The organism is Fructilactobacillus sp. X8R2C1 (assembly GCF_059900955.1).
The window spans coordinates 57,672-115,342 of the sequence record NZ_JBWXVI010000002.1 but is presented as its reverse complement, the minus strand read 5'-3'; the positions used below and the strand labels follow the sequence as shown (position 1 = coordinate 115,342).

The window sequence follows — 57,671 nt, the reverse complement described above, 5'->3', positions numbered from 1 at the left end:
TTGCTCAAATAAATATAATTTACGGTTAAGCGGGGTTAAATAACGTTTTTCATTTCCATCCAACTTCTTGTACACTAACGACGGGTGATGATCATAAGTTAAAATTGCCAAAGGAAGTTTTTTTTGTTTAGCAATTTGTTTAGCTTGATTAATCACTTTTTGATGTCCCAGGTGAACTCCATCAAAAAACCCCATGGCAATGACTTGGGGACGATTTTTTTCGTTCTTATCAAGTGGGTATGATAAATAATTGACTTCCATAATTTCCTCTAATCTAAATCAAACATTTTTTTGGGCTTATAATTATTTTCCTGTTCATTTCTATAATACAAAGCTCGATCAATATTATTATACTTTAAAACTATCACTTCATCTTGACAAGCGATCTCATCAATACTTAAAAAACCGCCATTTTGAACACGATTCCACTGCTCTTTATTAATCACAATAGTCTTAAAATCTTTAAGAGCATGTGAAATTGGAAAAACAACTTTATTGATTTGATTAGAATTCATGGCTTCTTTAATATCTTTAAAAGTTACTGTATCGCAAAGATTAAATCCACCACTTTTAGTCCGAGTTAAACTTGACATCACAGCTGGGATGCCAACTTTTTTTCCAAAATCAGTTGCCAAAGTTCTGATATAAGTTCCCTTTCCACACTTCACCTCAAAATTAAAGGTTTGGGTGTGAGTATCACGATTGTAGGAACTCGCATTGATACGAACAAATTGACTAACGTTAATTTGTCTTTTAGGCCGATCAACTTTCATACCAGCACGTGCGTACTCATATAACCTTCTTCCATTCACTTTAACAGCGGAAAACATGGGAGGAATCTGGGTCGAAATCCCCAAAAATGATTTCAAGACTTCGTCAATTTCTTGATCTGTGATTGGCTGAAAATCAAAATTAGTATCAATAATTTCACCATCTAAATCCTCGGTAGTAGTGGAAAAACCTAACGTAATTGACCCACTATAAACCTTCCCTGATTGCATTAAATAATCAACTACTTTAGTGGCATGGCCCAAACAAATCGGTAAAACTCCATCTACATTAGGATCAAGTGTGCCACTATGGCCCACTCTTTTTTGTCCAATAATGTGTCGAATCTTACTCACACAATCAAAGCTCGTCATTCCCCTAGGCTTATACAAAGGGATAATTCCAGTGACCAATTCACTCACTCCTGTACCATATACGCAAAAAAGACCGGAAATAAATATTTCCAGTCAATTTTTTACTTATTTTTTTTATTTAAATTATCAATCAAACGATCAATCTTACTTCCGTATTGAATGGATCCATCCCGTTCAAAATGAATCTCTGGAGTAACGTAGATACTTAACCGATGACCTAACTCGCCTCGAATTAAACCAGTTGCTTTATCCAAGCCCTTTTGAACCTTTTCTTGTTCAGACTTCTTGTCAGATAAACTACTGTAATAAATCGTAGCTTGTTGCAAATCACCAGTAACTTCAACACCAGTAATAGTTACTCCTTGAACTCGTGGGTCACGAACACGCTTAAGTAAAATATCATCGACTTCTTTTTGAATTTCCTGCTGTAGTCTTCCAACACGATATTGTGCCATGACAATCACTCCTTACGGTATCTACTTAGGTTGGACTTCTTTCATGTGGTATGCTTCGACTTTATCTCCAACTTTAATGTCATTATAGTTTTCAATCGTTAAACCACACTCAAAGCCTTGTTTAACCTCTTTAACATCATCTTTAAAACGCTTTAGACTACCAAGCTCTCCATCATAAATCACAACATTATCTCTAATCAGACGAACTTTGCTATCACTTTTTACGTACCCATCAAGAACCATTCCACCAGCAATCGTTCCAACTTTAGAAGCTTTATAAATTTGTCTTACTTCGACATTACCAGTAACTTCTTCTTCATAAGTTGGATCAAGCATGCCTTTCATTGCAGCTTCCACGTCATCAATGGCGTTATAGATAACTTGATAAAGACGAATATCAACCTTATCAGTTTCAGATTGAGCTTTAGCTTGCGGAGTAGGACGGACATTAAAACCAATGATGATGGCATTACTTGCTTCAGCAAGTGCAACATCACTTTCGTTCACCGCACCAACAGAGGCATGAATAACGTTAACCTTAACTCCCTCAACATCGATTTTTTTGAGGCTTCCAGCTAAGGCTTCCACTGATCCTTGTACATCAGCTTTAATAATTACGTTAACCTGTTTCATATCTTCTTGTTTCATTGAATCAAACAAGTTATCAAGAGTAACACGGTTATTTTGCTTCCGTTCTTCGATTTGGGCTTCTTTAGCTCGTTCTTCTCCAGCAGCACGAGCAGTCTTTTCGTCATTAAAGACAACAAAACGATCACCGGCTTCAGGAACATCATTTAACCCCGTAATTTCAACTGGAGTTGATGGTTTAGCATTCTTGATTTCTTTCCCGTTCTCATTAGTCATGGTTCGAACTCGACCAAAAGTGTCACCAACAACGATTGGATCCCCAACGTGCAAAGTTCCTTGTTGAACCAAAAGGGTAGCAACAGGACCCTTACCCTTATCCAATCTTGCTTCAACGACTGAGCCAGCTCCATTTTGTTTTGGATTAGCCTTAAGTTCAAGCACATCGGACTGAAGTAAAATCATATTTAACAATTCATCAACATTAGTTCCATTTTTAGCAGAAATATCAACAAAAATCGTATCTCCACCAAAATCTTCAGGAACCAATCCATAGTTCATCAATTGCTCTTTAACATGTTGTGGATTGGCATTCGGTTTATCAATTTTATTAACTGCCACAATAATTGGAGTTCCCGCTGCTTTAGCATGATCAATTGCTTCAACAGTCTGTGGCATAACACCATCATCAGCTGCCACTACCAAAACAGTCACATCGGTAATGTCAGCACCACGAGCTCTCATGGCAGTAAAAGCAGCATGTCCTGGAGTATCAAGGAAGGTAATGGTCTTATCGCCATGTTTTAACTGATAAGCACCGATAGCTTGAGTAATTCCACCGGCTTCACCTGCTGTAATGTGTGAATGACGAAGATAATCTAGTAACGTGGTTTTACCATGATCAACGTGTCCCATGATGGTAACAACGGGTGGACGGCTTTCTTGGTAATCGGTGTTATGCTCTTCTTCATTAAAGAACTTGTCAATATCTGATACATTAACATTTTCTTTTTCTTTAGCTTCGATCCCATAATCGGTGGCAAGAAGTTCAATGGCATCCTTATCCAAGGATTGATTCTGATTAACCATCATTCCCAGCATAAATAATTTTTTAACAATCTCTGCTGGTTCCCGATGCAGTAACTTACCAAGATCCTGCGCATTCATACCATCCTGATAGATTAAAACTTTAGGTAATGGACGACTCTTACGGGTTGGCGCCGCATTCTTTTTGTGATTCTGACGAATTCGTTGATTCTTAGAATACATATTATAACGATTATCGCGACGCTTATTACGCTTCTTGCCCTTTTTATTTTTGTTGCGGTTCAAACTACCACCAAATTTTCCACTTCCGTTATTATGTGGCTTAGAAGTATTATTAACCGGCTTCTTGCTTGCACTATTTGCAGTTGCGGGACGATTACTATTCGCATGGGTCGCACTTTGACTATTATTCGTGTGCGAATGTTGACTATTTTGATGATTGTTGTGATTAAAATGATTACTTGAATTCTGATTCCGGTGCTGACCACTAGTATGAACACCATTGCTATGAGCATTTTCTGGACGCTGATTACTTGTTTTCCCATTATTTTGATGTTTATTTACTTGTTTATGTTCAGAATTACTTGGTCGATGCTGATTGTTAGAATGATTGCTTCTACCAAAATGATTGTTATTCTGACCATTTTCATGTTTTGCAGTATTGTGACCATTACTTCCGTTATGGGAGTCAGCAGTCTTTTTTGCTGGAGCATGCCGTTGTTCACTTCCACTGGTCGCTTTCTGACTATTCTTAAGCGCGCCTCGGACGGTCTTCTCCTGATTTGAATCAAGCGATGACATATGGTTTTTAACCGTAAAACCATTTGACTTAGCAGTGTCAATCACACGTTTACTAGGTATATTAAGCTCTTTGGCTAATTCATAAATTCTTTTTTTGGCCATATAATCACACTCCTTTACTTGTATTATTTTAATTCTTTAAATTTTTTCGAAAATCCTTTATCCTTAATCGCTACGATTGATCGTTTCATCCCAATCGCGTCGCTAAGATCATCTTTAAGCATACCAGTATTAACTGGAACTTCATAGAATTTACTTTTATCGAGAAACTTCTTTTTGGTACTTGCACCACAGTCTGATGCAATAAACAGGTAATTAATCTGTCCCTTTTTAATTGCATTCAAGACAATCCCCTCACCTGAGATTATTTTACCAGCTCGTCTTGCAATTCCCAATAAGTTTAAGACTTTATTATAATTTGTCATTATCAATCAATTCCTGTCGAGCCTGCTTATGGTCGACGTAACTAATAAGTTCATCATAAAAATCATTTGTTAAAGTTACATCAAAAACTTGATCAAGGATTTTATCCCGCTTGGCTTTTTTGGCAATTGTTACGTCAATTTTTACGTAAGCTCCTCGACCAGATTTTTTCCCAGTTGGATCGACTGACACATTACCCTCTTTATCACGAACAATTCTTACTAATTGTCGTTTAGGTGCCATTTCACCCGACACCACATCTTTTCGCATTGGCACTTTTCTTTTTCTCATAACAGTACCTCCTCAAAAATTATTCCTCGTTTTCGTCTTCATTTGATGAAACATCATCAGTAGAATGATTATCTTCACTGTCACTTTCGTCAGTGCCATCCATTTCTGATTCGGATTTAATGTCAATCTTGTATCCAGTCAGTCTAGCGGCTAACCGTGCGTTCTGACCACGTTTCCCAATTGCTAACGACAACTGATCGTCTGGAACAACAACGGTACAAGAACGATCGTCTCCATCTTTAAAAATAACGTCAATAACGTCAGCGGGTTTCAATGCATTGGCAATGTACTCAGCTGGATTCTCATCCCATTGGACAATGTCCATATTTTCTCCACCAAGTTCATTTACAATTGTTTGCACTCTGGTTCCTCTAGGTCCAACACTAGTTCCCACTGGATCAATATCAGAACTATTAGAACGAACAGCCACCTTAGCACGGTCGCCGGCCTCCCTTGCAATCGAGACAATTTCAACTGTTCCATCATAAATTTCGGGAACTTCTTGTTCAAAGAGTCGTTTTAGCATTCCAGGTGCAGTTCGACTTACAAAAATTTGTGGTCCCTTTGAGGAATTTTCAACGTTTGTAACATACACTTTTAACTTGTCCTGTGGACGATAAGTTTCATTTGGCATCTGATCATTTTTAGCCATCACGGCCTCAACTTGACCAAGGTTCATATACACAAAACGACTATCTTGACGTTCTACTTCAGCAGTTACAAGTTCATCTTGATACTTACTGTACTTGTCATAAACGGTCTCACGTTCAGCTTCACGAACCCTTTGAGTAATAACTTGTTTAGCGGTTTGGGCAGCAATTCTTCCAAAGTTCTTTGGTGTAACTTCAAATTTAATTTCGTCACCAAGTTCGTATCCTTTATTAATCTTTAAAGCTTCATCCAAACTAACTTCCAAACGTTGATCTTCCACTTTATCAACGACTTTTTTGACGGCGTATACATGGATACTTCCAGTTTTTTCGTCGAAGTTAACTTCGACGTTCTGAGCCTGATCAAAGTTACGTTTGTAAGCCGAAGACAATGCTGCTTCTAAGGCATCGATCACAACCTCTTTTTTTACGCCCTTTTCTTTTTCAAGTTGATCAAGCGCACTTACTAATTCTTTACTCATTTTAATCTCCTAACTAAAATTCAATTGCTAATCTAGCTTTTGAAATTAATTTTCGCGGAATTTCAAGTTCACTAATTCGCGTTTTATCTTTAATTGCTAACGTTAATTTATCATCATCAACACTTTTGAGGGTTCCCTCAAAAGACTTTTTCCCATTGAGTTTTTGATATAAAGAAACGTGGATATAATCACCAATTGCATTTTGATAATCAGACTCCCGTTTTAATGGCCGTTCGGCACCTGGCGAAGACACCTCTAAGAAGTATGGTTCGTCAAATGGATCTGGATCCAATTCATCAAGTTTTTCACTTAACTGATCACTAACCAAAACACAGTCATCCAAACTAATTCCTTGGTCTTTATCAATATAAACTCGCAAATACCAGCTTCCACCCTCTTGAACATACTCAATGTCATAAAGGTAAAAATTGTTATCATCTAAAATCGGTTGAACGGTTTTAGTAACTCTATCAATAACTTCGCTCAAATACTTTACCTCCTAAAAAATACCAATAAAAAGAGCGAGCATCCCTGCTCACTCATCAGAAGAGTTTATTATTACTGATATAACTATACCATATAACCCAAATAATATCAAAAAGCCCTAGATATCAAACAGACTTAACTGATTTTCATCGGGTAATTCACTTAAGACTCCATTTTGGGTCATAAATTCAATAATGGTTTTGGAAACTTTACCACGTTTAGCAAGATCTTCCTTTGAAATAAATGGCTTATCTTCTCGAGCCGCCACGATTTGTTTAGCAACGTTTAAACCTAATCCAGGAATTGCTCGAAATGGTGCGATTAATTTTTTACCATCAATTAACCACTCAGAAGCGTCCGAACGATTAATGTCGACCATCTCAAATTCATAGCCCCGCTCCAACATTTCATTGGCAATTTCCAAAACAGTCAAAAGATTTTTCTCTTTAGTGGATGCTTCGGTCCCTTTATCGTTGATTGCCTTAATGCTTGATTTAACTGCTTCTTTTCCATGACTCATAGCCACAATGTCAAAATCATCAGCCCGAACAGAAAAGTAAGCGGCATAGTAAACGAGTGGAAAATAGACTTTAAAGTAAGCCACTCTTAGTGCCATTAACACATAAGCAGCCGCATGAGCTCGCGGAAACATATACTTAATCTTTAAACAAGAATCAATGTACCACTGCGGAACACCAACGTCTGTCATTTTATCCTGCCACTCATTCTTAATTCCACGACCATGTCTAACTTGTTCCATGACCTGAAATGAGGTTTCTGAATCTAACCCCCAGTTAATCAAGTCGGTCATGATATTATCACGACATCCAATCACATTCGCAATGGTAGCCGTCCCATCCTTAATCAGTTCTTCAGCATTTCCTAACCAAACATCGGTCCCGTGTGACAACCCAGAGATTTGCAATAATTCAGAAAAATTACTTGGTTTAGTTTCTTCAAGCATTCCCCGCACAAAACGCGTCCCAAATTCAGGAATTCCAAGTGTCCCTGTCTTTGAAAAAATTTGTTCAGGACTCACACCAAGAATCTTAGGACTAGCAAACAATGACATCACACCCGGATCATCCATTGGAATCGTTGTCGGATCAACTCCTGATAAATCTTGAAGCATTCTGATCATCGTTGGATCATCATGTCCCAAAATATCAATTTTTAAAATATTATCATGGATGGAATGAAAGTCAAAATGAGTCGTTTTCCATGCCGCATTTTGATCTTCGGCCGGATATTGTATTGGAGTGAAATCATAAATATCCATGTAATCTGGAACAACAATGATTCCTGCCGGATGCTGTCCAGTAGTTCTTTTAACACCAGTTGCACCCTTAGAAAGTCGATCAATTTCAGCATTTCGAAAACGTTTGCCGGTGTCCCGTTCATAAGCCTTTACGTATCCGTAAGCTGTTTTATCAGCAACGGTTCCAATTGTTCCGGCCCGATATACATTCTTTTCACCGAACAGAACCTTGGTATAATTATGCGCAATTGGCTGGTAGTCTCCAGAAAAGTTTAAATCAATATCCGGGACCTTATTTCCCTTAAATCCTAAGAAAGTTTCAAAGGGGATGTTGTGCCCATCACCAACCATAACTGTTCCACACCTTGGACACTTTTTATGTGGTAAATCAAATCCAGAACTATATTCACCTTTAGTGAAAAATTGCGAGTACTGACATTTAGGACAACGATAATGGGGAGGAAGTGGATTAACTTCAGTAATTCCAGACATAGTGGCAACTAAACTCGATCCAACTGAGCCCCTAGAACCTACTAAATATCCATCCTTGTTACTTTTAGAAACTAATCTTTGAGCAATTAAATAAATAACAGAGAAGCCGTTTCCAATGATACTTTTCAGTTCCTTATCAAGACGCTTCTGGACAATTTCAGGAAGCGGATTGCCATACAAACGATGCGCTGTATTCATCGTTCGATCTCTAATTTCGTCCTTAGCACCCTCCATTTTTGGTGTATACAACTTGTCTTTTAAGGGTTTTACATCATCAATTTCGGAAGCAATTTTATTAGTATTATCAACTACAATTTCTTCAGCTTTATCTTCACCCAGAAAATTAAAATCTTTCAACATTTCATCAGTGGTCCGAAAATGGAGATCGGGTAATTCTTGGCGATTCAGTGGGTTAGCTCCACCTTGAGAATTAATCAAGATCTTACGATAAATATAATCATGAGGATCAAGATAGTGAGCGTCACCAGTTGCTACTAACGGAATATCTAGCTCATGGGCAATTTCATACATATTACTAATAATTTCTTGTAACTTACCCCGATCACTAATTAATCCCTGATCGATTAGTGGCTGATACGCTGCTTGAGGTTGAACTTCAAGATAATCGTAAAACTTAGCCTTATCAAGCGCCTCTTTTTTACCCTTTTGCATCATCGCCGTAAACACTTCACCGCTTGAACAGGCCGATCCAATCAATAGGCCATCCCGAAACTTCTTAAGCTGACTCCTAGGAATTCGAGGAACCCGATAATAATAATCAACATGAGCAAGTGACACCAGTTTAAACAGATTCTTTAAACCAGCTTGAGTTTTCGCCAGGATAATCGCATGGAATGGACGAGCATGCTTATAAGCATCATGTTCCTCCATATGATCATTAAGCTGATCGTGATACTGAATGTTATATTTATCTTCAGCCTCTTTTAAAAAAAGATAATTTAAATGACCAGTTGATTCTGCATCATAAATCGCACGGTGATGGTGCTCTAATGAAACGTCAAACTTTTTAGCTAACGTGTTTAATCGATAACTCTTAAAATTAGGATACAGAAAACGTGCCAACGTCAAAGTATCAATAATTGGATTACTAATCCGACTCATGTCATGGCGTTCGTAACCAGTATTCATGAACCCAATATCAAAAGTAACGTTATGTCCTACAATGATTGCATCACCACAAAACTCACGGAACAACTTAAAGACTTCTTCTTCAGACTTAGAACCAGCCACCATATCATTGGTAATTGAAGTTAAATTGGTAGTTTGTTCAGACAATGGGAAACCAGGATCAATAAACTCCTCAAACTGTTCAATCACATTGTTATTTTGCATCTTTACAGCCGAAAGTTCGATAACCTTATCGTAAATTGCTGATAAACCAGTGGTTTCAACGTCAAAGACAACGTATGTAGCATCCTTTAAAGCAACATGTTTATCGTTATAAGCAATTGGTTCACCATCATCAACGACATTTGCTTCCATTCCATAAATCATTTTAATATCGTTATCAACTGCAGCATGATAGGCATCCGGAAAGGCTTGCACGTCGTCGTGATCAGTAATGGCAATTGCGGGATGACCCCATTTTTTGGTGCGACTAACATAATCACTAATCGAATTAGTAGCGTCCATCTGGCTCATGTTAGAGTGTAAGTGCAGCTCAACCCTTTTTTTATTTTCAGGGGCAGTATCTTTTCTTTCTTCGTGTTTAATTGGATTAATATCATAAGCATTAAGTGTCAATTCATGAGAGTAGTTATCTTCTTGAATGCTTCCACGGACTTTAACCCAATCTCCTACATTTAATGATGCAAATTCTTGTTCTTCGTCATCATTTTTGGAGAATTTTTTAACAACAATTGACGAAGAATAATCAGTAACCTTTAAAATCATCAATTGGCGGCCAGATCGTAATGATCGAATTTCTTTATCAAAAACATATCCACTAACCACGGCGGAACGTTCCTCTTCGGTTATGTCCACCATCTTAGTAATATCAACATCATCTTTGATTTTCTTTCCAATCATTTTAGAATGCTTACTTGGATGTGATTTGCCTGAGGAATTCTTTAGAGCCTGCATCGCCTTTTGAGCCAACTCAACGTCACGTTGTTGTTTCTTTTTCTTTAAATCATCTATTTTTTCTTGAGATGCTGTAGTATCAATCATGGTATGAATGGAAAATTTAGGAAATCCAACTCTTTGATAAGTTGATTCAATTGGTCCCAAAGCATTACCATTTAAAAAATCTTTGACGATTTCATTTTCAGCAAGAAAGGTAACTCGGTCATCAATCAGTTTTGGTAAATTATTATTACATAATTCATGCGTTAAATTTGAAGTAATTCCAGCGTGATTTACAACCCATTGCCAATAGTCACCAAGCTTACGATTATCAAAACCACTATTCTTAGTTTTAATCTCGAAATCTACCTTAGCAATCCCATCGAAGGCCACACCCAAATGATGAACAAATTCTATAAACTTTTCGTAAGGCATAATCTCTGGTAGTACCAAATGAAAATGCCATCGATTTGATTTCTGATGGACATCGATTTTGTCAATTTCAGCATTTTGAAAGTAAGATTGATCAGCTGAATCTTCTAATTTAATTTGCTGAAGTAATTTACTAAATAATTCTTTTTTATTTAAACTCACTTTGATCCTCTCTTTCATTAGTTTAAAAAAGACCAGTTAAAACCTGGTCTTTAATTTAAATCTCTTTAGACAAAATATCAATTGTATTACTTAAATCATCTTGTTTAGTCTCAATCGTTTCGCCAGTTTTACGAATTTTAACTTCTACAATTCCTTCATCCGCCTTTTTGCCGATTGTAACCCGAATTGGAATTCCAATAAGATCAGAATCAGCAAACTTAACCCCGGCACGTTCCTTACGATCATCAACCAAAACAGATAGTCCTTTTGATTCCAATTCTTTTTCAATTGAAGATGTCATCTCTAATTGCTCATCATTTTTAACATTCGTTGGGATAACATGAACATCATATGGAGCAATTTCTTTTGGCCAAACTAATCCATTTTGATCAGCTTGCTGCTCTGAAACTGCCGACAACAAACGACTGACACCAATTCCATATGAGCCCATGACAACCGGGATATTACGACCATTCTGATCGAGAATATCAGCACCCAATGTTTTGGAATATCGTGTTCCCAATTTGAAAATATGACCAATTTCAATTCCCTTGGTAAACTTCAATACTCCGCTACCATCAGGAGAAATGTCTCCTTCTTTAACTAAATGAAAATCCCCAAAGTCTTTTACTTGGTAATCACGGTCGTAATTAACGTTTTTATAATGCTTCCCGTTTTTGTTAGCCCCAGTAACACCATTACTAATACCTTTAACATACTGATCAGCATAAACAGAAACGTCATCTGGAACATTAATTGGTCCAACCGATCCAGGTTTAACGTCTAAGTATTTAGAAACCTCAGTTGGGCTAGCAAGTTCTGCCGAATCAGCATCAAAATAATTCTTAACCTTTGTTGGATTAATTTTTTGGTCTCCCCGAATCAAAATCATTACTGGCTTACCATCAACGATATAAAGTAAACTTTTAATAATCTGATCTTTTTCAACATCAAAGAACTTACTAACTTGATTAATGTTATTAACATCTGGAGTGTCAACTAATTCCAAATCATTTAATTCTTGATGTCCCTTTTGATCAACAAACATATTCGTTGCCATCTCCAGATTAGCAGCATAATCACTATCATCCGAATAGACAATCGTATCTTCACCAACCGCAGCAGGAGCAGAAAATTCTTTTGAATCGGAGCCACCCATTGACCCAGAATCACCAATGATGGTCCGATAATTTAACCCAATCCGGTCAAAAATTCTCTGAAACGCTGCTTCCATTTGTTTATAAATCTTATCCAAATCATCATCATCTTCAGAAAAGGAATAGACATCGAGCATAATAAACTCTCGACTACGCAACAATCCATAACGTGGCCGATCTTCATCACGATACTTAGGTTGAATTTGATATAAAATTAAAGGAAGCTTTTTATATGATTTGATATTATTTTTAATTAGATCTGTAAAAGTTTCTTCATGTGTAGGACCTAAAATAAAATCCGTATCATGTCGATTTTTAAATTTAAATAGTTCGGGACCATAAGTGTCATATCTACCCGAATCTTTCCATAATTTAGCTGGAATAACTGCGGGCATCAACATTTCTGCTGCATCGGTTTTATCTAATTCTTCACGAACAATTTTTTTGATGTTTTCAAGCACGCGATATGCCAGTGGTAAATATGCATACATACCTGCCGAAACCTGCCTAACGAATCCAGATCGAACTAGCATTTTATGACTAAGAGCTTCAGCTCCCGCTGGATCTTGTTTTAAAGTTGGTATCAATAATTTTGACTGTTTCATTTTATAACCCCTAAAGTTTTATCGAATAAAGTATCGCTCAATATCATTCCAAGTTACCAGTACCATCAATACTATCAGAATGGCAAAACCAATGAGCGTAATGATCGTTTCCGTTTTTTCCGAAACTGGTTTTCTTCTAATTGCTTCCACAATATTTAATAATATTTTACCACCATCCAAGGCTGGAATTGGTAACACATTTACAATGGCTAAATTAATGGATAAAAATGCTAAAAAGCTCAACAGTCCTAAAAAACCGCCCTTGGATGCGTTAGACGTCTCCGCAAAAATGGCAACTGGACCACCTAAGTCATTTAAAGAAAAATGGGTAAACATTGAACCCAACACACCAAACAATTCAGTTGTCATATCCCAGGTTCGAGTAAATCCAGAAAACAACTTAGCTGAAAAACTAGTGTCCATCGCCTGCTGAACTCCAATCATACCAACTTTTTGCTTCTGAATGGTTTTGGCTTCAGTCGTCATTGAAATATTTTTAACTTTTCCATCATGCTTAACCGTTAAAGTTACTTTTTTATCTGGGCGCTTCTGAATCAACGTGCCGATATCATTCCACGTGTTGGTTTTGTGACCATCAACAGCCAAAATATTACTATTATTTTGCAGACCAGCTTTTTTCGCAATTGAAACTTGTGGCGACAGGTTAACCTTGTTTGAGTTATTAGGAACTCCACCTTGCATGAAGGACAAAAGCATAAATGCCAAAATTGCCAAGACAACGTTGTTAAAAATTCCCGCGCAATTTACCAAAAGTCGTTTATACAAAGGTGCTGACTGAAATTGAACGTCAACCGGCGCGATTTGAACCTCGATCCCATCTTTTTCAATAATAGTAGCATCGTGATCAACAGAAAACTTTTTTTTCTCAGAATCATCACCATTTTCGTATCCTTCAATCCAGAGACCCCCTTCTAGATCGGATCCCGACACATCTAGTGGTATTCCTTGAAACAGTTGGCTTTTATTACTCAAATCAATTCTAGTAACAACACCTTTGCTATTAGTTTGAAGCCGAACTGGAGTCCCTGGCTGAATTTCTTCATCCTCATCATCACTACTTCCAGCCATTCGAACATATCCACCAATAGGCAGTAATCGTAGTGTATAAGTCGTGTGATTATGTCGATAGTAAAACAACTTGGGACCCATTCCAATCGAAAATTCACGGACCATGATTCCTGACATTTTAGCCACGATAAAATGACCAAATTCATGAACAAAAACTAATATTCCAAAAATGATTATGAAACTAATGATTGTAATTAACAATAAAGACCCAGTCCCTTCCAGATATTACACAATTCCAAATAAATGTAGTAGTGGTAGAACAAATAATAAACTATCGAATCGATCTAATATTCCACCGTGGCCTGGCAAAATCTTGCCGGAATCCTTAACTCCATAATAACGCTTTAAAGCTGACTCAACTAAATCACCAAATTGACCAAAAATGGAAAGAACAATCGTAATAAAGAACATACTTACAGTACCAATCCCATCAATTGGGAAAAAGCAGACAAAGATTGTACACAAAATGGCTGCTAGTGCTGTACCGCCAATCGATCCCTCCCAAGTCTTATTAGGAGAAATATGAGGTGCCAATTTGTGCTTTCCAAATGCCCTTCCAAAAAAGTAGGCACCAGAATCAGTTAACCACACAATAAACAGAGCGTACAACAGGGTTGTTAATCCATCAGTCCGGGCTTCAATAAAGTAATGAAATCCAAACCCAATGTACAAAATTGCCAAGGTAAAGACCCCAGCGTCATCAAAATTGAACTTATTTTTAGAAAATACGGTAAATAACATCAATAACATTATTAAAATGTAAATTGCAAATGGAGGCTTAATCCACAATGGTAAAAATGATAACCAGTTTGTCGGGATAATCATAGCAATTGTCGCAACAAACGCAATTAGTGTCTCTGGAGACACTAAAAGTCGTTTTTTCATAATAAAAATTTCTGCTAGAGCAATCAAACCTAACACGATAGCGGCTAAATCAATCCATATTCCACCAGCAATGATAATCGGTATAAAAATAATCAAAGCAATAACCGCTGTGATAATTCTCTGCTTCATAATAAATCTCCTATTTTGCGTCCAAACCACCAAATCGACGGTGACGCTGTTGAAATTGTATAATTGTTTTTTCTAGATCGGCAGGTGTGAAATCAGGCCAGTACTGATCAACAAACTCTAATTCACTGTACGCAATTTGCCATAACAAAAAATTAGAAATCCGTTCTTCACCACTAGTTCGAATCAATAAATCAGGATCAGAATATTCACCCAAAAAAGCGGTCATCAAATGATCTGAAATTGTCTGATCAGAAATTTCATCAACATTTATATTACCCCTTTTTACATTTTGCGCAATTTCCTTAACGCCACGCACAATCTCGTCACGACTACCGTAATTTAAAGCAAAATTCAAAACCATCCCGGTACAATCCTTAGTATCATCAATTGCGTCATAAACTGCTTTTTGGGTTCTTTTAGGTAATCCAGAAATGTCACCAATTGTCGTAACCTTAACATTGTGTTTAATGAGGCTCGGAACAAAATCATCAAAAAATTTAGCTGGCAAACTCATCAAGTAGCCAACTTCCTTTGCGGGTCGCTTCCAGTTTTCCGTAGAGAATGCGTATAACGTTAATACTTTAACCCCAAGATTACTTGCTTTGGTAGTAATATCTTTTACTACTTCCATTCCGCGTTTATGGCCAGCAATTCTAGGTAAGTGTCTTTTTTTTGCCCAGCGCCCGTTTCCATCCATAATTATTGCAATATGATTAGGAATGTTTTTTATATCCAGTTCGTTAGTCATTTGAGTACCTCAATACTTTTACATAAATAAAGGATGAGAGAATCCTCATCCTTTTACTTTACTAATTTCCATTCTCCACGACCTGCGTCAACCAAAGTATTAAAATACTTTAAAATCTTATTAGCGTCTTCTGGGCTCTGTTCCCCGAGTTGATTCAATCCCTCACCCGTTGGGATTGGCTCTGACAGATCTGTAATCTCGTTTCCATTCTCAATCGTCGCTTTTGAGAAAGCAATAATCCAGTCATTTTCGATCAAGGGAGAAACTACAAAAAATAAGTTAAAGTCATCATTAATATAAGCGGGCATCACGTACACATTATCTTGAATTTTCTGTAATTGATTACCATCATAGTCCAGTGCACGCAGGTTCCCTTCGTTAACTGGCTGTTTCAAACGAAATGCCATGTGATCAAACTCAGGTGTGCCCGGTGTTACTTCTTTTTCGTTATCATTATCATCAGCCATTAGAAAAACTCCTCATTTTATTAACCATTAAGAATCTCGTCTTCCTTTTTCGAGATAATGTCTTCCACTTCAGAAATTGACTTATCAGTGATTTTTTGAATTTTGTCCTCCAAATTATGAGACTCGTCATCCGTAAAATCACCATCTTTGTTACCCCGTTTAGCAGCGTCCATGCCATCACGACGAACATTTCTAACTGCTACTTTACTTTCTTCACCAGTTGCTTTAACTTTTTTCGCAATTTCTTTTCGACGATCTTCTGTCAACTGTGGGATCACAATTCGAATATTGTCACCATCATTCATCGGATTAATTCCAAGGTCAGCCTCTAAAATACCATGCTCGATGTCCTTTAACGAACTCTTATCATAAGGTGTAATTAAAATTACACGCGGTTCTGGAATTGAGATTGAAGCGACTTGGTTTAATGGCGTTGATGCCCCATAATAGTTAACTCTAACCGGACTTAATAAACTAGCATTAGCACTACCAGCTCGGATGTTTCCAAGTTCCCGCTGTAAGGCTTCCTCTGCTTTTTTCATTTTTGACTTAGTTGTGTCAATAATTTCATTTGAACTAGGCATATTATTTTCCTTCCACGATTGTTCCAATTTTATCACCTTGAACAACCTTCTTGATATTGCCAGGCTTATTTAAATTGAATACCACTAACGGGATATTATTATCCATCGAAAGTGAGCTTGCAGTAGTATCCATAACATGTAAGCCTTTGTTAATGATATCCATTTGCGTTAATTTCTCATACTTTTTAGCATTGGGATCGGTTTTAGGATCAGCTGAGTAAATTCCGTCAACTCCGTTTTTTGCCATTAAAATGGCATCAGCGTCAATTTCAGCAGCACGGAGGACTGCCGTAGTATCAGTTGAAAAGTACGGATTACCAGTACCTCCGGAAAAAATCACAATTCGTCCCTTCTCTAAGTGGCGAACTGCTTTACGCCGAATGTAGGGTTCTGCAATTTGCTTCATTTCAATCGATGTTTGAAGCCTAGTCGGAACATCCACTGATTCAAGGTTATCCTGTAAGGCTAAACCGTTCATAATGGTCGAAAGCATCCCAATATAATCGGCTTGAGATCTTTCCATTCCCATTTCTTCACCAGCTTCACCACGCCACATGTTTCCACCACCGACAACGATGGCAATTTGAATCCCTAAGTTATAAACATCTCTAATTTCTTCAGCAATCGTCTTGATAACGGGGGGATTAATTCCAAATCCTTTATCACCAGCAAGAGCTTCACCGCTTAACTTTAAAACGATCCGTTTGTACTTTAAATCTGCCATCAGATTTCCTCCAACAATATAAATTAACTACGATAATTTTAGCATATATTAACGTATAACAACAGTGCCCTGAAGTTAGGTATAACAAAAAAGCCAGTGCATTTAACACTGACTTTTTGCTGAAATATTATTGATTCATTTGTTGTTTAACTTCATCAGCAAAACTTTGAGTATCTTGTTCAATACCTTCACCAACTTCATATCGAACAAAGCCTTTTAGTTTACCATTATTTGATTCAACATATTGTTGAACAGACATATCAGGATCCTTAACAAAAGGTTGATCAGCTAAACTAATTTGAGCTAAGAATTTCTTTAAACGCCCATCAACCATCTTTTCAACGATCTTTTCAGGTTTACCCTCACTTAGAGCTTCCTTTTTAAGAACTTCACGTTCATGCTGCAACCGATCTGAAGGAATTTCATCTTGAGTTAAGAATTCTGGGTTTTCAGCAGCAACATGCATGGCAACATCCTTAGCAGTATTGTCATCTCCACCTTGAAGTTCAACCAAAGCACCAATTTCTCCACCATTATGAAGATAAAAGCCAAAACTATCATCATCATTTTTATTAAAGGTCTTGAAACGACGCAATTTGATTTTTTCACCAGTAACTTGGGTGGTATTAATGATGGCATCTTCGACGGTCCCATCGTTTAATTCAAGTTTCATTGCTGCATCTAAATCTTTAGGCTGATTTAAAGCAATTGCATCAGCAACAGCATCAATCAAATCCTTAAAGTCATCATTGCTGGCAACAAAGTCCGTTTGCGAGTTAATTTCAACGATCGCAGCCTTGTTATCATGAACAACAACTCGAGTGAGGCCACTGGCAGCCACCTTTCCACTCTTCTTTTCAGCCTTTGCAACCCCATTTTCTCTAAGAATATCAATGGCTTTCTTTTCATCACCATCGGCGGCAACTAAAGCCTTCTTAGCATCCATCATACCAGCACTAGTCTTGTCACGTAACTCTTTAACTTGTTTAGCAGTTACTTTTGCCATAATTGTGATCTCCTTTGTTTTAATAAAAAACTGACTTAAATTAGGCCAAAAGGGTCTAAACAAAAGTCAGCCTATCACTTTAATTATTTAGTTTCTTCGGATTTTTCATCTTTTTGGTCAGCATTTTTATCAAAATCTTTTTCGCTAACTTCATCTTCACCCTGTTTACCCTCAATAATAGCATCAGCCATTGTTGAAGTAATCAATCTGATGGCACGAATTGCATCATCATTAGAAGGAATAACATAATCAATTCCATCAGGATCAGTATTAGTATCTACCATTGCTACAACCGGAATATTGAGCTTTTGAGCTTCATGCAAAGCAATTTGTTCCTTATGTGGATCAACGATGAACATTACATCCGGAATCTTAGGCATATCTTCGATACCGCCTAAGAATCTTTCAAGTTTGTCGGTTTGCTTCTTAAGCAAAGCAACTTCCTTCTTTGGTAAACGTTCAAAAGTGCCATCTTGAGCCATCTTTTTAAGTTTCTTCAAGTACTTAATTCGTTTTTGAATCGTGTTCCAGTTGGTAAGAGTACCACCTAACCAACGATGGTTAACGTAGTAAACACCAGCACGTTTTGCTTCTTCTTCAATTGAATCTTGAGCTTGTTTCTTAGTACCAACAAAAAGAATTACAGCATCATTTGCTGCTTCATCCTTCATAAAGTTGTAAGCACGGTCAATGCACTTAACCGTCTTTTGTAAATCGATGATATAAATACCATTACGTTCAGTAAAAATGTATTTCTTCATCTTAGGATTCCAACGACGAGTTTGGTGACCGAAATGAACACCAGCCTCAAGTAATTGTTTCATTGTAACTACAGCCATAATTAGCCTCCATATAAAAGTTTTTTCCTCCCTAGAATTATGCAAGGAACTCAAATGAGCACCGCCTTACAAAACCTTCTAGGTGTGTATTGGTAATTAACACCAAGGATTAGTATACAAAATATCAACGTAAATAACAATAATATTTTGAGATTTAATCAAATCTTGCGTATAATATTAAAAATGTGTTACGGTTTTATTTATCTGAGGAGGAGTTTAAATGATAAAAGCTGTCGTATTTGACGTCGACGACACATTGTATGATCAAAAGCGGGTTTCAGAAGAGGCCTTTTTTAAGACGTTCCCTAATCATCCAATTATTGACTCAGCTACTTCATTTAAAAATTTTCAAATTCAAAGTCCCTTAGTTTATTCCAATATAATGTCTGGGACTTACAAGCAAAATGAACTAGTTTATCAAAACATCAAAAATGGTGTTAACGATCTTGATCCGGATAAAGAAGAAATTAAACATTTTAAGAAAAACTATCTAACTTGTATTAAAGAAATTTCATCTTATCACGATCTTTTAAAGACAATCCAAATGTTGTCAAATGATTTAAAAATTGGAATTATTGCTAACGGATCCAGTCAATTCTTAAATAACGAACTAAAGATCCTTGGATTAGATGATTACATTGATCCTAATTACATCATTGCTTCAGAGTCAGTTGGCATGTTAAAACCGGATCCTAAAATTTTTACCGTTATGAATCATAGATTAGATGTCAGACCATCCGAAGTAGCTTACATTGGCGATTCATTTACTGGTGACATCATTTCAGCCAAGCGAGCTGGTTGGCATGCCTTTTGGTTCAATCACCGCAAACGATCCGTCCCAGAAACAAACTTTGTCCCAGATCAAACGGTAACTTCTCAAAATGAGCTTTGTGAACTTTTAAAGGCTCTATCAAAATAAAAAGCGCACTTCATATGAAGTGCACTTTTTATTTTGAGTTCCTATTTAACTTCAACTGAGTTATCGGACTTACCGTTTTTAATCAATTGAACGTTTGAATCGAGTGCAATTTGAACCATGTTTTTAACCGCAGGCTTCGTGTAAAATGCAATGTGTGGAGTGATTAAAACATTATCCCGTTTCATCAAGTTCTTCAATCTGTCATCTGGGATCTTATCAAAACTTCCAAAATCAACATTGAAAATACCCACTTCGTTTTCGTACACATCAAGAGCAGCTCCTGAGATCTTGCCACTGTCAAGGCCACGAATCAAAGCATCAGTATCAATCAAACTTCCACGGGCAGCATTGATAATTTTGATTCCATCTTTCATTTGCGCAATTGAATCATCATTAATCATATGATCATTTTCTTTTAATGCTGGGGCATGAAGCGTTATAATATCAGAATTTGCATACAATTCTTCAGGGGTATCAACGTAAATTCCCTCTTTTTTGAGCTCAGGGTTTGGATAAGGGTCATAAGCAATCACTTTGGCACCAAAACCTTGAAGGATTTTAACAACTTGGCGTCCGATTCTTCCAGTAGCATAGACACCAACGGTTTGTTTGTTCATTTCGTCAGCAATATCTGGAGCCCAGGTCATGTTACCATGGCGTTCCTTATCTTCAAACTTTTTAGTATGACGAAGTAACCGCATCATTTCTGTAACCGCTAATTCAGCAATAGCAGCTGGTGAATAAGCTGGAACGTTAGTGACATTAATGCCATCACGTTTAACAGCGTCGGCATCAACATTATCCACCCCGACGTTTCGAAGTGAAAGTGATTTAATGCCAAAACTAGCTAATTTGTCTAAAATATCAGCAGTATAAGGCTTTTGCTGGTATGCAACCACACCATCAAATCCCTTTGCTTCGTCGACAGTGTCATTATCCAATAATTTTGATTCTGCTTTTACTTCAATGTCTGGATGAGCTTTATCCCATTGTTCTAAGTATGGTCGTTCATCGTCTCTAATTCCATATGCAATGATTTTCATAACTTAGTCCCCCTTTTCTTTTCACCATAATTATAACACCCAACCACTAATTACCCCAAAGAGTCGAGTCAATTCCATGGCTAATTAGAAAAAATTCTTTTTTTCTCCGAGTTTGATGCTTAAAAGCGTATTCTGCTTTCATGGCACTCCTTTTATCATTAAATTTTTCGTAGTACAGTAGCTTTAAAGGTCGCCTAGTTTTAGTATATTTGGCCCCTTTCCCAGCTTGATGAACCGCTAATCTACGATAAACGTCATCGGTAAACCCACCGTAAAACGTCCCGTCACAACAAAGTAAGACATACATATAGTAACTTTTACTTTCCATACAACATCTTTTTAACCTCTTTTGAATAACTACCATGGTCATAAACCGTAATCGGGTAATCAACTTTTAAACCAGCATTTTTTCCATCTTTAATTGCAGATACCAAAATCATGTTAGAATTCTTTCCCTCTTTAGGGTAAATAAATTGAATTTGCTTCATTGCTAGTCGAAAGTTAGTCATTAAGTTCATTAATTCATGTAGGCGATCAGGACGATAAACCATGTAAAGTTTCCCACCAGTTTTTAAAAGCTCACTACTAGTTTTAATAACGCTTTTCAAATTAGTTTTTACTTCGTGTCTTGCAATCGCTAAATATTCATTCGGATTTTTTTTACTAGTCGGAAGATTTGAAAAATACGGAGGGTTAACCGTAATAGTATCAACCTCATCTTTGCCAAAAATTGTGGTAGCATTAGCTAAATCATCATTATAAACGGATATCTGATCCTCTAAGCCGTTCAGTTGAACACTCCTAGTTGCCATATCACTTAGACGTGATTGAATCTCGACTTCGGCAATCTTACCATGTGTTTTTTTGCTTAAAAACAAACCAACGGCACCATTACCAGCACATAAATCAACCAAAAGACTATTCTTATTGATCTTAGGCTGAGCAAAATTAGCAAGCATTACGGCATCCAAAGAAAATGAAAACACACTTGGACTTTGAATGACTTTAATGTCCTGACTGTAGAGTTGGTCAATTCGTTCATCACCAATCAAGTTCACCTAGTTCACCACCATTTTTTAAATTTAACTTGTCACTTTTACCGTTAATAATATACTATTAAATTATACATCTTAAAAAAAGGAGCTTAAAATCTTTTGTGGTACTCGTTTTTATTTACAGTTGGCCAATTCATTTTAAGAATTATAAATGGACCAATGAATGTGATGCACAAGAATCGTATCCCAGACGGAAATTACGTGTTAATTGCTCCCCACCGGAGTTGGTTTGATATGATTCTAATTGCAACGGTAATTCGCCCTAAACAGTTGTGTTTCATGGCTAAAAAAGAACTATTCAAAAATCCAATGCTGGGATGGTTTTTGCGGCACGTCAACGTATTTTCGGTTGATCGTTCAAATCCAGGAATTTCAGCAATTAAAATTCCAGTTAGAACACTGAGAAAAACCAATCTATCACTCATGATGTTCCCGTCTGGTACGAGGCATTCCAAAAAACTCAAGGGCGGTGCAGCACTGATTGCCCAACTAGCTGGAGTGCCCCTGGTACCAGTTGTTTATCAGGGGCCATTGACCCTCAAAGAAGTTTTCAAACGCCAGAAAGTTTCAATTAACTTTGGTGATCCAATTTATATCAACAAAAAAGAAAGATTGGATGATAAGAATCAAAAATTAATTGAAAATCAAATGCAAGCCGCCTTTGACAAGCTCGATGATGAAATTAATCCCAACTACGTGTACATTGATGAATCAAAACCGCATAATAAAAAAACGTCGAAGTAATTCGACGTTTTTTTAATTTTGATGATGTTTCATTGCGTTCATCATTTGGTTAAGTTTCTTTTGTGATGGCTTTTGTCCCATCTGAAGCATCATCGCTTTAAGTTGTTCCTGGTTGATTGGTGGATTATCCTTCAAATACTTTTCCATGTACTTACGAGCACCGAAGAAGCCAATTAGTGCACCAGCTAGTAAAGCCAAAATCACTATTAAAATCCAGATCCATGTAGACAAATCATTGACCTCCCTTCAAGCCTTTTATTATTATTTTACACAATTAGCAAGGTTTTGAAAAGATTGGAATCAATCGTCTCGCAAATTTTTCTTTCGCTGAGATTCCTTGACTTTGTCTGAAGTAATTTCGTTCCCTTTTTTATCATAGACCTTAGTCATTTCAATCTGACTTTTAAAATTAGCCTTGAAACGATCTAAGTACTCTTTTCGTAACTTCTTCTGTTCTTCTTTTTCTTCTTCAGATAAACCTTCGTTTTTTGATTTTTTAGATAATTCGTTAATTCTTGGAATGAGTTTTTCTAATTCTTTATCTTCAGCCATGTTAACCTCTCCCTTCATCTGATATCATAATATCACGAAATAAAGCGTGAAAACAAGGATTTGTACACGAACAAACGTTTGCAAAATTCCGTTTTTGTGGTATTCTTATTTTAGCTAAAAACCAATTAGAAAGCACAGAGGTGCCTTATGTCGCAAGCATCACAAACAAAACAACATGATATTCTCGAATACATTTGGAAACAAGTTCGTGATCAAGGATACCCACCAACCGTTCGAGAAATCGGAGAACACGTTGGATTATCGTCAACTTCAACGGTCCATGGTCATCTCGCTCGTTTGGAAAAGAAGGGCTATATCATCAAGGATCCAACTAAGCCGCGCGCCCTTGAAGTTACTTCTGATGGAATGAACTATCTTGGTGTTTCTCAAGAATCAAAGCCGGACGAGATGCCTTTACTTGGAACCGTTGCTGCCGGAGAACCAATTCTTGCGGTTCAAGACGCAACTGATTATTTCCCGATTCCAACCGCACTCCAACGAAGTTCTGATTCACTCTTCATGCTTACCATTAGTGGTACAAGTATGATCAATATCGGAATTTTAGACGGTGATCAGGTAATTGTAAAACGCCAAAATACCGCTGAAAATGGTGATATTGTTATCGCCATGAACGACGAAAACGAAGCCACCTGCAAACGATTCTTTAAAGAAAGTGACCATTTCAGACTCCAACCCGAAAATGATGACATGGCACCAATTATTTTAAAAAACGTAGTCATCTTAGGTAAAGTTGTCGGTTTATATCGAATCGGCATTAAATAAAAACCATTCACTTCAAAGTGAATGGTTTTTTTCTTGATTTAAATACTGACGTTTACCTTCTTTAACACCAGAAAAGACAAATTTAGCAGGATCATTACTTAGATCCAATTCATAATTATCATCCAAAAGACTAGGCAAACCATTGAATATTTGTTCATACTCTTCAATTGATAATTTCTTTCGACTGTCTAACAGCTCATTCATTAACTGTTTTCGCTTTTGATCTCTAAAGTTATCTTGTAATATTCCGGTATAAAACTCGCCCTGAGCCCCAGAACCATAACTAAACACGCCAACTTGGTCTCCTACCTTTAAATCTGAAGAATTATCCAGAAGTGAAAGAAGACTTAAATATAATGATCCAGTATACAAATTACCAACTCGTTTACTGTAAACCCTACTAGCCTCAAATTCTCTTAACAATTTCTCCTGTTCCCTAACTGAAATTTCAGGAAGAACTTGGCGTAATGCTTTTAACCCCATCTTAGTGTAAGGTAAATGAAAAACAATTGCCTTTAAATCATTAAAAGTAAGACCATGTCTTTTTAAATAATCATGAACGGTTTCATTAAAAAATTTTTCATAAATATCATTTGAGTAGTGTCCATCCACAAGGGCCTCAGTCTTTCCGATTGGCCGCCAAAAATCCATAATGTCTTGAGAATAAACACTACTATCATCGCTTATAGTCATAATACGTGGGTTACTCGACACCGTCATGGCAACTGCTCCACCACCTTGTGTAACCTCGCCAGCAGTTTGAACTCCGTATCTAGCAATATCAGATCCAACCACTAAAGCCTGCTTATCGGGATGCAAGTGAACATAGTCTTTAGCCATCTGTAATCCTGCAGTTGCTCCATAGCAGGCTTGTTTAATTTCAAATGCTCGTGCGTGTGAACTCAGTTTTAACAGGTTTTGAACATAAATTGCTCCCGACTTAGAGTTATCAATTCCACTTTCTGATCCAAAAATAATTAAATCAATCTTATCTCGATTTTCTTGACTTACAATTTGGTTCGAAGCATTGGCTGCCAACGTAACAGAATCTTGGGTGGAGGGAATGACAGCTTGTTGAGTTTGCCCGATCCCAATTAAATACTTGTTTGGATCTTCATCACGTGCTTTGGCTAAATCCACCATATCAATAAAATAAGATGGGGTATAAAAGCCAATTTTATCAATTCCAACTTTCACTAATACCACTCCATTTTCAATTTAATTTTCTAAACGTCACTCATGTTTAAAAATGATCAGTTATCTTACCAAAAAAGATGGTTAAAATTAATAAATCAGCTGAACCACCTAAGCTTAAATCTTGATTATCAAAGTTTTCACACATTTTTTCCAGTTGTTCTTTAATTAGAGCGGAATTAAAAGCTTCAGTGTTTAAAATTGAAGTAACCTGCCTGTGTACCTTTTCAACGATTTCAGGCGATCCAGCACGTTTAATCAAATTACTATCTTGACTATGAGCAACAATGTTAAGTAACGCCCGAAGAATCTTTTCATTTTTATTTCCATTAAAAGCGACCAAAGCTGGCAAGCCATGACCTGTCACAGTTTTGAATCCAGCCTCGGCTTCTCCACGAATTCCTGTCATCCCATATTCTAAAAATTGGTGCTCACCAGCGGTTAATTTGCTAGCAGATTTTCTTCTCACCTGCGAAAAGTCTGATTTAACGATTCCAGCAGTCATAGCTTTTTCTACATTAATTATATCTCCAAGTGTAAAGGAAGCTTTGGACTGAGAAAGATAGCCTAGTGCTGCAACAATAATTCCCATTACGAAGATTGCACCCTTATGGGTATTGACACCGTTAGTCTCCCTAAACATGTTTTTTTCAGCTTTAATTCCATCAGGTCGAATCAACTTCAATAATTGACTTAAGTCATCACTTAAAAAATTTTGTCCTCGTAAAAAAGCGGTTTCAAAATAAGGACGCATTGTAATAATGCTGTCAATGAACGTAAAGACATCCATATCAGGATGTGATTTATGAGAAACTGGATCAACCAATCCTGGTTTTGGATTAGAAACAACTTCATCTAACATTGATTCCATCACAGCGTTAACGGTTTTATTTTTTTGACAAATTTTAACTTTCCAATCCATTACCGCATTATTCATATCCGACATTCCTAAAATATATCTCGCTAATTTTTCGTTGCAAATCAGACACGGAATGAGTACGATTCCTAGCGCATTCTTTAGCATTTCGATCACAAATCAGACATCTTCTGGGTCTCATTTTGACATCAGTCCGGGAGTAATGAGAATGATTATGATCCATTACGTCAATATCAAACAAACGTCCTAAACGATCATGATCTTCAAAATGAATTGCTCGTTTCTTCAAAACAAGCCCATCACCATCAACCACCAAAAACCGTTCTTTTCCCGCATCAGTGTTCCACCCCATTTTATCGATAATTTTCATATTGTACAACTGCGTTTTAAAGAATCGCTTATAGCCAACATCAAATAAGTTCATGATTTGTGGGTTGTTCTTGATGGGACCCGGAATATTTAACTTGATTGACACAATCGTATCCCTTGGATACTGCTCCTTTAATTGAGCCTGTATGTGTGCCCGTCTGTCTTTGTTAGCAAGTACAGCTGGGATCCCCTGCACTTTCCCAGTTAAAAAAATATTATCTTCCAACTTATCAAACTCCTTAAAAAAACGGCTCCATCTGCCTTACAGATAGCACCGTCTTTAAAATTAATCTTTTACTTGTCGAATTGAATCAATGATCGTTCCATCCCGATACTCAACCAATCCAACCGTCTTATCAGTATACTTCAGTGGTTCTTCTTTGCCGACGATCTTTTCAGCTTTTTCAGCTAATTCTTGGATGCTGTATACATGCAAACTCGGAACATCCTTAAATTGCTTAATCAGGTCTGGACGATTAGGATTAACGGCGATTCCAAATTCGGTTACTAAGACATCAATCGATTGCCCTGGAGTAACAGCTGTACTAATATGATCTACCACCGTTGGAATGCGACCTCGTACCAGTGGAGCACAGATGATTGTCATCTTAGATGTAGCAGCATCCTGATGTCCACCAACCGCTCCTCTAATTACGCCATCAGAACCAGTTAACACGTTAACGTTAAAATCAGTATCAATTTCCAAGGCACTTAAAACCGCAATGTCTAACTGAGCGACCATTGATCCTTTATTATCAGGATCAGCATACCATGACGCATCAATTTCCTGTTGGTTTTTGTTGTTCTTCATTGAATCAGCAGCGGCTTTATCAAAGTCTTGAACATCCATTAACTTATCAACTAATCCCTCTTCAAGCAAATCAACCATTGGTTTAGTAATTCCACCCAAACCAAACGAGGCATGAAGATGATTATCAAGCATTGCTTGTCTTAAGTAACGAGTAACAGCAAGGGCAGCTCCACCAGAACCAGTCTGAAATGAGAAGCCATCTTTAAAGTACGGTGAATTAACAATCACTTGATTGACCGCTCTAGCGATGGTCAAATCTTTTGGATCCTTAGTGAACCGAGTAGCGCCAGAGCCAATTTTATTAGGATCACCAACTTTATCCACCTTAACGACATAATCGACTTGTGTTTGTCGAATTGAGGCAGGGGTGTTGGGATAGTCCACCACATTATCAGTTAATAAAACCACTTTATTAGCATAAGCTGCGTCCATTAACGCATACCCTAGTGAACCAAATGCAGCTGGACCTTCCATCCCGTTAGCATTACCACAACAGTCAGAATTAGGAACCCCTAAAAAGGCAACATCGATTTTGATATCACCGTTTTCAATGGCACGAGCACGGCCTCCATGGGATCTGAAAATCACTGGATTTTTAAGAATTCCATGAGAAACTTCGTCACCCAATGAACCACGCATTCCGGATGTGGTGATGTTAGCAACGGTTCCATTCTTGATGGCTTTAATTGCCATATCATTCATTACGCCGGTCAGTGAAGAAGGTGCTAAAGTTAGATCTTTAATTCCAAGGTCCATGATCGCCTTCATCACAAGATTAAAGATGTAATCACCATTACGTAAATGGTGATGAAATGAGATGGTCATCCCATCCCTCACGTTATCTTTAACAACCTGCTTTAAACCATCCTTTAATTTATCATGTCCATCTTGAACCTGGACTTTAGGAGCCGTTCTTTGAAAGACCGGGTTACCAATCCTAGTGGTTTCAAATGGTTTAAAGTGCAGTTCATTCATTAATTTATCGGGTAAATTACGACCTATTTTATTTTCCAATGTAATGACCCTCCTTATCAATCAAGCCAGAAGCTTTAGCTAGTTTCATAACTCTTTCAGCTCTGAGTGCAACTGGTCTATCAACCATCTGTCCGTTCATTGAGATGACTCCTGAGCCAGCTTTTCTTGCTTTTTCAATCGCAGCAAGTACATTCTCGGCGTTCTTAATTTCTTCTTCACTTGGAGCATATACTTGGTTAACTAAAGGAATTTGGCGTGGATTAATAACTGATTTTCCGTCGTAGCCCAATTCATGAATATACTCGGTTTCTGCCAAGAATCCCTTCACATTATCCACATCGGTGTAAACCGTATCAAAAGCGGCGATGCCAGCGGCTCTAGCTGCATTTAAAATCATATTTCTAGCAAACTGTAGTTCTAAACCATTTGGATAACGGTGTGTTTTTAAATCCGTTGTGTAATCTTCCGCCGATAAAGCAATCCCAATCATACGATCAGAGGCTTTAGCAATCTCAAGTACATTCATGACACCTTCAGCGCTCTCAATTGCGGCCATTAAATGAGTGGTTCCAACTGGAATGTTGAACTCCTTTTCAGCGTCAACAACTAGACTCTCCATCTCTTCAACCATTGCCGCACTTTCAGTTTTAGGAATTCTAATGACATCGATGCCAGCCTTAACCATCATTTTGACGTCAGCTTCAAAGAAGTCAGTGTCAAGTCCATTAGTTCTAACAACTAATTCTGCATCACCATAATCAACCGTTTTTAAAGCCTCATAAACTAAGTTTCTTGCAGAATCTTTTTCCGCTAACGAAACTGAGTCTTCAAGATCAAACATAATTGAATCGGCGCCATAGATCCCAGCATCTTTGATCATCCCTGGATTGTTACCTGGAACAAACATCATCGTTCTTCTGAGTCGTTCACCATTTTCAGCCATTATAGTGCCTCCCATGCTGGTTGTTCGCTGTCGCCCATGGCCCGTTGAATTGCGGTAATCGTTCGAGCTTTAATTACACAATCTAAAGCTCCCTGGTCAACTGCCTTAATATTGACATTATCTAATTCAAACTTGTTAACAACTTCCTTAATGGTAGCAATAATATCATCACCAAACCGTTTCTTAACATCAGATTCAAGATTAATTTGGATTCCGTTAGTACCCTTACTGACTGTGATCTGAATGTCAGAAGATTCCAGCGTTCCATCCATTGCCGTTTTATTAATTCCCATTGATCTTCATTCCCTTCTTAATTCTTTCCTGTAACGAATCCATATGTTTGGTAATAAACTCGTAAGTTGTTTTTGGGACAATCCCTTTAATTGATGTTAACTCACCATTCTTAATGGCCATCCGAACCGTTCTGGCCGAAATCACTTTTCCGGCTTCATCCTGATCTCGTTTAATAACTTTAACTTTGACTTCAGGCGGGAGAACCTTTTCTAAAATTTGATTATAGATTGAGGTCGTTTTGGAATTTGGCTCCGTTCCAAGAAACCGAACGTTAATGCCAAGATCTTTGGCAATCCAATCTTTAAAGATTAATGCATCAATGGTTGTCTGATACCGCACCTTGTCTGCTTGCGCCCCCAAAAAATACGAAGGAAAAGTGGCATAACTTACTAAGTAATCGCCACCCGGAACAACCATCACATTCTTTAAGTCAGAAACGCCCTCTTGAACAAGTTTTAATCGTTCTTGTGACGTAAACAGTGATTTATCAGTACTTACAACAAATACGTAAACGTTATCACTAACTTCTGACGCTTTTTCAACCAAATATCTATGACCATCGGTAAAAGGATTAGCATTCATGACAATCCCGGCATTATTATCAGTTTTATTAACTTTAGGCAGACTTTTAAGATAATCAGTAATACTATAATCACCGGTCTCTAAAAAGGCCGCATCATCACTTTGAACGAGTTCCTTAAACCCAACGTGTTCGAAACTTTCCGCATACATTGGCTTTGTAAAGACAAAGACATGAAAGACTCCACGTTGTCCCAAACTTGTTAAAAGATTCGAAATTACCTTGTTAAAATAAACCCCATTTTCAGTGTACTTATGACAAACACCAATGTACTTCAAAATGTTTCCAGAATATGAACCAGTACCAACTAATTTATTCCCATCAAAAAGTCCAACGGTATAATCTAAGGGATCAACCTCATCACCAGAAAAATTGGCGATGCCAAGTGATTTCAAAAAATCTCTCCACTGATTAAATTGGTCAGGAACCTCTAAATTAATTTCTCTAGTCTCAATATTCATATCCTCAATAATCTCCCGTTTCTACTAACCCATGATTAACATAATAATCGGAATTACGATGATAAAGAGGACTGAGGTAGATACAACCACGTTTGTAGCAAACTTAACATCACCATGATAAGTTTGTGCCAAAATTGGCAGAACTGCAAGTGAAGGCGTAGCAGCTTGAACAATCAAAGTCTTGGAGAAGGTTGGAACCATTGATGCTCCGAGTTTGAACCCAACAAAAATAATTGCAGCCATGACTAATGGTGAAATCACGAAACGGCCTGCTAAAGTCAAAATGACATCTTTATCAAAATGCATGTTTCTAAGACCAAATGATCTCAACATAATTCCAATATAGATTAATGCAAGTGGGGTAACCAGTGCCCCCAAATCAGTTAAGGTTGTTTGGACAAAATTAACCAATAAATGTTCCTGAAGCCATGGAATATACAAAAATGGAATGGCAACAATGAATCCCCATAATGGAGCCGGAATCAAATGGTGCCAATCAAATTTAGCTTTGGAACCATCTTTAGCGGTTGGATCGTCTGCAGCAATTACCCAAACACCTAAAGTCCAAATAATGATCGTATTTACAATATAGTAAACAAGTAAATAAGGGACTGATATCTCACCAAATAAAGCAACGTTTAAGGGCATTCCAATAAAAACGGTATTAGCACCGTTAATACCGGTCATCATCAGTCCTCTTCGACCCTTTTTAACTCTAAATAACTTAACTTCAATCCATGAAATAACGTAGCCTAAAAGGATAGCAAGCACAACATAGATTAATCCAGTTGACAAATTAGCTAGTTGTTCTGGATGAAAATATTTAAGCATTGCCACAAAAATAGAACATGGTAAAGCAACTTTCATAATAATCTTTGAGATTGAACCGGAAAATGATTCTTTAAACCATCCAAGTCCTTGTGTTACATAACCAACTGCAATCATAATTACAATCGCTAGCACACTCTGGATTGATGTAATAAATATTGCCATAATTGCACCTCTTATCCTTTTTCACCATATTTTATAATTGAATTTGTGACTGTTTTAACAACATTTTCATCAAAAACCCCAGGGACAATTTTATCTGGAGTAGGATCAGGAATCATGCTGGCTAACGCGTCAGCAACGACTTCCTCAATTTGGTATGTAACCTTTTTAATTCCACTCTTTAAAAGTCCTTTGAACAGACCTGGGAAAACCAAAATATTATTAACTTGATTTGGATACTTACTAGATCCAGTCGCAATCACTTTAGCACCACCAGCTTTAGCGTCTTGTGGAAGAATTTCCGGAACTGGATTAGCAAGCGCAAAGACAATCGGATCCTTTGCCATTCTTTTAACTTGACTAGTACTTAAAACATTAGCATCTGACAGACCGATAAAAACATCCTGATCATCAATTACATCATCCAGAGTTTGTCCTTCTTTTCCGTTCAAGGATTGGGCAAGTCCAGTTTGATATGAATTATAGTTCTCACTATCTGGCTTAACCACGCCATCGATATCAACCAAAGTAATATTTTTAATGCCAACATGCTCCAGCAACGAGGCAGTAGCGACACCAGATGCTCCAACCCCATTGACGACGATCTTTAAATCTTTCAACTCTTTACCAACTACTTTACTAGCGTTGATTAATCCGGCCAAAACTACAATAGCAGTTCCCTCTTGGTCGTCATGATAGACCGGAATATCTAATGTTTTACTCAAGATATCCTCTAACTCAAAGCATTTTGGTGCCGCAATGTCCTCCAAATGGATCCCAGCAAAGGTATCTTGAATACTTTTAATGTGAGTGGCCATTTTCTTGGCATCTTCCTGATCAATGGCAACTGGTAACGCATTAACATTGGCCAAGTCTTTATATAACAAAGCCTTCCCTTCAACAACCGGAAGCCCTGCAGCTGGTCCGATGTTACCTAATCCTAGAACTGCTGAACCATCAGTAACAACAGCAAGCAACTTTCCACTCATTGTGTACTTGTCCTTTAAACTAGGGTCTTTTTCAATGGCCTTGGAAATCTTAGCAACACCAGGTGTGTAAGCCTCACTAAGTTCTTCACGGTTTTTTACAGGAAATTCTGATTCCATTTCTAGCATTCCCGTGTGCTTTTCATGAATGGAATAAATATTATCAGCCACGTAAACCCCTCCAATTGTTTTTATTTTCACGCAGACACGATTGCTCATATCCGCTTACATTGTGATTATATTAACCAAAGTGCGTAAAGTCAACCAAGTTAACACTCTTTAACAAACCCAAATAAAAAACGACCTCATTAAAGTGAGACCGCTATTAAAAGGTTAAGTCTAATAATTCACACGATGATATTTCTTACCATTGTGATTTATTATATTCTTTTCACAAACTTCAACAAAATATCGTTAAACACATCTGGCTGTTCAGCCATAATAATATGCCCCGCATCTTCAACAATCTGATAATGACCATTATGAGCCATCCCAGCTGCAACTTTTGCAAAGTGATAATCAAAAAATGGTGATTTTCTTCCCGCTATAATCATCAATGGAACCTTCAAATCACTCAAAATGTCACGCCAATCTTGAAAAGCATGATCCACTAACAACGAATAGTTTAAGTCGGCGTCATATGGATACTTCTGTTTTAACGATTGAATCTTACTATATAAAAGATCATTAATTTTACTATAAGTCGAACGTCCAAATGGCTGCTTCAAAAGTTCAGGAAAATTACTCCAGTCTAAAGCCTTAAATCCGTATGGCCATGACCGATCCGCAATCATCTTAGGACTCTGATCAACGTCTACAATGGCCTTAATTCCCTTATCAGTAAACAAAGAAACGTACGCAAACATGGTTGCAGCTCCCATTGAATTCCCAAGCAAGATTGGTTCTTTTAATTTTAGTTCCTTCTGAATCTCATATAAATCCATCGCATGGCGCGACATTCGTTCATCCTTACTAGTACGCTCAGACATCCCCTGATTTCTAGCATCCACGTTAATAACCCTAAAACCGCTTTCGACTAATTTTTGGACAGTAAGGGTCCAAATCTCTTTATAGCCCCCAATTCCGGTAAGAATCATCACGGGTTGATTGCTTTTATTTCCCTCATCATCATAGTCTAATTCCACATTATCAGAAGTATAAAATTTCATTATCGCTTCACCATTTTCTTTAAGATTTATTTTATATGTTAGCACTTCTCTTACTACTAGATTCGTACCAATACCAAAAATTAATTGGTAGTATAATAACTACGAAAGAAGGGATGATATGAAACGGATTACTTTAACATTTCCAGCACCTGGAAATTCAGATACTAAAACCATTAAAGTTAACGATGACAATCAGTACGTCATGAAATTAACTACCTTAGATAATCTGGCTCCAGATGGCCATTCACTTGAAATTGAATTTCTTCCTAAGACAAGTGAAGATTTTCCAGAACGAGGTACTACCATTTATCTAAATGGTTTTGATAAAACGTTCAAATTGTCAAATGGTGATATTCTAGTAGCAAAAAGTATGTAATAAAAAGGGTCTGTTGATTAAGTCAACGGACCCTTTGTTTTTATTTGTGATCTAACTTATCTTGTGCTTTTTGAGCTGCAACGTTCATGATATTCCATGGACGGTCAAAGCCTGGTTGGAAGAAGAAGTCAGCATATGCCAAATCATCAACGGTCATGTGTTGTTGAATTGCTAATGAAATGGTATTGATATTAGCAGTTACATCTCGTTTCGACATGATTTGAGCACCCTCAACTTCACGAGTCTTTGGATCAAAAGTTAACTTGAAGTAGACTTCTGCGTTCAACTTATCATCATGAACAAACGGAGGAACCGCAGTGTCAACAACAAAGACGGATTCAACGTCAACGCCAGCTTTTTCAGCAGTAACGTCCTTAAATCCAGTTGATGCAAACTTGTAATCAAAAACATGAAGTGCTGATGAACCAGAAACTTCAGTAGTCTTACGCTTCTCATTGTTCAGGTTCATGGCAGCTGAGCGACCTTGACGTCTAGCGTTAGAAGCTAAAGCAATGATTTGCTTCTTGCCAGTGGGTGCGAAAGTAACCTCGGTAGAATCACCAACGGCAAAAATATCAGGTTGATTGGTTCTTTGATATTCATCGGTCTTGATCATGCCCTTTTCGTCAAGATCAACTTTACCTTTAAGCCAATCGGTAGCAGGACGAATTCCGGCAGTTTCAATCACTAGATCAGCATCCCATTGGTCACCATTAGTTGAAATAACTGAAGAAACGTTTTCATCATCATCACCAACGTATTCTTTAACACTTTGGTTCAATGACAATTTTACGCCATTCTTTTTAAGCTCAGCTTCAAGAATTTTAGTAAACTCTGGATCCAAGTAAGTAGGAAGAATGGTTTTACCAGTATCAACTAAGGTAACGTGCTTGCCAGCTTTAGCGAATGATTCAGCTGCTTCAATCCCAATGTATCCACAACCAACAACCGTGACGTTGTTGATACCTGGAGTAACTTCAGCTTCCTTCAATTTAATGGCCCAATCACGTCCACGCATTGCGTAGATATTACCTAATTCCTTCCCTGGAACTGGAAGTTGGAATGGATTAGCACCAACACTTAAAATTAATTTATCATATTTTTTAGTGCTCTCTTTACCATCGTTAACGTTTAAAGCGGTTAGCGTGTGAGCTTCAGGATCAATATCAGTGATTTCAGTATTAATGTGGACATTTACACCTAATTTTTCCATGCCTTCTGGAGTTGCATAACTTACAGAGTTAACATCTTTTACGACGTTTTGAAGATATAATTCAATTCCACAAGATAGAAAAGATACAAAGTCTCCCTTTTCGTACCATTCGATGTCAGCATCAGGAAAATCCTTTAAAACTCCTCTGACAGCTTCGAATCCACCATGAGATGATCCAATTACAGCTACTTTCATATCTGCTTCCTCCTTCAATTTTTAAATTGTCGTTCTCTATGAACATTTTTATAGTACCACGCAATTACCTAATGAGACTACAAAATGTTCAATATTTAATAAATTATTTGCACACAATTTGATTGAACTACCCATAAGTTAAGCAATTAATAACCGATAAGATAAGTTACTAATAGTATCCATAGTCATCATCTTTTGGTATCATGACGTATAAATTATTAAGGGATGAATTAAAATGAAAAAAATTTATTTTTTGTGTACGGGAAACTCGTGCCGAAGCCAAATGGCGGAAGGATTTGCCAAAAAATATTTCCCGCAAAACTGGCAAATAAAAAGTGCGGGAGTAAAAACTCATGGTTTAAATCCAGTTGCGGTTAAGGTGATGAAAGAACGTGGAATTGATATTTCTCACAACACATCCAAGCTAATTGATAAAAGTTATTTAGTTAAGTGTGATTTAATCGTTACGCTTTGCGGAGATGCTAAGGACAAGTGTCCGGTTACTCCAGAATCGGTTACGAAAATTCACTGGCCACTTAAGGATCCAGCACAAGCGAAGGGATCCAAACCGGAAGTAATCGAAACTTTTAGAAACGTCCGTAATCAGATTGACCAATTAGTAAAACAATTGTCAGTTGATGAAACTAAACAAACTAATTATTAGACGACAAAGGCCTAGATCAACTACTGCAACTGATCTAGGCCTTATTATCACTACACATACTAATACTAATTACAAACGTGAAAACAAGTAGTATTAATACATTTAGTTTATCTCATTGCTCTTTTATCACACGGATAACAAATGAAGATTACGAAACTTTGATATCTAGGTACTTAAAAATTTGCTTCCTAATTCTTTGAGATTTAGGACTCATCTCACCATGAATTGCCCGATTTAATTCAACTGGTGAGACATCAACAATTTTTGACATATCAACTTGAGTCAAGTCCTTGTTAATTAAAGCAACTTTGATCTTTTTAAATACTCTTTGAGCATTACGTTCCAATTCAACGTTAGCCATTATCGATCCCTCCTTTCACAATTTATTAATTAAGTTATTGACTATGTCTATCCTTTGGAATAAAATGTAAATATGATGAAAATAATGGACTGTATTTAAACTATTTTCTTCGTGGGAACTAGTTTAGATACTTTTAACCATTGATATTATTCTGGACTGACTGATCAATTACTTAACTAAATTAATTATCAATCATATAAAATAAAATGTCAATGATTTTCTCTATTATTTGAAATAACTTTTTTAACCACCAATTTCAGAAAAGGAGAAACAATTTTGACAACAATTGAACGAATAAAGAGACTTTCAAGAATGCGTGGATGGTCACTTCAGTTAGTGGCCCAGAAGGCTGGGATTGGGATTAACAATATTTATACTTGGAACAAGAAAACTCCTAGTACAAAAAGCCTTGGAAAAGTCGCCAAAGTACTTGGAGTGTCGATCGATTACCTATTAGGAAATACTAATCAACTTAACTATCACAATGATAGTACAAGTGCTAAATCAAAAACTAATGAGACAATTGATCTTCCTCTTATTGGCAGCATTGCTTGCGGAAAACCAATCTTTGCTGAACAGAACGTTACCGCGTACTTTCCAACTCTAAAGGAGGGACTGCCAAGTGGTGAGAATTTCTGGTTAAAATGTGACGGAGATTCAATGGCTCCTACCATTCAAAACGGATCGTACGTTTTAATCCATTATCAACCAGAGGTGGAGAATGGTGAAATTGCCGCTGTCCTATTAAACGATAACGACGAAGCTACTCTTAAAAGGATTAGTACTCAAAAAGACCAAACCGTCTTAGTTCCTGATAATAAGGAGTACCCACCGATTATCTTGAATAAAGATAATCCAGGCAAAATCATTGGAAAAGCAATCCGGATGCAATCTGAATTATAAAAGCTCAATAACACAAAAAGACTATCAAAACTTGTAATTTTGGTAGTCTTTTTGTTTTGTAATACTACTTATAAAGGCGAGTACAGGATTTGAACCTGCGCGCCGGCTATAAACCGGTTCGCCGGATTTCGAGTCCGGTGCATTACCACTCTGCCAACTCGCCATAATTAACACCACTTAAGTATAATCGTAAAAGAAACGACAATCAACTTGAGAAGTGTGTTCAATTTAAAGCTTAATCATATTTAATCAGACTGAGAATATCATAGTCTTTAATCTTATCGCGACCCTTTAAGTCCATTAATTCGACAATAAAAGCCGTTCCAACTACTACTCCACCGAGATCCTTGACCAACTCAATGGTAGCTTCAATGGTACCACCTGTAGCTAGCAAATCATCAGTCACAAGAACTCTCTGACCTGGTTTAATCGCATCATCATGCAAATAAAGCGATGACTGACCGTATTCCAAGCCATATGTAGCTTTGACAGTCTTGCCAGGTAACTTCCCTTTTTTTCTTGCAGGAGCAAAACCAATTCCAAGTTCATAGGCAACGGGACATCCCACAATAAAACCACGCGCTTCGGGACCAACAATCATATCAATGTTCTTGCCCTTAGCATAGTTGACAATTTCGTCAGTAGCTTGACGATATGCTTCGCCACTTTCTAGTAATGGAGAAATATCTCGAAAAGTTACACCTGGCTCTGGAAAATTAGGATAACTTGCTACATAATCCTTTAAATTAAGGACCATAAAAAATACTTCCTTTCTTATTATCAGTTCCCAATCTTATTAATTATTTTCACCAAATCACTTGGGGAAACGTTAAAAAGAGCATCTTCTACCTTTAATTGCTCTTCTCGCAATTGGTATGTGGGAGAAGTTGACAAGCTTTGCTTGTTTGGATTACTGATACCATTCAAAATTCCATCCCGAATGGTGATAAATCCCAGTTCATTAAATACCTGCAACATGAAAACCAGAATATTGGTTGAAACCTGCAAATGGTTTGCAACCTCACCAACATTCTTTGAAATTTGCACATTTTTATTAGTTTCAACGAACTTAAATAGTTTAGCATACTGTGAACGTTCTGGCATCCCTAAATTTAAAATATGATTCTTTTTATATAAATACAATATAATTTCAGGATTTTGGAAATGATTAACAACGCTTTTTAATTCACCAAGTGTTTCAGGACAATCAACAAGATAAACTACCCCATTCGTAATATCTTTTTTAACATCCGAAGCAAGCATAGCTTTAGAATTTTTACCAACATATGATTTTAATTGTTGATACAAGTTACGATGAAAGAAAATATACGTTCCCTCATTTACAAACATTGACTTAGTTAAGGTAGTGGTCCGTTTGTCAATAACAACGGTTCCGTCAACTTTAAGATCATCAACCATCAACTGAAGATTAGTACGACCCTTCCACTCATTTTCATTCAAGGTTGCTGCTACGTTAATATTAGCTGACAATTTAGAAACTTCAGTAGCAACATCACCCATCCCAAAGTCAATTGCAGAAATCCGTGAATGATTGCCAACAGCTTGAAATTTAAGGTGATCATGGGCTTTCCCAATTGCCTGAACATTAGTTAAAGCAATCGGATCAACATCAAATCGGGGGCATTCATTATCAGTCCCAAATGGACTCAAAGTTTGAATTTGTTGAAATAACTTTTGATCAATTTCATCTGGAGTAACTTTAAAATCAATTTTTAAAGTTGGCTTTTGTGATAAATCAACCTGCTGTTTTGCTGCTGACCGTTCAAACCGCTCAGCTAGTGTTTTTAAATTATCAGCTGGAACCGTTAATCCAACTGCCATCGCATGTCCACCAAATGCATCCATCAGATCGCGTTCACTATCTAAGGCTTTAAAAAGATCAAATCCTTTGACACTTCTTCCGGATCCCTTGGCGATCTTATTTTGGTCATCAACACTGACAACAACCGTCGGCTTATGAAATTTATCTTTAACTCGACTAGCTGCAATACCTAAAACTCCAGTATGCCAATCCTTTCCCACAATTAAAAGGGTTTCTCTCTTCTTATTCTCAGGTGAATCAGCTTGAGCGATTGCCTCGTCCGTAATTGAACTAACCAGTAACTTCCTCTGATCATTTTTTTGCTCAGTCTTCTTAGCTAGTTCATTAGCTTGCTCGTCGTCAACCGTAGTAAGCAGATCAACGCCCATATTGGCGTCACCCATCCGTCCAAGTGCATTTAATCTAGGAGCAATGTTAAACCCAATATCTTGTTCATCAACTTTTTCCAAATCAATTCCAGATCGTTTAATAAGGGCTTTTAATCCAGGTCGCACCGTCAAGTGAATGACATTTAATCCAAACTGAACGAGTGCCCGATTCTCTCCAGTTAACGATACTAAGTCAGCAACCGTTCCGATTGCGGCTAAATCTAGTTTATCTTGAGGAATTTCATCCATTAATGCCGTCGCCAACTTAAAAGATACTCCAGCTCCAGAAAGATACTGAAACGGATATTTAGGATCGCCCAACTGAGCGTGAACGATTGCATAGGCGTTTGGCAACTTTTCTGGTAATTCGTGATGATCGGTAATAATCACATCACAACTCAATTTATTAGCTTCCTCAATTGCATCAAAGCCGGCAACTCCATTATCAACAGTAACAATTAACGAAGTTCCACTATCAATAATTTTTTGAAAGGCCTTCACATTTGGACCGTATCCATCTTTAAACCGATTAGGAATATAATAACGAACTTCCGCTCCCATCTCGACTAGCGTTTCATATAAAATGGCGGTACTAGTAAGTCCGTCAGCATCATAATCCCCATAAACGGTAATTTGTTCACCGTTTTTAACTGCCAATTCAATCCGTTCAACCGCTTTTTGCATATCATGCATTAAAAAGGGATCGTTTAAGTCACTAGTATCCGGGTTTAAGTAATGTTGAATCTTATCGACATTATCATAACCACGTTCAAACAGTAAGCTAACAACTAACGGTTCAAGTCCCAAATCATTAGCTAGTTGATTAACAGCATCTTGGTTAAGATTATTTTGTTTTAGCTCCCAATTATACTTTGAAGAAAGCAAATATGGATCCTCTTTTCACTATTTTTCGTTGTCCTTTTGCTGTTTATTAATTACATCTTCAACATTTCGATTATCTTGATTAACCTTTTGTTTACTAATTGAATTCTTTAACTGCATCTTTAGAGAATCAATTTGTTTATTTAAATCATTAATTTGTCCCTTTAATCCATCAATGGTTTTCTGTGAATCACGATTTTCTTTTTTCCGTTTGGAACCATTTTTAAATGAACTGATCATTGATAATAAGAACATGATTAAAGCCCCAATTAGTAATGTCAATAATAAGACTAAGATTAACGGCATTTTAACCGTCGTAAAACCAAAATTAATCTCCGCACTTCCCATATTTAACAAAACAAAAATAGCGACAATCACAATCAAGACCATGCTTAAAATCATTGAAACTTGCTTTTTCATTGGGCATTCTCCTCTCCCTTATTAAAGGGAATATCAATAAAATCAAAATCTTTAACTACCTTGGTATTTGGAAAAACTTGTTGAGCCTGCCTCTGTAACTCATGAGCCATTTTAGCAGTATACCTTGCAGAAATGTGCGTTAATAGCAATCGTTTTACGTTGGCATCCCTGGCGGTATTAGCAGCCTGAATGTTCGTAGAATGATAGTAATTGTGAGCTAATTTTGCTTCGCCCTTTCCAAACGTACTTTCATGAACTAAAATGTCAGCATTTTGCGCTAACTTATTGATGGTATCAACTTTTCTCGTATCCCCTAAAATGGTAACAATTCTCCCCTTTTGGGAATTACCAATGTAGTCCTTGCCATTAATGACTCTCCCGTCACTAAGTTTAACCGTCTTACCTTCCTTAAGCTTTCCGTACAGCGGACCAGACGGAATATTATCCTCCTGCAATTTATCAACAAGCAGTTCACCCGGATGATCATGTTCAACAATTCGAAAACCCCAACTTTGAACTTGATGATCAAGCTTTTCCGCATAAACTGTAAACTTTTTACCGTCAAAAATCTTACCAGGCTGGTCCAGCTCTACGTATTTTATTTTATACCCTAACTTAGTCTGCGTCACTTGCAAACTAGTCTGAACGTAATTTTTGATTCCAAAGGGGCCATAAATGGTAACCGGATCATCTCCGCCTTGAAACGAACGACTTGATAATAATCCCGGAAGACCATAGATATGATCACCATGAAGGTGGGTAATAAAAATCTTATTAATTTTTCGCGGTTTTAACGTTGATCGCAAGATTTGTTGTTGAGTACCTTCCCCCGCATCAAACAACCACACGGAATTAATCTCATCCAACAATCTTAAAGCGACACTAGAAACGTTTCGAAACTTACCAGGAACTCCCGCACCAGTTCCAAAAAACTCTAATTGCATATCCTATCGTTCCTTTTTGACACTCAAATTTTTACACTCGTGAAGAATTACTATACAATTGTAGCATACCACATTAGCAATAATAAGCTGAATCTAGGTGATAACTTTGAGATTAAACGAATTTTATGTCTCATCCGAAGATTTAAATAATTCATATAAAATATACGTTGAAATTAATAAGGTTATTTTACCAGTTTTTGACATTGAATTTTCGCAAAATAAAATTTTATTAGTACCAAGCAAAAACAAACGGTCACTAACCTTGAATCAATTTAATACCCGGACAAGAGAACTTGATGATCATCTATCACTTTTTTGTAAAACAATTGAAACTCCAAAACTATTCGGTTATCGTTTAAAAAATGATGAGCTTATTTTTGGATAATAAAAGACGATACCACAAGTATCGTCTTTTATATTATTCAACATATGAAAAGGTAAAGTCCAAAATTGATACCAGATCGCCATTCTTAGCGCCGGCATCCCGTAGTGCTTGATCAACACCCATTCCACGTAATTTTCGAGCTAATCTTAACACACCTTGTTCATGTTCAGTATTAGCCATTTGAATTACTCGTTCAATCTGATGTCCAGACAGAACCCAAGTTCCATCTTCATCTTTTGTCAAAGTAAACGGCTTTTCATCCTCATCAGGACGGTAAATGACTTCCTTAGAATCATTAAGCTCGTTAGCACCCACAATTGGAAACTTTGGTGCCTTATCAAGTTCACTACTCGTTTCTCGAATGAGATCATTAAGCCCTGAATGAGTAATGGAAGAAATGGGAATAATTTTGCCATTAACGTGGTCATTATGTTCAGCTAATTCACGTTTAAACAACTTAAGATTTTCAGCCGAATCCGGCATATCCATTTTAGAAGCAACGATGATTTGGGGACGTTTCAAAAGACTTTCATCAAAATTAGCCAGTTCATGATTGATTTTTTCATAGTCATCATACGGATCACGTCCCTCAACTCCACTCATATCAACAACATGGAGGATAACTCGAGTTCTTTGAATGTGTCTTAAAAATTCAAAACCTAATCCCACACCTTTGGAAGCTCCCTCAATCAGTCCAGGCAAATCAGCAATCACAAAGTCACTTCCATCATGATTTCGTACAATCCCCAGATTAGGAACAATGGTCGTAAAGTGATATTGAGCTACTTTTGGTTTTGACGAAGTAATTGCACTTAATAACGTGGATTTACCAGCCGATGGAAAACCGACTAAACCAACATCAGCTAATAATCTTAACTGAAGTTCGATCTCCATTTCTTGACCTGGTGCCCCATTTTCAGCAATTTCTGGCGCAGAATTTTTAGGGGTAGCAAAGTGAACGTTTCCTCTTCCTCCACGACCACCCTTTACAACTACAACTTCATCGTTTGCTTTAGTTAAATCCGCAATTGGCTCGCCGGTCTCTGAGTTATAAATCGTGGTGCCATCGGGGACATTTACTACCAAATCCGGTGCACTTGCACCCGTCATCTTTTTGTTAGCACCATTCCCACCGTTTTTGGCTTTAAATTGTTTTTTATACTTAAAATCCATTAAAGTTGACATTCCAGTATCAACTTTGAAAACAACATTACCACCATGGCCACCATCACCACCAGAAGGTCCACCATTTGGTACATATTTTTCCCGACGAAATCCGACCATTCCGTCTCCACCTTTACCGGCCTTAACTTTAAATTTTACTTGATCTACAAACATAATTTCTCCATTTTCATATTAGTTTTTCATCATCTTGGCCACTGGTGCAACGTTCTCAAAGGTCAATTTTACCGTCTGAGCAACCTTCTTTGAAATGCCAACTGCTTGAATGTCTTCGACACTAGCATCCGCAATGTTTTTGGTGGAACCAAATTTTCGCAAAAGTTTATTTCTAGTTTTGGATCCCACTCCCTTAATACTATCTAATCTAGAAGTCATCGAATTCTTATTATGGAGTTGATGATGATAGTTAATTGCAAAGCGATGCACTTCGTCTTGAACCCTTTGAACTAGATAAAAAGCTTGGCTTTTCGGATTTAAATTAACGTGATGATCATTACTTCCGTAAAGCAAATCAGCCGTCTTATGTTTCTCATTTTTCACCATTCCAGCTACTGGAATGTGCAGATTAAGTTCATTTTCCAAAACATCGGTAACGGCATTCATCTGAATCTCGCCTCCGTCCATTAGGATCAAATCTGGCATTTCAGCGTGTTCCTTTAATAAACGTGTGTAGCGCCTTCTAATCACTTCGCGCGTGCTGGCTGCCTCATCGGCATGATCAACGGTTCTTAACTTATATTTTCGGTACTTCTTCTTATTCGGTTTCCCATCTTCAAATACTACCATAGCAGAAACCAAATCAGCACCCGAAATATGGGAATGATCAAAAGCTTCGATTCGTTCGAGATGACCAATTCCTAAAGCGTCGCCCAATTCATCCATTGCTCCGGTAGTCTTTTTGCGATCCATTTCCATTAACTTAAACTGTTCGTTTAAAACCAATCGCGCATTATGCTCTGCCATGTCCAAAAGGGCTTTCTTCTGACCACGTTGAGGGGTTCTAACTGGCACTCCGATCATCTTCGAAAGAACATCATGGTCGATTGAGTTAGGTACCAAAATTTCTTTGGGTGGAATCCGATCAGAATCGTTATAAAATTGAACGATATAGCTAGTCATCTCTTCATTGGCGGTACTGATAATCGGAAACAATTTTTTCTCACGTTTCATTAAACGTGCCTGCCGAATAAAGAAAACTTGTACAGAAAGCCATCCCTTATCAGCATAAAAATTAAACACATCTCGTGGAGTATTGTCATGTGAAATGATTTTTTGTTTCTCAACGGTCGCATCAATGTAATGCAGTTGATCGCGCAATTCAGCTGCCCGCTCATACTCCATGTTATTTGAAGCCGTATTCATTCGTTTAGTCAGTAGTTGTCTAGCAGGTCCCACACTACCGTTTAAAAATGACTTGATCTTCTTGATTTGAGCATCGTACTCTGACTTAGGTACTTTCTTAAAGCAAGCTCCCAAGCACTGTCCCATGTGGTAGTACAAACAAGCTCGTTTTTGATACCCATTACAACGTCTGAGTGGATACATCTTTTGTAAGAAATTCAAGGTTTCATCTGCAGCATAGACGTTTGGATATGGTCCAAAATAATATCCACCATCATTTTTAACGGTATTAGTAATCAACATTCGGGGATCACGTTCATTAGTAATTTTAATGTAAGGATACCCACTGTGTCCTTGCTTTAAACGAACGTTATAATAAGGCCGATGCTTCTGAATCAAAGTGATTTCAAGTAAAAATGCTTCTTTGTCATTTGAAGTAATGATTGTCTCAAAATCAGCAATGTTTCGCACTAATTTGGCTCGTCTCCCATACTGAGTACTCTTGAAATAAGAGCGAACTCGATTCTTTAGGTTTTTTGCCTTACCAATATAAATAATTTTGCCATCTTTATCTTTCATAATGTAACAACCGGGTTGATCCGGAAGTAACGTTAACTTTCGTTCAATTAAATCAGATGCCATAAACTCCCTCCTTTCCGATAAATACTACTGTTACAATTATAATGAATTAGTTACAGTTTGTATAACAAACTGACATGAAATGATTTTTTTGCTATGATGAGTTTAAAGGAGCGATCGATATGGGACTAAAAATTAGAAGAAATGAAGATCTTGATGCCATGTTCAGTAAATTCGCTAAAGAGAATCCGAAAGATCCTAACCGTACCAAGTTTTTGAATCATAAAAACAAAGAAGACCAGCGCGAATCAAAAAAGAATAAAATATTAGATCAAGACAAAACCAAATAAACACAAAATCAGCTGTTCTCACAGCTGATTTTTTATTACTTAATTTGTTGCTCAATCCAGTTCCAAATTTGATCTGCTCCGACCTTGGTTTTAGCAGAGAACATTATCAGCGGTTCATCTGCTTCAAGCTCCAGCCCTTTTCGCAACGTCTGTTCTTGTTTCTTGATCTTACTTTTAGGAATTTTATCAACCTTAGTCGCTACATAAAGCACGGGAATTCCATAATACTCTAACCAATCACGCATCTGAATATCGTACTCACTCGGGGCGTGTCTACCATCAATTAAATTGATCACTCCCCGGAGCTGTTCACGTTGCGTTAGATAAGTCTCAATCATTTGAGCCCATTTTTCCCGTTCTGTTTTAGAAACCTTCGCATAGCCATATCCTGGAACGTCAACAAAATAGAGTTCATCGTTAACGCGATAAAAATTCAAAGTTTGAGTTTTTCCCGGTTGGCCAGACGTATGAGCGTAATCCTTCCGGTTAATCAACACATTCGTTAGTGAAGACTTGCCAACGTTAGATCGACCCAAAAAGCCAATTTCTGGATATCCAGTAGTGGGATACTGTTTTGGATCAACTGCACTCATTACAAGTTCAACATCATTTACGTCCATTATTATCTCCGTTTAATTACTTTGTTTCGCTTTTTAAGACCATCTTTGGTTCTTTACCACTATTTACTGAATCTGGGGTAACAATCACTTCTTTAACGTCATCACGACTTGGAAGTGAATACATAATATCTCTCATCACACTTTCAATCATAGAACGAAGACCACGAGCACCCGTATTTCTAGCAATGGCTTTTTTTGCCATGGCCTTAAGTGCAGCGTCTTCAAATTTAAGTTGGACGCCCTCGAGTGATAAAAGCTTTTGGTATTGTTTTACTAACGCATTTTTAGGTTGAGTAAGAATCTTAACCAGATCGTTTTCGCTTAACTTATTCAAAGCAGTCAAAATTGGAAGACGACCAATGAACTCTGGAATTAATCCAAAATTCATTAGGTCCTCGGGAATTACTTTTTGCATAATATCTTCATCAGCAACGTCTTGGGTCTCATGATTATCAACCCCAAAACCAATTGTTTTATCACCTAAGCGTCGTCTAACAATATCTTGAATTCCATCAAAAGCCCCACCAACAATAAACAGAATATTCTTCGTATTAATCTTAATAAACTCTTGGCTCGGGTTCTTTCTACCACCTTTTGGTGGGACATTAGCGGTCGTTCCCTCTAAAATCTTTAAAAGAGCCTGTTGAACTCCTTCACCAGATACATCTCTTGTGATTGAAACATTTTCGGCTTTTTTAGCAATTTTATCAATCTCGTCAATATAAATGATTCCCTTTTCAGCCCGATCAACGTCATAATCAGCGTTCTGTAAGAGTTTCAAAAGAATATTTTCAACATCTTCTCCAACATATCCAGCTTCAGTCAACGTCGTAGCGTCAGCAATTGCAAAGGGAACGTTTAAAATTTTAGCAAGTGTTTGGGCCAGATAAGTCTTCCCCGATCCAGTTGGTCCAATCATCGCAATATTACTTTTCTGAATCTGAGCATCATCATAAGCATGTCGTTCTTGGTTACCATCTTCACTTTCATCATTATCTTCAGAATCATTCAAAGCCTTAATTCTCATATAATGATTAAAGACAGCCACCGCTAGCGTTTTTTTGGCTTCATCTTGACCAATCACATACTCATCAAGTTTTTTAACAATTTCACTTGGGGTAAGCACATTGATGTCTTCAGCATTGGTCTTGTTTAATTCATCACTCATGATCTGTTCACACAAATCGATACATTCATTACAAATATATACACCGGGTCCAGCAACAATTTTTTTTACTTGGTCCTGTGACTTTCCACAAAAGGAGCAAGTAATGGTCTCATTTTGATTTGAATCATCATACATGGTATCTCTCCTTTTTGTTAATTCGTTGTTAATTCGTCTCGTTGCCTGCAATTTGAAACTATACCATACTAATAGAACCTTTTAAAATAATTTGCTCTACAAAAAAAGACCCGCTCTAACAAGCGGATCCCATCTTGTATAAATTATTTCTTATTTTCTTTACTGGAATCCTTTTTTTCAGAAGCCTTCTTGGTAGTTGATTTTGGTTCTTCTTTAGCACTGTCAACCACAATGTCAACGGCTTTTTGAATACCAATATCATGTTTTAACATGTCATCAGATAATGCATTACGAACGGCTGTTTCTTCCATTCCGTATTGTTTAGCGAGGTTGCTAACTTCTTTTTGAATGTCTGATTCACTAGGATCAATCTTTTCAGCTTTAACAATTGCTTCTAAGATCAAATTAGTTTTAACTCGACGATCTGCACCATCAGCAAATTGCTTCTTTAAGTCCTCTGGCTTAGTACCAGTGAGTTTGTAGTACATTTCAGCGTTAATACCCTGCTGCTGCATTCCAGCTAAGTACTGGTCCATTTGACGTTGAACGTCATCATTAATCATAACTTCTGGAATATCTTTAACAGTAGCATTATCTACTGCTTCACTAATAGCCGTATTTTCCTTGGCATCGTGAGCGGCTGATTCTTTTTGTTCCTTAAGTTCTTTTTTAACTTTGTCTTCCAATTCAGAAAGTGTATCAACATCTTCATCAACATCTTTAGCAAAGTCATCATCAAGCTTAGGAAGTTGTTTCTCTTTAACTTCATGGAGTTTAACCTTAAAGGTAGCTTCTTTGCCAGCTAGTGACTTTTCTTGATAATCCTTAGGGAAGGTAACTTTTACTTCGACATCATCGCCAGCCTTTTTTCCAATCAATTGATCTTCAAATCCTGGAATGAATGATCCTGAACCAAGTTCAAGAGAATAGTTATTTGCTTTTCCACCTTCAAAAGGCTTGCCATCAACAAATCCCTCAAAATCAATGGTAACAGTGTCACCTTTTTTGGCAGGACGATCAACTAGAACAAGTTCAGCTTGAGATTGACGCATTTTATCAATCTTAGCATCAACGTCTTTCTTGTAAACTCGAGTACTTTCCTTTGGAACGCTTAGTCCTTTGTATTGACCAAGTTTAACATCAGGTTTGACACTAACAGTAGCCTTTAAGACCCAAGGCTTCCCTTTTTCAATTGAATCAACACTAACGTCAGGTTGACCAACGGGTTCAATGCCAGCGTCTTTAATTGCTTCACTGTAAGCATCTGGTAATAACAAATTCAAAGCATCTTGGTATAAAGCTTCTTCACCATACATTTGGTTAAATACTTGTCTTGAAACTTTACCCTTACGGAATCCAGGAACTTTAATATTTTTCTTATTCTTTTTGAAAGCTCGATCTAATCCTTCTTTAATCTTATCAAGACCAATTTCAAAAGTTAATTCCCCATCATTGGTACCTTTTTTCTTCCAATCTGCCATAACATTTCCTCCAACATGAAAAATATTTACACACTTTTCCAAGTAATAGTATTCAAATAATATTCTAACTTAAGCGTCCTCAAAAGTAAACAGCGACGCTAAAACGGCCATAGCAATAAAAAAGAGATTGAAGACATTGTCTTCAATCTCTAAATAAAAATACTAATTAATCATCGATTTCGGTAACAACACCGGCACCAACGGTATGTCCACCTTCACGAATAGTGAACTTAGTACCCTTTTCAATGGCAACTGGCTTAGTTAAGTCAACGTGGAAAGTAACGTTGTCTCCAGGCATTACCATTTCAGTTCCCTTGTCTAATTCGATAACACCAGTAACATCAGTGGTGTGGAAGTAGAATTGAGGACGATAGTTTGAGAAGAATGGAGTATGACGTCCACCTTCTTCTTTGGTTAAGATATAAACTTGACCAGTGAACTTCTTGTGGGTTTGAATTGAACCAGGTGCTGCAAGAACTTGTCCACGAACAACTTGGTCACGATCAATACCACGAAGTAATGCACCGATGTTGTCACCGGCTTCACCCTTGTCAAGAGTCTTTCTGAACATTTCAAGACCAGTAACAGTAGTCTTCAATGTGTCAGGAACTAAACCAACAATTTCAACTTCGTCGCCGACTTTGATGCTACCACGGTCAATACGACCAGAAGCAACAGTTCCACGACCAGTGATGGTAAATACATCTTCAACAGGCATTAAGAATGGCTTGTCGTCATCACGTTCTGGAGTTGGGATGTATTCATCAACAACATCCATTAATTTCATGATGTTTTCTTCTTGTTCTTTGTCACCTTGAAGTGCTTTCAAAGCTGAACCACGAACAACCGGAACATCGTCACCATTGTAACCATATTCTGAAAGCAACTCACGAATTTCCATTTCAACTAAGTCGATCAACTCGTCGTCATCAACCATGTCAGTCTTGTTCAAGAAGACAACAATGTGGTCAACACCAACTTGTCTAGCAAGCAAAATGTGTTCACGAGTTTGTGGCATAGGACCATCAGTTGCGGCAACAACAAGAATGGCACCATCCATTTGAGCAGCACCAGTGATCATGTTCTTAACGTAGTCAGCATGTCCTGGGGCGTCAATATGTGCATAATGACGCTTTTCAGTTTCGTATTCAACGTGGGCAGTATTAATAGTAATACCACGTTCCTTTTCTTCTGGTGCAGCATCGATATCAGCAAAGTCTTCAGCCTTAGCCAAGCCTTTTTCTGATAATACTTTAGTGATTGCTGCAGTTAAAGTAGTCTTCCCGTGGTCAATATGGCCGATAGTACCAATATTAACGTGGGGCTTTGTTCTTTCATAATGTTCTTTTGCCATTTATGAAACCCTCCTGTCATTTTCGTAAGATAAACATCAGCAAAACGCCAATGTCTCTTTATTATTAATTATACTACATTTCCCCTAAAAGGCAAAATTGTCACCCTTTTGGGAATTCACTTTCATATTATATCCACTGACAAATTATTTGTAAACCAGATATAGACAATTTCTTAAATTACTTTAGTAATAAATTCATGATTTTATCAATTTTCACTAACCAATGATCAATTGATCCCATTTTTTCATCATCCACTACCATATTCGGATTAATGATATGCCGATGAATAGCGGTTACCCATTCATCAGGTTCCTTAATCACATCATCAATAAACGGATACAAAATCTGAGCATCATATTCGGCCGCGTTAGAAATTTGCTGATAACGAATTGGATCATTTTGTCCGTAGCGTTCCCTAATTTTCTTTTGCATTGCTTGATACGCACTAGAATCCAATTCATCAACAAGCTGTGATGGTGTTAAAGTATACGTTTTTCCATCCATCCAAATATATTTAACTGGTTTATCATACTTTAACTTAGCTAAATTATTAAGTAACTGATTTCTCCATACTGGATTGACGTCTGGATCTACTAGGTTAAACTGTGCACCCTTCAAATATTGCTTATACGGGAGTTCTTCAGCCTTTTCCATTATGTCGCGCTGCTTGATTCCCGTTTGTCCACCCATGTGCATAAAATGCTTCAAGTTAGCCCGGTTAGATTCAGCCTGCTCAGAGTCATTGATTCTCTCTAAAGATTCGATTTTGCCTTTGACATCATCCTTATCTAATACATCAATTGAATCAACAATTATTCGTAATGGGATAAACTTCCGGTTTTTTAAGTAAATATTTATTAATAATTTAACGTCATTTTCAACAAAATAATTAAAGTTATCTTCTAATAATCGATATGATTCAACGTACTTTTTTTCATTAAAGAGCGAGTGTCCCAACAAATCAATCACATTGTAATCGTCAACTTCATCATACAAAGCCAACAATTCCTGTGAACTTTTCTGATAATGTTTTTTCCTAAAGTCTGTTTGTGCTTTTTTTAATCTTACCTTTTGATGATCATTCAATCTATTATCCTCACATAAGAAAACAAAAAAATTGAGCCGGGGCTCAACTTCTTTAGTCTTCTTGATCGTTTTTATTGTTAGCTTTTTTTCTTCTATGGTGTTGATTGACTTCCATAATAACTGGAAGAATCACTGGTCTTCTCCCAGTCTTTTTGTATAGAAATTGTCCAAGGTCTTCTCTAACATCCTGTTTTAAATGACCCCAGTCAAACTCCTTGTTATTAAGGTTATTCTGGACTGCTTCAGATACAATACCAGCTGCTTCTTTAAGCAAGGATTTATCAGAATTAACGTAAACAAATCCCCGAGCCATGATTTTGGGCTCTGAAATAATTTTTTTCTTCTTGCGGTCGATAGTAACAACTGCCACGAAGACACCATCTTCCGATAACACTTTTCGATCTCGTAATACAATGTTTCCAATGTCTCCGACACCAATCCCATCAATCATGGTGTCAGAAGCTGGGACAGCTTCTGACAAAAACATGTTTTCACCATCAAACTCAATTACATCACCTTTAGCGGGTAAAATAACGTGTGATGGTTTCATCCCAACTTCCTCAGCTAGCTCTTTTTGTGCTTCCATTAATCGATACTCACCTTGGATTGGAATTAAGTAATCAGGATGAATTAAATTAAGGAGCAGTTGAAGATCATGCTTGCTGGCATCCCCTGAAATATTCTTTTCATCAGCAATGCTCATGACCTCTCCACCAGCTTTATAGATCATATCGCGAGTCTTAGCCCATGGAGTGTCCATTGCACGGGATGGACTGGTAGCAATCAAGACCAGGTCACCTGGCTGAATATCAACGTCTCTGTCTCGGTTATCAGCCATTCTTTGAAGTGATTCCATTGGTTCACCGTTCTTACCGGTTTGTAGAATCAAAACTTCATGCGGATTCATTTGCTCTAACTCTTTTGCAGATTCAATAAACAAATCATCAGAAGGTAACGTTAACTTGCCAAGTTTCAACGCAGTATCAATAACCTCTTCTAGACCCTTGCTGGTTAGATAAACTCTCCTACCTGACTTAGACGCAGCGTTTAATACTTCTTGAATTCTTAAAATATTATTAGCAAGACAGGCAACGATCACACGACCCTTCTGATAGTGAAAGGTTTCATAGAGATAGTCTCTGATCTCTTTCTCGTCAGTACTCTCTTCCGGATTGTCAGCATTTCTTGAGTCACTTAAAAGTGCCAACACGTGTTCTTTACCAATATCAGTAAGAGCTGAATAATCCGTTTTGTACCCGTCAGCAGCAGTCTGATCAAATTTAAAATCACCAGTATAAACAATGTTTCCGAGTTCAGTACTAATCACGATCCCAACTGAGTCAGGAATTGAATGAGTGGTATCAAAGAAACTAACCGTGCCATCCTCAAATACAATTTCGCTTTTACTATTAATGACGTGAAAATCATTAAATTTCTTAGTCTTCTTATTATCGGCAACCGCCAACTTTGCCAAACCAATCGTTAACTCCGTTCCAAACACGGGAACGTTAAATTCACTTAAAAAATATGGAAGTGCACCAATTGCATCTGCGTGACCGTGGGTAAGAAAAACCCCGACAATTTTATCGGCGTTATCCCTTAAATACGAAAAATCTGGGATTACAAAATCAATTCCTAACATTTCGTTTTGAGGGTATTTTAGTCCACAATCCAAAATAAAAATACTATTATCATTAATTTCAATGGCATAAAGATCCTTGCCATTTTCTCTCACTCCACCCAGTGGAATGATTTTGATGTTCTTTTTCATAATTACTTGTTCCTCTCAAAAAATTACTTACGATTAAAATTAACTATTTTATGCGAAGCTTGGCCTCTAAACGCTCATGATATCTGTTAACAGTGTAACATATTTATATTAAGCACTAAATTATTTATGTATAAAAAAAGAGCGGAAAAAATCCGCCCTATTAAAATCAAGATTAACGACGTAATCCTAATTCCTTGATTAATTTACGATAACTTTGTACATCATTGTTACGTAAGTAAGCAAGAAGATTTCTTCTGTGACCGATCTTCTTCATAAGTCCACGTTGTGAATGAAAATCCTTTTTGTGGGTCTTCATGTGTCCATTAATTTCATTAATATCAGCAGTCAGTACAGCAATTTGTACTTCTGTCGAGCCCGTGTCACCATCGTGTTGAGCAAACTTTTTAATAATATCGTTCTTTTGTTCTTTAGTTAAAGCCATTATTACATTCCACCTTTCTAATCTAATCCCTCAATCTGAGTAATACGTCAGTGACTCGCAAAACTAAGATTAAGTTACTTATTTAATATAACCTAAAAGAAAGCGTTATTCAAGTTATCATTAAAAAATTAGTCTTGTTTTTAGTGCTATTGCAATTAATCAATGGATTTTGTATAATTAGGAACGTCAAAAGATGTGAATAATTGAATTTATTTCACAAGGTGGAGGTGAACTTAATGCCAGTAATTAAATCTGCTATCGAACGTATGCGAACTAACGAAGAAGCTAGAAAGAAAAACGCATCTCAAAAGAACGAAATGAGAAGTGCAATCAAAAAATTCGAAAAAGCTGAAGCTTCTGGTGCCGATGATTTAGATAGTGTATACCGCAGTGCTGTTGCAGCAATTGACCATGCAAAATCTAAGGGTCTTATCAAAGCTAATAACGCTAACCGTAAGAAGTCTCATTTAGCAAATAAACTTGCTAAAAACGACAACTAAAAAAAGAATCCGATTAATCGGATTCTTTTTTTATACTCTGATTTAGTTTAACGGCAAACATTTCAAACAACAATTCTGGATCAATACTCGTACTTTTCAGTTGCTCTTCAATTTCTACCAAACTAATATATGCATCTCGTAGATATTCTCTAGGATACTTGCGATTGTTCCTGATTGCTAATTTTACTCGATACGGATGGACCCGTAAAGAACTTGCTAAATTCCCCTGACTATAGCCAAAATAATCTAAAATTTTAACTTGCAGTAATAATCTGAACTGACTAACTAAAATTGCATTGATTTGAATTGGCTCATGCTTCTGAGAAATTAAATCATGATAAAACTCGATTGCTTGCGTTGTTTTACCACTCATTAAATAATTAATTAAATCAAAAACGTTTTGATCCATCGATTTTGATACTAACGAATCGACCGCATCAAGCGTTATTTTTTTATCATTGATTTTGTATAAAAAGAGTTTATCTAATTCATTCATAACACTAGCCAAATTACCCGAAGTTCGAGAAAGAAGTTCTTCAAGTGCATTTCGATCGATCGAATATCCACTGTTCTTAATCTTACTTTGCACTAACTGCTTAATTTCCCTTTCAGAAAACCGATTTAAGTCGATTACTTCCGCACGTTTTAAAAGCTCCTTACTAACCTTTTTTCTAGCATCTAACTTTTGATATGGAGCAAAAAAAGCCAAAGTTGTTTCATCAGGAGCATTCTTCAAATAATTTATGAGTTCTTCTGAATGATGAACGGTTTTGCTTTTATTTTTTTCACCGGTTAAAAAATACGGATTCTTAATGAAGACTAGTCGTTTTTTTCCAAAAAAAGGAATTGACATCGCATCATTTAGTGCAACGGAAAGCGATGTTTCTTCCATATCATAAGTAGCAAAATTCATTGTCCGTTCATCATTTGGGATCAGAGACTTTAGTTTCTTTTGAATTATATCGATCCAATAATCATCATTTCCAAGGATTAAATAAATTGATTTAGGATCACTATCAATCTGATTAACTTGTTCTACGACACTCAACGACGTGCCACCTTCCACTTTGTTTCAAATTTTCCAATTTTGTTATTATTTTTGAATTTATATCTAATCATACCATTCTTTTTGGTACTGATAATTGCAACATGTTGTTGTTTCATTGTATCAATAGTTTCCTGATTTGGATGATTATAACGATTATGACGACCCGCAGATATCAGAGCAACTTTAGGATTAATTGCCCTGATAAATCTAGGATCGGATGAAGTCTTACTTCCGTGATGACCTAGCTTGATCACATCAACTCGCAAATCAGGATATTTTTGGATAATCTTAAGTTCTTCCTCTCGGTTCAAATCACCCATAAAAATCCACTTCAAACCGCCAATTTTACCAAAAAGTACCATGGAATCTTGATTTTCACCAGACCCACTTTTCATCGGATGAACAACTTGAAATGGGGAATTTTTAATTCGATTTCCATCCTTGGCACCAAGCAACTGAAACTGTCCTTGATACGGTCTAATTCGCCTTAAAAAGCTTTGATTATTAGTCATCCCCCACGGAACATAAACCCGATCAACCTTCATTTTACTTAAGAAGGCCGGCAAATCACCAACATGATCAGCATCTTGATGACTTAAACAAACATTATCAAGTTTTGAAATCCCAATGCTTTTTAAATATTGGATTGAAGTATCATTGGCTTGATAAATTTTGGCCCGCTTCTGTTTGCCAAAGAAATTAGGCTTTCCGCCAGTGTCAATCAACGTAATCGAACGATTAAATGGCTCTCTAACAAGAAAACTATCCCCTTGACCAACATCAAATGCATCAACTTCTCCATTCATTGGAAAATGAATCATCACAAAACCAATGCTAAAAAATAACACTAAAAGAATCATTCGCTTCATAGTTACTTTTTCAATGAGTAGTAAAGAAATTATTACCATTAATAAAACGATCCATACGTTTAGTTTCCCGATCACCAAATTTCCTGGAAGCCTTGAAAGAAAATTTAAAAGCTGGTCAAATGTCTTTAAGGTTGTATCAATTAATGAAACAATCAAATCAAATTTTAAAAATGACAGCAAATATCCAATTAACACAATCGGAAATATAAAGGTTGAAAAGAAAGGGACAAATAACAGATTGGCAAACAAAGATAATGCATGCCATTCATACATATGATACAAAATAATCGGTAAACTAATTAAGTTAAGTAGGATAGTTTGTTTTAAAAACCCACAGTTTTTCGTCAGGATTAACCCAAGTGATAATAAATATGAAAGCTGACACCCAAACTGAAAAATAAACAATGGATTAATCAGCAAGTTGATCATCACCGCACTGGACCAGATATCTAAGGGAGATATGTCAAGATACACTTTATCTAGACCCAAGCGTTCTTCGGCCATTATAATTGCCCGAAGTAAACTAGCTCCTGCACCAGCAATTACAAAGTAAAATGGAAGAAAAATGATTAAGAATGAATTAACCTGTTCCCTTCTCAATCGCAAAGTCGTCATAATCCACGTAATCAAACCAATTAAATAATAAACGTGCATCCCCGAAATTGTGAATAAGTGGATGAGGCCCAAGCGTTGGACCCCGGTCAGTTCTTCTCTAAAATCACTACTCCGACTTCCATAAATGATACCCAAAACGTACATCCGTAGATGTTTAGGTAATTGATCACACGTTTTAATCATTTGAAACCTTAAGTCGTGAACCCGATCACCTAAACCTTGATTGCTACAAATCTGACGGTATTTAATTTGATCACATTTAATTTCACTCACAATTCCCTTAGCGCGATTAAAACTCTTGGAGTCAAATTGAGCAAAATTGGGTGGTGAATCAATCAAACTAAGTTGGCCATCAATAATAAATTCGCTGGTGTGATTAAGATGAAGCAAAGCATCTTTTTCACTCTTATTTTTTACAAACCCATAAATTAATACCCGCTGTTTTAGCCGGGGAATTTCTACAACTCCACTATACGTATCTCCATGAAGCTGTAATTCATCTGGATGGACCTTAGCTATCCAAGTCGAAGTCGTTTCTGTCTTAGGTATCACCCTAACTTGTCGGTTAATGTGATTTTGCCAAATTCCAAAAAATATCAGTGGAATTAGCAGTGAGATGACACTTTTTGAAAAGAAACGGGGAATTCTTAAAAGAAAGATACGAATCAACCATAAAATTAATAAAACAATTCCAATTACGTGATTTCCAAAAAATGCGAATGCACCAAGCACCCACAAAATGGATGTAAAAACCAAAAAATTCTTTTTAATTATTTATCGACGGATAAGAATGATTCAAACGGTAG

The 57,671-nt window shown here is 37.0% G+C and carries 60 protein-coding genes and 1 tRNA gene (2 of these 61 cut by a window edge); 9 read left to right on the top strand and 52 right to left on the bottom strand.

Annotated elements, in window-relative coordinates; all coding sequences use genetic code 11:
- From ribF to rpsB, 18 genes are all read right to left on the bottom strand, one after another.
- Positions 1 to 261, bottom strand: the 5' portion of a protein-coding gene (gene ribF / locus AC6UD6_RS02725; RefSeq protein ID WP_500695582.1) for a riboflavin biosynthesis protein RibF. 690 nt of this gene lie to the left of the window's left edge; 261 of the gene's 951 nt are visible here — the first part of the coding sequence; it begins with the start codon at positions 259 to 261; the stop codon falls past the left edge of the window.
- A gap of 8 nt (positions 262 to 269) precedes the next feature.
- Positions 270 to 1,181 carry a tRNA pseudouridine(55) synthase TruB gene (gene truB / locus AC6UD6_RS02720; protein WP_500695581.1) on the bottom strand — a complete coding sequence of 304 codons (912 nt, stop codon included), beginning with the start codon at positions 1,179 to 1,181 and terminating at the stop codon, positions 270 to 272.
- 62 nt (positions 1,182 to 1,243) lie between these two features.
- Positions 1,244 to 1,597 carry a 30S ribosome-binding factor RbfA gene (gene rbfA / locus AC6UD6_RS02715; RefSeq protein ID WP_500693838.1) on the bottom strand — a complete coding sequence of 118 codons (354 nt, stop codon included), beginning with the start codon at positions 1,595 to 1,597 and terminating at the stop codon, positions 1,244 to 1,246.
- 21 nt (positions 1,598 to 1,618) lie between these two features.
- On the bottom strand, positions 1,619 to 4,132 hold the full coding sequence (gene infB, locus AC6UD6_RS02710) for a translation initiation factor IF-2 (RefSeq protein ID WP_500695580.1): 2,514 nt from the start codon (positions 4,130 to 4,132) through the stop codon (positions 1,619 to 1,621).
- Positions 4,133 to 4,155: 23 nt separating this feature from the next.
- A complete protein-coding gene (locus tag AC6UD6_RS02705) occupies positions 4,156 to 4,455 on the bottom strand; it encodes a L7Ae/L30e/S12e/Gadd45 family ribosomal protein (protein ID WP_500693840.1) in 300 nt (99 codons plus the stop codon).
- Positions 4,442 to 4,744, bottom strand: coding sequence for an RNase P modulator RnpM (gene rnpM, locus AC6UD6_RS02700; RefSeq protein WP_500695579.1), 303 nt, complete (start codon positions 4,742 to 4,744; stop codon positions 4,442 to 4,444). Before rnpM ends, AC6UD6_RS02705 begins: the two co-directional genes overlap by 14 nt.
- 19 nt (positions 4,745 to 4,763) lie before the next feature.
- Positions 4,764 to 5,876, bottom strand: coding sequence for a transcription termination factor NusA (gene nusA / locus AC6UD6_RS02695; protein ID WP_500695578.1), 1,113 nt, complete (start codon positions 5,874 to 5,876; stop codon positions 4,764 to 4,766).
- 13 nt (positions 5,877 to 5,889) lie between these two features.
- Positions 5,890 to 6,363: a ribosome maturation factor RimP gene (gene rimP, locus AC6UD6_RS02690; protein WP_500695577.1), complete on the bottom strand. Its 474-nt coding sequence runs from the start codon at positions 6,361 to 6,363 to the stop codon at positions 5,890 to 5,892.
- 117 nt (positions 6,364 to 6,480) lie between these two features.
- A complete protein-coding gene (locus AC6UD6_RS02685) occupies positions 6,481 to 10,791 on the bottom strand; it encodes a PolC-type DNA polymerase III (RefSeq protein WP_500695576.1) in 4,311 nt (1,436 codons plus the stop codon).
- Positions 10,792 to 10,846: 55 nt separating this feature from the next.
- Complete coding sequence (locus AC6UD6_RS02680; protein WP_500695575.1) at positions 10,847 to 12,553, bottom strand: proline--tRNA ligase; 1,707 nt, start codon at positions 12,551 to 12,553, stop codon at positions 10,847 to 10,849.
- 18 nt (positions 12,554 to 12,571) lie between these two features.
- Positions 12,572 to 13,843, bottom strand: coding sequence for an RIP metalloprotease RseP (rseP, locus tag AC6UD6_RS02675; RefSeq protein WP_500695574.1), 1,272 nt, complete (start codon positions 13,841 to 13,843; stop codon positions 12,572 to 12,574).
- 24 nt (positions 13,844 to 13,867) lie between these two features.
- Positions 13,868 to 14,656, bottom strand: a complete 789-nt coding sequence (locus tag AC6UD6_RS02670) for a phosphatidate cytidylyltransferase (protein ID WP_500693847.1) — start codon at positions 14,654 to 14,656, stop codon at positions 13,868 to 13,870.
- 10 nt (positions 14,657 to 14,666) lie between these two features.
- Positions 14,667 to 15,404 (bottom strand): undecaprenyl pyrophosphate synthase, encoded by a 738-nt coding sequence (gene uppS / locus AC6UD6_RS02665; RefSeq protein ID WP_500693848.1) that lies wholly within the window; start codon positions 15,402 to 15,404, stop codon positions 14,667 to 14,669.
- 53 nt (positions 15,405 to 15,457) lie between these two features.
- Positions 15,458 to 15,871, bottom strand: coding sequence for a hypothetical protein (locus AC6UD6_RS02660; protein ID WP_500693849.1), 414 nt, complete (start codon positions 15,869 to 15,871; stop codon positions 15,458 to 15,460).
- Positions 15,872 to 15,891: 20 nt separating this feature from the next.
- The gene (frr, locus tag AC6UD6_RS02655; RefSeq protein WP_500693850.1) at positions 15,892 to 16,455 is read right to left on the bottom strand and encodes a ribosome recycling factor; all 564 of its coding nucleotides are present in this window, start codon (positions 16,453 to 16,455) and stop codon (positions 15,892 to 15,894) included.
- Position 16,456: 1 nt separating this feature from the next.
- Positions 16,457 to 17,179 (bottom strand): UMP kinase, encoded by a 723-nt coding sequence (gene pyrH / locus AC6UD6_RS02650; RefSeq protein WP_500695573.1) that lies wholly within the window; start codon positions 17,177 to 17,179, stop codon positions 16,457 to 16,459.
- Between the two features lie 127 nt (positions 17,180 to 17,306).
- A complete protein-coding gene (tsf, locus tag AC6UD6_RS02645) occupies positions 17,307 to 18,188 on the bottom strand; it encodes a translation elongation factor Ts (protein WP_500695752.1) in 882 nt (293 codons plus the stop codon).
- A gap of 80 nt (positions 18,189 to 18,268) precedes the next feature.
- Positions 18,269 to 19,024: a 30S ribosomal protein S2 gene (gene rpsB, locus AC6UD6_RS02640; protein WP_500693852.1), complete on the bottom strand. Its 756-nt coding sequence runs from the start codon at positions 19,022 to 19,024 to the stop codon at positions 18,269 to 18,271.
- Positions 19,025 to 19,244: 220 nt separating this feature from the next.
- On the opposite strand from rpsB, the gene AC6UD6_RS02635 reads away from it, so the two are divergent.
- Positions 19,245 to 19,943, top strand: coding sequence for an HAD family hydrolase (locus AC6UD6_RS02635; protein ID WP_500693853.1), 699 nt, complete (start codon positions 19,245 to 19,247; stop codon positions 19,941 to 19,943).
- Positions 19,944 to 19,984: 41 nt separating this feature from the next.
- Here AC6UD6_RS02635 and AC6UD6_RS02630 read toward each other — a convergent pair whose 3' ends face one another.
- The 3 genes from AC6UD6_RS02630 to AC6UD6_RS02620 are packed head-to-tail and all read right to left on the bottom strand — an operon-like array spanning position 19,985 to position 22,044.
- Positions 19,985 to 20,986: a D-2-hydroxyacid dehydrogenase gene (locus AC6UD6_RS02630; RefSeq protein ID WP_500693854.1), complete on the bottom strand. Its 1,002-nt coding sequence runs from the start codon at positions 20,984 to 20,986 to the stop codon at positions 19,985 to 19,987.
- 46 nt (positions 20,987 to 21,032) lie between these two features.
- Positions 21,033 to 21,314, bottom strand: a complete 282-nt coding sequence (locus AC6UD6_RS02625; protein WP_500693855.1) for a GIY-YIG nuclease family protein — start codon at positions 21,312 to 21,314, stop codon at positions 21,033 to 21,035.
- Positions 21,304 to 22,044, bottom strand: a complete 741-nt coding sequence (locus tag AC6UD6_RS02620) for a tRNA1(Val) (adenine(37)-N6)-methyltransferase (RefSeq protein WP_500693856.1) — start codon at positions 22,042 to 22,044, stop codon at positions 21,304 to 21,306. The genes AC6UD6_RS02625 and AC6UD6_RS02620 overlap by 11 nt, the downstream gene beginning before the upstream one ends.
- 96 nt (positions 22,045 to 22,140) lie before the next feature.
- Here AC6UD6_RS02620 and AC6UD6_RS02615 point away from each other — a divergent pair, with 96 nt between their 5' ends.
- Positions 22,141 to 22,785 carry a lysophospholipid acyltransferase family protein gene (locus AC6UD6_RS02615; RefSeq protein ID WP_500693857.1) on the top strand — a complete coding sequence of 215 codons (645 nt, stop codon included), beginning with the start codon at positions 22,141 to 22,143 and terminating at the stop codon, positions 22,783 to 22,785.
- Between the two features lie 12 nt (positions 22,786 to 22,797).
- On the opposite strand, the gene AC6UD6_RS02610 is transcribed toward AC6UD6_RS02615, so the two are convergent.
- Positions 22,798 to 23,016: a YneF family protein gene (locus AC6UD6_RS02610; RefSeq protein ID WP_500693858.1), complete on the bottom strand. Its 219-nt coding sequence runs from the start codon at positions 23,014 to 23,016 to the stop codon at positions 22,798 to 22,800.
- 69 nt (positions 23,017 to 23,085) lie between these two features.
- Positions 23,086 to 23,337, bottom strand: a complete 252-nt coding sequence (locus tag AC6UD6_RS02605; protein ID WP_500693859.1) for a DUF896 domain-containing protein — start codon at positions 23,335 to 23,337, stop codon at positions 23,086 to 23,088.
- A gap of 147 nt (positions 23,338 to 23,484) precedes the next feature.
- On the opposite strand from AC6UD6_RS02605, the gene lexA reads away from it, so the two are divergent.
- Positions 23,485 to 24,120 (top strand): transcriptional repressor LexA, encoded by a 636-nt coding sequence (gene lexA, locus AC6UD6_RS02600; RefSeq protein WP_500695572.1) that lies wholly within the window; start codon positions 23,485 to 23,487, stop codon positions 24,118 to 24,120.
- Positions 24,121 to 24,132: 12 nt separating this feature from the next.
- On the opposite strand, the gene AC6UD6_RS02595 is transcribed toward lexA, so the two are convergent.
- From AC6UD6_RS02595 to AC6UD6_RS02550, 10 genes are all read right to left on the bottom strand, one after another.
- Positions 24,133 to 25,317: a hydroxymethylglutaryl-CoA synthase gene (locus AC6UD6_RS02595; protein WP_500695571.1), complete on the bottom strand. Its 1,185-nt coding sequence runs from the start codon at positions 25,315 to 25,317 to the stop codon at positions 24,133 to 24,135.
- Between the two features lie 46 nt (positions 25,318 to 25,363).
- Complete coding sequence (citG, locus tag AC6UD6_RS02590) at positions 25,364 to 26,251, bottom strand: triphosphoribosyl-dephospho-CoA synthase CitG (protein ID WP_500695570.1); 888 nt, start codon at positions 26,249 to 26,251, stop codon at positions 25,364 to 25,366.
- Positions 26,244 to 26,786, bottom strand: coding sequence for a citrate lyase holo-[acyl-carrier protein] synthase (citX, locus tag AC6UD6_RS02585; RefSeq protein ID WP_500693863.1), 543 nt, complete (start codon positions 26,784 to 26,786; stop codon positions 26,244 to 26,246). Before citX ends, citG begins: the two co-directional genes overlap by 8 nt.
- Before the next feature lie 60 nt (positions 26,787 to 26,846).
- Positions 26,847 to 28,385, bottom strand: a complete 1,539-nt coding sequence (gene citF / locus AC6UD6_RS02580; RefSeq protein ID WP_500695569.1) for a citrate lyase subunit alpha — start codon at positions 28,383 to 28,385, stop codon at positions 26,847 to 26,849.
- The gene (gene citE / locus AC6UD6_RS02575) at positions 28,375 to 29,289 is read right to left on the bottom strand and encodes a citrate (pro-3S)-lyase subunit beta (protein WP_500693864.1); all 915 of its coding nucleotides are present in this window, start codon (positions 29,287 to 29,289) and stop codon (positions 28,375 to 28,377) included. Before citE ends, citF begins: the two co-directional genes overlap by 11 nt.
- Complete coding sequence (citD, locus tag AC6UD6_RS02570) at positions 29,289 to 29,582, bottom strand: citrate lyase acyl carrier protein (protein WP_500693865.1); 294 nt, start codon at positions 29,580 to 29,582, stop codon at positions 29,289 to 29,291. The genes citE and citD overlap by 1 nt, the downstream gene beginning before the upstream one ends.
- The gene (gene citC / locus AC6UD6_RS02565) at positions 29,572 to 30,624 is read right to left on the bottom strand and encodes a [citrate (pro-3S)-lyase] ligase (RefSeq protein WP_500695568.1); all 1,053 of its coding nucleotides are present in this window, start codon (positions 30,622 to 30,624) and stop codon (positions 29,572 to 29,574) included. Before citC ends, citD begins: the two co-directional genes overlap by 11 nt.
- A gap of 24 nt (positions 30,625 to 30,648) precedes the next feature.
- Positions 30,649 to 31,617 carry an AEC family transporter gene (locus AC6UD6_RS02560; RefSeq protein WP_500693867.1) on the bottom strand — a complete coding sequence of 323 codons (969 nt, stop codon included), beginning with the start codon at positions 31,615 to 31,617 and terminating at the stop codon, positions 30,649 to 30,651.
- A gap of 11 nt (positions 31,618 to 31,628) precedes the next feature.
- On the bottom strand, positions 31,629 to 32,819 hold the full coding sequence (locus AC6UD6_RS02555) for an NAD(P)-dependent malic enzyme (protein WP_500695567.1): 1,191 nt from the start codon (positions 32,817 to 32,819) through the stop codon (positions 31,629 to 31,631).
- Between the two features lie 161 nt (positions 32,820 to 32,980).
- Entirely contained in the window at positions 32,981 to 33,769 is a 789-nt protein-coding gene (locus tag AC6UD6_RS02550; protein WP_500695566.1) for an alpha/beta fold hydrolase, read from the bottom strand.
- Positions 33,770 to 33,887: 118 nt separating this feature from the next.
- On the opposite strand from AC6UD6_RS02550, the gene AC6UD6_RS02545 reads away from it, so the two are divergent.
- Positions 33,888 to 34,145 carry a hypothetical protein gene (locus AC6UD6_RS02545; protein ID WP_500693870.1) on the top strand — a complete coding sequence of 86 codons (258 nt, stop codon included), beginning with the start codon at positions 33,888 to 33,890 and terminating at the stop codon, positions 34,143 to 34,145.
- A 40-nt stretch (positions 34,146 to 34,185) separates the two neighbouring features.
- On the opposite strand, the gene AC6UD6_RS02540 is transcribed toward AC6UD6_RS02545, so the two are convergent.
- Positions 34,186 to 35,553 carry an FAD-dependent oxidoreductase gene (locus AC6UD6_RS02540; protein ID WP_500695565.1) on the bottom strand — a complete coding sequence of 456 codons (1,368 nt, stop codon included), beginning with the start codon at positions 35,551 to 35,553 and terminating at the stop codon, positions 34,186 to 34,188.
- Positions 35,554 to 35,788: 235 nt separating this feature from the next.
- Here AC6UD6_RS02540 and arsC point away from each other — a divergent pair, with 235 nt between their 5' ends.
- Positions 35,789 to 36,217 carry an arsenate reductase (thioredoxin) gene (gene arsC, locus AC6UD6_RS02535; protein WP_500695564.1) on the top strand — a complete coding sequence of 143 codons (429 nt, stop codon included), beginning with the start codon at positions 35,789 to 35,791 and terminating at the stop codon, positions 36,215 to 36,217.
- Positions 36,218 to 36,365: 148 nt separating this feature from the next.
- Here arsC and AC6UD6_RS02530 read toward each other — a convergent pair whose 3' ends face one another.
- The gene (locus AC6UD6_RS02530) at positions 36,366 to 36,578 is read right to left on the bottom strand and encodes a helix-turn-helix domain-containing protein (protein WP_500693872.1); all 213 of its coding nucleotides are present in this window, start codon (positions 36,576 to 36,578) and stop codon (positions 36,366 to 36,368) included.
- 276 nt (positions 36,579 to 36,854) lie between these two features.
- Here AC6UD6_RS02530 and AC6UD6_RS02525 point away from each other — a divergent pair, with 276 nt between their 5' ends.
- Complete coding sequence (locus tag AC6UD6_RS02525) at positions 36,855 to 37,481, top strand: helix-turn-helix domain-containing protein (protein WP_500695563.1); 627 nt, start codon at positions 36,855 to 36,857, stop codon at positions 37,479 to 37,481.
- A 74-nt stretch (positions 37,482 to 37,555) separates the two neighbouring features.
- Here the strand turns inward: AC6UD6_RS02525 and AC6UD6_RS02520 are convergent.
- The 5 genes from AC6UD6_RS02520 to rnz all read right to left on the bottom strand — a co-directional run bounded on the left by AC6UD6_RS02520 (position 37,556) and on the right by rnz (position 41,938).
- Positions 37,556 to 37,644, bottom strand: a tRNA-Ser gene (locus tag AC6UD6_RS02520).
- A 72-nt stretch (positions 37,645 to 37,716) separates the two neighbouring features.
- Positions 37,717 to 38,238, bottom strand: coding sequence for an adenine phosphoribosyltransferase (locus AC6UD6_RS02515; RefSeq protein ID WP_500695562.1), 522 nt, complete (start codon positions 38,236 to 38,238; stop codon positions 37,717 to 37,719).
- A 23-nt stretch (positions 38,239 to 38,261) separates the two neighbouring features.
- Entirely contained in the window at positions 38,262 to 40,577 is a 2,316-nt protein-coding gene (gene recJ / locus AC6UD6_RS02510; protein WP_500695561.1) for a single-stranded-DNA-specific exonuclease RecJ, read from the bottom strand.
- Positions 40,578 to 40,595: 18 nt separating this feature from the next.
- Positions 40,596 to 40,994 (bottom strand): LapA family protein, encoded by a 399-nt coding sequence (locus tag AC6UD6_RS02505; protein WP_500693882.1) that lies wholly within the window; start codon positions 40,992 to 40,994, stop codon positions 40,596 to 40,598.
- Positions 40,991 to 41,938 (bottom strand): ribonuclease Z, encoded by a 948-nt coding sequence (rnz, locus tag AC6UD6_RS02500; protein WP_500695560.1) that lies wholly within the window; start codon positions 41,936 to 41,938, stop codon positions 40,991 to 40,993. Before rnz ends, AC6UD6_RS02505 begins: the two co-directional genes overlap by 4 nt.
- A 106-nt stretch (positions 41,939 to 42,044) precedes the next feature.
- Here rnz and AC6UD6_RS02495 point away from each other — a divergent pair, with 106 nt between their 5' ends.
- A complete protein-coding gene (locus AC6UD6_RS02495; protein WP_500693884.1) occupies positions 42,045 to 42,323 on the top strand; it encodes a hypothetical protein in 279 nt (92 codons plus the stop codon).
- 33 nt (positions 42,324 to 42,356) lie between these two features.
- On the opposite strand, the gene obgE is transcribed toward AC6UD6_RS02495, so the two are convergent.
- Together obgE and uvrC are read right to left on the bottom strand one after the other, a co-directional pair.
- Positions 42,357 to 43,661, bottom strand: a complete 1,305-nt coding sequence (gene obgE / locus AC6UD6_RS02490) for a GTPase ObgE (RefSeq protein ID WP_500695559.1) — start codon at positions 43,659 to 43,661, stop codon at positions 42,357 to 42,359.
- A gap of 18 nt (positions 43,662 to 43,679) precedes the next feature.
- Positions 43,680 to 45,488 carry an excinuclease ABC subunit UvrC gene (gene uvrC / locus AC6UD6_RS02485; RefSeq protein ID WP_500695558.1) on the bottom strand — a complete coding sequence of 603 codons (1,809 nt, stop codon included), beginning with the start codon at positions 45,486 to 45,488 and terminating at the stop codon, positions 43,680 to 43,682.
- 119 nt (positions 45,489 to 45,607) lie between these two features.
- Here uvrC and AC6UD6_RS02480 point away from each other — a divergent pair, with 119 nt between their 5' ends.
- Positions 45,608 to 45,775, top strand: coding sequence for an SPJ_0845 family protein (locus AC6UD6_RS02480; protein ID WP_500695557.1), 168 nt, complete (start codon positions 45,608 to 45,610; stop codon positions 45,773 to 45,775).
- Between the two features lie 35 nt (positions 45,776 to 45,810).
- Here the strand turns inward: AC6UD6_RS02480 and yihA are convergent, their stop codons facing one another.
- From yihA to rpsO, 7 genes are all read right to left on the bottom strand, one after another.
- Positions 45,811 to 46,395 carry a ribosome biogenesis GTP-binding protein YihA/YsxC gene (gene yihA, locus AC6UD6_RS02475; RefSeq protein WP_500693888.1) on the bottom strand — a complete coding sequence of 195 codons (585 nt, stop codon included), beginning with the start codon at positions 46,393 to 46,395 and terminating at the stop codon, positions 45,811 to 45,813.
- A gap of 16 nt (positions 46,396 to 46,411) precedes the next feature.
- Positions 46,412 to 47,698 (bottom strand): ATP-dependent Clp protease ATP-binding subunit ClpX, encoded by a 1,287-nt coding sequence (clpX, locus tag AC6UD6_RS02470; RefSeq protein WP_500695556.1) that lies wholly within the window; start codon positions 47,696 to 47,698, stop codon positions 46,412 to 46,414.
- A gap of 143 nt (positions 47,699 to 47,841) precedes the next feature.
- A complete protein-coding gene (gene tig, locus AC6UD6_RS02465; RefSeq protein ID WP_500695555.1) occupies positions 47,842 to 49,179 on the bottom strand; it encodes a trigger factor in 1,338 nt (445 codons plus the stop codon).
- Between the two features lie 166 nt (positions 49,180 to 49,345).
- Entirely contained in the window at positions 49,346 to 50,533 is a 1,188-nt protein-coding gene (tuf, locus tag AC6UD6_RS02460; protein ID WP_500693891.1) for an elongation factor Tu, read from the bottom strand.
- Between the two features lie 178 nt (positions 50,534 to 50,711).
- On the bottom strand, positions 50,712 to 51,620 hold the full coding sequence (locus AC6UD6_RS02455; RefSeq protein WP_500695554.1) for a hypothetical protein: 909 nt from the start codon (positions 51,618 to 51,620) through the stop codon (positions 50,712 to 50,714).
- Positions 51,621 to 51,672: 52 nt separating this feature from the next.
- Positions 51,673 to 53,391: a ribonuclease J gene (locus tag AC6UD6_RS02450; RefSeq protein WP_500695553.1), complete on the bottom strand. Its 1,719-nt coding sequence runs from the start codon at positions 53,389 to 53,391 to the stop codon at positions 51,673 to 51,675.
- A 172-nt stretch (positions 53,392 to 53,563) separates the two neighbouring features.
- A complete protein-coding gene (rpsO, locus tag AC6UD6_RS02445; protein ID WP_500693894.1) occupies positions 53,564 to 53,833 on the bottom strand; it encodes a 30S ribosomal protein S15 in 270 nt (89 codons plus the stop codon).
- Positions 53,834 to 54,069: 236 nt separating this feature from the next.
- Between rpsO and rpsT the strand changes: the two genes are divergently transcribed.
- Positions 54,070 to 54,333: a 30S ribosomal protein S20 gene (gene rpsT / locus AC6UD6_RS02440; protein WP_500695552.1), complete on the top strand. Its 264-nt coding sequence runs from the start codon at positions 54,070 to 54,072 to the stop codon at positions 54,331 to 54,333.
- A 13-nt stretch (positions 54,334 to 54,346) separates the two neighbouring features.
- Here rpsT and holA read toward each other — a convergent pair whose 3' ends face one another.
- The 3 genes from holA to AC6UD6_RS02425 form a co-directional block, all read right to left on the bottom strand.
- Positions 54,347 to 55,381, bottom strand: coding sequence for a DNA polymerase III subunit delta (holA, locus tag AC6UD6_RS02435; RefSeq protein ID WP_500693896.1), 1,035 nt, complete (start codon positions 55,379 to 55,381; stop codon positions 54,347 to 54,349).
- Positions 55,378 to 57,534 (bottom strand): DNA internalization-related competence protein ComEC/Rec2, encoded by a 2,157-nt coding sequence (locus AC6UD6_RS02430; protein WP_500695551.1) that lies wholly within the window; start codon positions 57,532 to 57,534, stop codon positions 55,378 to 55,380. The genes holA and AC6UD6_RS02430 overlap by 4 nt, the downstream gene beginning before the upstream one ends.
- Before the next feature lie 101 nt (positions 57,535 to 57,635).
- Positions 57,636 to 57,671: the 3' portion of a ComE operon protein 2 gene (locus tag AC6UD6_RS02425; RefSeq protein WP_500695550.1), read on the bottom strand. Its footprint extends 450 nt past the window's final position; 36 of the gene's 486 nt are visible here — the last part of the coding sequence; its start codon lies beyond the right edge, outside the window; the stop codon is at positions 57,636 to 57,638.

Excerpts from the sequence above, each read along its gene's own strand:
- tuf (WP_500693891.1), bottom strand. The coding sequence starts at position 50,533 with ATGGCAAAAGAACATTATGAAAGAACAAAGCCCCACGTTAATATTGGT.
- citG (WP_500695570.1), bottom strand. The coding sequence starts at position 26,251 with ATGAATAATGCGGTAATGGATTGGAAAGTTAAAATTTGTCAAAAAAAT.
- AC6UD6_RS02515 (WP_500695562.1), bottom strand. The coding sequence starts at position 38,238 with ATGGTCCTTAATTTAAAGGATTATGTAGCAAGTTATCCTAATTTTCCA.
- AC6UD6_RS02670 (WP_500693847.1), bottom strand. The coding sequence starts at position 14,656 with ATGAAGCAGAGAATTATCACAGCGGTTATTGCTTTGATTATTTTTATA.
- AC6UD6_RS02635 (WP_500693853.1), top strand. The coding sequence starts at position 19,245 with ATGATAAAAGCTGTCGTATTTGACGTCGACGACACATTGTATGATCAA.
- rbfA (WP_500693838.1), bottom strand. The coding sequence starts at position 1,597 with ATGGCACAATATCGTGTTGGAAGACTACAGCAGGAAATTCAAAAAGAA.
- rpsT (WP_500695552.1), top strand. The coding sequence starts at position 54,070 with ATGCCAGTAATTAAATCTGCTATCGAACGTATGCGAACTAACGAAGAA.
- AC6UD6_RS02555 (WP_500695567.1), bottom strand. The coding sequence starts at position 32,819 with ATGAGCAATCGTGTCTGCGTGAAAATAAAAACAATTGGAGGGGTTTAC.
- rnz (WP_500695560.1), bottom strand. The coding sequence starts at position 41,938 with ATGCAATTAGAGTTTTTTGGAACTGGTGCGGGAGTTCCTGGTAAGTTT.
- AC6UD6_RS02680 (WP_500695575.1), bottom strand. The coding sequence starts at position 12,553 with ATGAAACAGTCAAAATTATTGATACCAACTTTAAAACAAGATCCAGCG.
- AC6UD6_RS02545 (WP_500693870.1), top strand. The coding sequence starts at position 33,888 with ATGAAACGGATTACTTTAACATTTCCAGCACCTGGAAATTCAGATACT.
- pyrH (WP_500695573.1), bottom strand. The coding sequence starts at position 17,179 with ATGGCAGATTTAAAGTACAAACGGATCGTTTTAAAGTTAAGCGGTGAA.
- AC6UD6_RS02705 (WP_500693840.1), bottom strand. The coding sequence starts at position 4,455 with ATGACAAATTATAATAAAGTCTTAAACTTATTGGGAATTGCAAGACGA.
- uvrC (WP_500695558.1), bottom strand. The coding sequence starts at position 45,488 with ATGGCATCTGATTTAATTGAACGAAAGTTAACGTTACTTCCGGATCAA.
- AC6UD6_RS02625 (WP_500693855.1), bottom strand. The coding sequence starts at position 21,314 with ATGGAAAGTAAAAGTTACTATATGTATGTCTTACTTTGTTGTGACGGG.
- nusA (WP_500695578.1), bottom strand. The coding sequence starts at position 5,876 with ATGAGTAAAGAATTAGTAAGTGCGCTTGATCAACTTGAAAAAGAAAAG.
- citE (WP_500693864.1), bottom strand. The coding sequence starts at position 29,289 with ATGGCTGAAAATGGTGAACGACTCAGAAGAACGATGATGTTTGTTCCA.
- AC6UD6_RS02660 (WP_500693849.1), bottom strand. The coding sequence starts at position 15,871 with ATGGCTGATGATAATGATAACGAAAAAGAAGTAACACCGGGCACACCT.
- yihA (WP_500693888.1), bottom strand. The coding sequence starts at position 46,395 with ATGGACGTAAATGATGTTGAACTTGTAATGAGTGCAGTTGATCCAAAA.
- AC6UD6_RS02540 (WP_500695565.1), bottom strand. The coding sequence starts at position 35,553 with ATGAAAGTAGCTGTAATTGGATCATCTCATGGTGGATTCGAAGCTGTC.
- tig (WP_500695555.1), bottom strand. The coding sequence starts at position 49,179 with ATGGCAGATTGGAAGAAAAAAGGTACCAATGATGGGGAATTAACTTTT.
- arsC (WP_500695564.1), top strand. The coding sequence starts at position 35,789 with ATGAAAAAAATTTATTTTTTGTGTACGGGAAACTCGTGCCGAAGCCAA.
- infB (WP_500695580.1), bottom strand. The coding sequence starts at position 4,132 with ATGGCCAAAAAAAGAATTTATGAATTAGCCAAAGAGCTTAATATACCT.
- AC6UD6_RS02605 (WP_500693859.1), bottom strand. The coding sequence starts at position 23,337 with ATGGCTGAAGATAAAGAATTAGAAAAACTCATTCCAAGAATTAACGAA.
- rpsO (WP_500693894.1), bottom strand. The coding sequence starts at position 53,833 with ATGGCTTTAACTAAAGAACAAAAGAACGATATTATTAAAAAGTTTGCT.
- AC6UD6_RS02550 (WP_500695566.1), bottom strand. The coding sequence starts at position 33,769 with ATGAAATTTTATACTTCTGATAATGTGGAATTAGACTATGATGATGAG.
- rnpM (WP_500695579.1), bottom strand. The coding sequence starts at position 4,744 with ATGAGAAAAAGAAAAGTGCCAATGCGAAAAGATGTGGTGTCGGGTGAA.
- AC6UD6_RS02630 (WP_500693854.1), bottom strand. The coding sequence starts at position 20,986 with ATGAAAATCATTGCATATGGAATTAGAGACGATGAACGACCATACTTA.
- AC6UD6_RS02560 (WP_500693867.1), bottom strand. The coding sequence starts at position 31,617 with ATGGCAATATTTATTACATCAATCCAGAGTGTGCTAGCGATTGTAATT.
- citD (WP_500693865.1), bottom strand. The coding sequence starts at position 29,582 with ATGGGAATTAATAAAACGGCAATGGATGGAACGCTGGAATCTTCTGAC.
- AC6UD6_RS02450 (WP_500695553.1), bottom strand. The coding sequence starts at position 53,391 with ATGAAAAAGAACATCAAAATCATTCCACTGGGTGGAGTGAGAGAAAAT.
- AC6UD6_RS02480 (WP_500695557.1), top strand. The coding sequence starts at position 45,608 with ATGGGACTAAAAATTAGAAGAAATGAAGATCTTGATGCCATGTTCAGT.
- lexA (WP_500695572.1), top strand. The coding sequence starts at position 23,485 with ATGTCGCAAGCATCACAAACAAAACAACATGATATTCTCGAATACATT.
- frr (WP_500693850.1), bottom strand. The coding sequence starts at position 16,455 with ATGCCTAGTTCAAATGAAATTATTGACACAACTAAGTCAAAAATGAAA.
- citC (WP_500695568.1), bottom strand. The coding sequence starts at position 30,624 with ATGAATATTGAGACTAGAGAAATTAATTTAGAGGTTCCTGACCAATTT.
- obgE (WP_500695559.1), bottom strand. The coding sequence starts at position 43,661 with ATGTTTGTAGATCAAGTAAAATTTAAAGTTAAGGCCGGTAAAGGTGGA.
- AC6UD6_RS02505 (WP_500693882.1), bottom strand. The coding sequence starts at position 40,994 with ATGAAAAAGCAAGTTTCAATGATTTTAAGCATGGTCTTGATTGTGATT.
- uppS (WP_500693848.1), bottom strand. The coding sequence starts at position 15,404 with ATGACTAACGAACTGGATATAAAAAACATTCCTAATCATATTGCAATA.
- clpX (WP_500695556.1), bottom strand. The coding sequence starts at position 47,698 with ATGTATGATGATTCAAATCAAAATGAGACCATTACTTGCTCCTTTTGT.
- rpsB (WP_500693852.1), bottom strand. The coding sequence starts at position 19,024 with ATGGCTGTAGTTACAATGAAACAATTACTTGAGGCTGGTGTTCATTTC.
- AC6UD6_RS02530 (WP_500693872.1), bottom strand. The coding sequence starts at position 36,578 with ATGGCTAACGTTGAATTGGAACGTAATGCTCAAAGAGTATTTAAAAAG.